Below are 57,671 nucleotides of genomic sequence, written 5' to 3'. Positions count from 1 at the left end.
CCGTTACGAATTTGTAAAATTAAAAGTTTAAATTAAGAATTCATTTAATTTATTAACGACATAAAAAAAAGATACACTATAACAATTTTTAATCTTAAAATAAAGACCCTGTCCCTCATTTATATCAAACCGAAAATGTTTATCTTCTACCTTTATTATAGTACATCCATTGAAAGACGACAAGTGTTAGAATATTTTTTTACCGAAAAACGGCAGCTAAATTAAAAGCAAAAAAACATCTGCTTTACTCAGATGTTTTTTCTTAATGTCTATTCGTCGAACAGTGGACTTAGTTGCTCAAACAGTGCCTGGCTTTCAAACTGATTCATCTCAACTAGTGGAAGTCGAAGCCCACCTACTTCCATACCAAGTTGATTTAACATGGCTTTAACCGGAATTGGATTGGTGGTCGTAAATAACCCCCGATAAAGGGGATCAAGTTTTTCATTCAACGCTTCCGCCTCCTCTTTTTGACCATTGTTATATAACTGATAAATTTTATTCATTTGTAATCCTGCAACATGAGAGGCAACTGAAATAACACCATCGCACCCCAACTTCAAGGCATTTAAATAGTTCGAATCATCCCCGCTATATAATAGAAAATCTTCTGGTGCCTTTTCCTTTAATGCTTTTAGTAGTTCCAAATCACCACTCGAATCTTTAATTCCTACAATATTTTTTATTTCCGCTAACTCCAAAATTGTTTCTAGCGATAGACTAACTCCTGTTCGAGAGGGAATATTGTATAAGAAAATAGGTAAATCTGTTGATTCGGCAATTGCCTTAAAATGCGTTAAAAGACCTAGCTGATTTGGCTTATTATAATAGGGAGTCACAACTAATACAGCATCAGCCCCCACTTCCTCGGCTAACTTAACATTATGAATGGTTGTTTTTGTATTATTCGTTCCCACACCCACGATAATAGGGATGGTTCCTCCCGCAAAATCAATGGCTGTTTCCCAAACCCGTAACCGTTCAATCGCTGTTAGTGTTGGGGCCTCTCCTGTTGTTCCTGTAACGACTAAGCTTGTTGATCCGTGTTTTAGAAGATGTAAAATTAACCGTCTTAAGCTACTAATATTTAGTTGATTATTTTCATTAAATGGGGTTACCATCGCAGTCATAACTGGCCCAAAACTATTCATAACTCTCACATCCTTCTTTTTAAATTAAATTATAATGTAAAAAATTCAATGTCTCTTCAAGTTTTAATGCGTCAACATAAAATGTTAGTTCCATAGGTGTTCTTTGCTGATTCATCCAACTTACCTGAACATAATTTCCATGCTTTTCGTACGAAAGCCCTTCGTCTTTTAAATACTTTTCAACGGCTTCCTCATCATAGGTTTGTGCATACCAATACTCTCCGTGTTTAACTAGTTCATGACACTCAATAGGACGAACAACACCAAAAATTTCATATCTTGTATATCCAGCCTTATAAGTTAAACTTAGTGTTGTTACTTCCTCATCAACAACATATGTCCCAATATGATCTGCACTTGTCGAACGTAGCCGTAAGTTTACATGGTTCTTTTTCGCTAATTCAATTGCTTTTAAATGAATAACCTTTGCCCCCCGGGCAGCTAAAGCAATTAAGCTATCGTAACTTATTTTTTCCAAAACTCTCGCATTTTTTACTAACTTAGGATCCGCTGTCATGACTCCCTCAACGTCAGAATAAATATCAACGTAAGTTGCCTTTAAAGCCCCACCTAAAGCAACAGCCGATGTATCACTTCCTCCACGTCCTAGTGTTGTAATACTTCCATCATCTGTCGTACCTAAAAAACCGGGAGCCACTAACACATCATAATCATTAAACAAATCCATCATTTTATCTATCTCAACCGTAATGATGTTTGCATTAGTATAGTTAGTATCTGTTTTAATTCCAACCTCACTTGGGGCCAGCGAAGTCACCTTTAATCCTTGCTGTTGCAAAAAGTCCGACATGACAATGCTTGAAAGAATTTCTCCGCATGAAAGAAGTCGATCATACTCCCGTTTAGACACATGATAAGTCACTAATTCTTTCAATGAATCCGTCGCATAGGGTTCGCCATGTCTTCCCATTGCTGATACAACAACAACGACTTTATACCCTGCACTCACTTCACGTCGAATATGTCTAAATGCTTGGTATCTCATTGCCTGATCTCTTACCGAAGTTCCACCGAATTTCATCACTACAATATCCATTTTAATCACCTAACAATCCGTTCTGATGCATATAATACGCAATCTGTACACTATTTAGGGCGGCTCCTTTAAGAATGTTATCCGCAACGATCCAAAAATGAATCACCTGCTCCTCGAACAAATCCTTTCGGATACGCCCTACAAATACCTCATCACGATGCTGTAAATATAAAGGCATTGGGTAGGTTTGATGTGAAATATCATCCCGTAAAACTACATCTTCACACTGTTCAAATAAATCAATAATTTCCATTCGCGTACTCACAGGTGACTTCAACTTAACCGTAGTTGAAATACTATGACCATAGCGAACTGGAACGCGAACACAGGTGGCATTTACCTTTATCCCATCATCGTTTAATATTTTTTGTGTTTCGTTAATCATCTTGATTTCCTCTTTCGTATAACCTGATTCCATAAACACATCTATTTGCGGAATCACATTATGCGCAATTTTATAATAAATCTCATCTGAGCGAGTCGGTAAAATTTGTGGTAGATGATTCTCGTCTGTTAACTCTGCATCATACTCATACAATGCCTTCGCTCCCGCTCCCGAAATAGCCTGATAGGTAGAAACATTCACTGACTCAATTCCGTATCTATCTCTTAACGGTTTTAATGCGACCACAAGTTGAATCGTCGAACAATTGGGATTAGCAATTAATCTTGTTTCCTTTGATAAAATATGAGCGTTCACTTCGGGTACAACTAAAGGAATCTCTGGGTCCATTCGAAAGGCACTCGTATTATCAATCACAACAGCACCTTTTGAGACAGCAATCGGAGCGTATTTTAACGATACACTTCCTCCGGCACTAAAAAAGGCAAGGTCAATATCATCAAACGAATTTTCCGTTAATTCCTCAATCACAACATTACTATTTCTGAAGGAATACACTTTTCCTGCTGAACGTTTAGACGCTAATAATCGCAAAGAAGAAACTGGGATAGGATAACGATCTAATGTCTCTATCATGTTGCGTCCTACCTCGCCGCTTGCCCCGACAATTGCAACACGATATCCTCGTTGGTCCATCACAATCCCCCTTTCTTTTCACTTGAGGCAATGTAATCTCTAACAAAGCGGAATAAATAATAAGCTGCCGTCTTAGGCGCAATAATACTTGGTAAAGACAATGCTAATTCCGATTGGATTCCCAATTCTTCAGCTTTCTTAAAGTTAACACCTCCCGGCTTACTACTCACGTCTAGAACGTAGCAGTCGCGTCTCACTTGAGTTAAATCCTGCTCATCTAGCATCATAAAAGGAACTGTATTTACAATGACATCATAATGATGTAAATCACTTCTCATCAAATCAATATGAATTGGATTTAATCCCATTTCAAATAATCGTGCCTCGTCTTTTTTCTTTCTAAAAGTCACGCTAACATATGCACCCAATGCCTTTAAGTCCCGTGCAATAGTCATCGCTATTCGCCCTGAACCAATAACTAAAATCTCTGCCTGATGAATCGTAATATCTGTGTTTTTTATAATATGATATATCACACCTTCCGCTGTTGGAATCGAATTATAAATTGCGACTTCATCATGGTCGAAAATCACTTCATATTTTCTTGGCACAACTTCTAGCAATTTCAATAATTTTGGATAGCGAATGGGGGTTAAGATAACACAATCTTCAGGCAAATGCCGTAAAACATCCTCTGTTAAATATAAATGGGTACTCGCAATTCTACCATCCTCTGCAATGCCACCGAACGGTAAAATAAGATAATGTGTTTCTTTTAAAATATGAAAATCAAAGCTTGAAGAATCCAGATGATATTGAATCAAATCCATCCCGCTATCACGAATATATTCAGATAAATAATTCATCCGTTTATCATTATTTATGATTAAAATCATAATGATCACCTACCTTCTCTGTAGTTACATAGTATTTTATGACGGGAGAAATCAAGTCGTGACAATATTATCAACAATGTCTTAATAACTCGTTGACATTTGAGAACTCTTATATTACGTAGCGTTAGGTGGATTTTTCTCCCTCATCCACTCTCCTTTAGTCTGTAAACAGGAGCCGATGATCGAGCTAATTTTTTCCTACGAAAACCTTTAATGAACTTATCTCTATCCCGCATTCCTACACTTAATTAACGAGAGTTCATATTTTTCAGCAAGATAAAACTCGTAGAAAAAGCGTCGAGATTGACTTTTTCTACGAGTTTTAATGTCTGATCAAAAGAACAACTCAATACTAGCAAACAATAGCAGTTCTGATATACCTCCCTATCTATCCGGCATTTAGCACACCATGAAAAACTACCACATAACTTCCTAAACTAACAGTTGCAACTTGGCTCCCCCTCACTATAAAGAACTCATTCATCACAAAAATAGATAATCTTAATTTCGTATCAGAGCGGCACGGAAAACTTATCTAAACAAAATAAGTATTTATCACTTCACCCTATAAATTTGCCCTAGGACTTCGGCTTATTTAGTTAACTTTGTCATGACTAAAAAGGCTAATGCTTACTTGCATTAGCCTTTTTAGTCACCATATTCAAAAAATATTTACTATCATATATCAGGTTTTAAACCATGAATCTTACTTTCTATCGACATTCCGGACGGGTCCCCTCTACTATTTCATCAATGGTTTTAAATTCATACCCTTTTTCTTTTAATTGATTAATCATCGGTTCTAAAGCAATAACCGTTTCAGGTTTAGGATGCATGAGAATAAGAGCACCTGGTTGTAGTTTTTTCATAACCCGATTAATTAAAACATCGGCTGTTCCACCTTTCCAATCTATGGTATCTGCCGTCCACATAATCGAATACATTCCCTGATCATAAGCCGCCTTTAATGTTCGATCATTAAATTCTCCTGCTGGAGGGGCAAAATAAGTAATGGGTTCATTAATAATTGACTTCAATACATCATTTGTTTTTTTTATTTCATCTACATATTGCTCATAAGTAAAACTACCCCAACGTGATGGATGTGAGTAGGAATGGTTACCGATAACATGCCCATCTTCGTGTATTTTTTGAACCTGATTTTTATGATTTTCAGCGTATCGTCCCTCAAAGAAAAAGGTTGCCCGAACACCTAAACGATCTAAGATGTTTAACATTTTATCTAATTCTTCCTCACCCCAAGCTACATTTATCAAAAGAGAGACGTAATCTCCATTTTCATTTCCCTTATAAATTGGGGTCTCTCGAAACTCTTCAGGACTTTTTTCATAGTTGATAGCACGACAAACTAATAACGATGAATCGAAACTTCCATTTAATAGCATATTATTATAAGATAACTCATAATCAATTTCTGATCCTTGTAGACCGGGTACAAATCCCCACACACTATCAATACGTGGTTCACTCGGTTCGACGCGATGAGTTTCCATATAATGAACTAACTGTTGGTGAATGTCATCATTCATATTTGAAACCGGGTATGACTTTGGATAAAAATTCATCCCAATTAAAAGCGTGATATAAGCAATAATCCCAAACACAGCTCCTACTTTTTGCTTCACAGCGGTCACCTCTACTCATACGATTTAATCCTTATCAGTTTGCCACACTCATGTATGATTTATACATTTTTTAAATAATTTCTACCATATATTCGTATTTTACAGAATTGCTTTCCAGAAAATAAAAAAACTCGCAAATATGCGAGTCCTTTTATTATTTTAGTTGTTGTTCTTTCATAGCTTCCTTACGTGATAAATTTACACGACCACGATCATCTACCTCAGTCACTTTTACGTAAATTTGGTCTCCAATATTAACAACATCTTCTGTTTTCGCTACACGTTCTTCTGCTAATTGAGAAATATGAACAAGTCCATCTTGACCTGGGAAGATTTCAACAAATGCTCCAAACTTTTCAATACGAACGACTTTACCTAAATAGATTTTTCCAATTTCAACTTCGCGGACAATATCTTCAATCATTGCCATCGCCTGATTAATGTTTTCCGTTTTATCGTGCAAGATATAAACTGTTCCATCTTGCTCAATATCAATCTTAACTCCTGTTTTATCGATAATCTCGTTAATTTGTTTTCCACCAGGTCCAATGACATCGCGAATTTTCTCAACCTTAATTGTCATTACCTTAATTTTTGGCGCATAAGCTGATAAGTCCTCACGTGTGCTTGAAATCGTACTTAACATATGATTTAAAATTTGCATGCGTCCTACTTTGGCCTGTTGTAGAGCCTCTTCTAAAATCTCACGACTTAACCCTTCAATCTTAATATCCATTTGTAAAGCCGTAACCCCCTGAGCTGTTCCGGCTACTTTGAAGTCCATATCTCCTAAATGATCTTCCATCCCTTGAATATCTGTTAAAACCGTATAGTTATCGCCTTTTTTAACAAGTCCCATTGCAATTCCAGCAACAGGCGCCTTAATTGGAACTCCAGCTGCCATTAATGCCATGGTCGATGCACAAATCGATGCTTGTGATGTTGATCCGTTTGATTCTAAAACCTCAGAAACTAAACGAACAGTATATGGGAAATCTTTTGCAGATGGCATCACTTGTTTAAGCGCACGCTCACCAAGGGCCCCATGTCCAACTTCGCGACGTCCCGGTGCCCCATAACGCCCTGTCTCTCCAACAGAGAATGGTGGGAAATTATAATGGTGCATAAAGCGTTTAGTTTCTTCGACTTCTAGCCCATCTAACATCTGGTGTTCATTTAATGCCCCAAGCGTACAGATTGATAACGCCTGTGTTTGCCCACGTGTGAATAAAGCCGATCCATGTGTTCTTGGTAATAAATCAACGCGTGATGAAAGTGGACGAATTTCGTCAATTTGGCGTCCATCAGGTCGTACTTTTTCATCCGTAATTAAACGACGTACTTCTTCCTTCACAATTTTATTTAAAACCTCTTTAACTTGTTTAAGTTCCTTTTCGGTTACCTCTTCTTGTTCAAATACATCAATGACACGCGCGTTTACGGCATCAATTGCTTCTTGACGAGCATGTTTTTCAACCACTTGAATCGCCTTTAACATATCAGCTTCAGCCATTTCACGAACGCGTGTATTAATTGCCGGATCAATTTCATATAAATTTAATTCCATCTTTTCTTTTCCAATTTCCGCAACAATTTGCTCTTGGAAACGAATGATTTCTTTGATCGCGTCATGCCCAAACATGATTGCTTCTAACATCACTTCTTCAGGAACCTCTTTTGCCCCTGCTTCCACCATGTTCACCGCATCATTTGTTCCCGCTACCGTTAAATCAATATCCGATTGTTCTAATTGTTCAACCGTTGGATTTAATACGAACTCTCCATTAATACGTCCAACAACCACTCCAGCGATAGGACCTTCAAATGGAATATCTGAAATAGATAAAGCCAATGATGATCCGATCATCGCTGCAATTTCTGGTGAGTTATCGTGATCAACACTCATTACATAGTTAATGACTTGTACATCATTTCTAAATCCGTCTGGGAATAATGGACGAATTGGACGGTCAATTAAACGTCCCGCTAAAATCGCATGTTCACTTGGTCGTCCTTCACGCTTAATAAATCCACCAGGAACTTTCCCAACGGCGTAAAGACGTTCCTCATATCCAATTGTTAATGGAAAAAAATCAATATCTTTTGGTTCTTTTGATGCCACTGCTGCCGTTAAGACAACCGTATCTCCATAACGAACTAAAACCGAAGCATTCGCCTGTTTTGCTAACTCACCCATTTCAAATGTCAATGGACGTCCCGCTAACTCAAACGAATAAACGTGCTTTTCTGACATATATATTACTCCTTCATTTTCTTCATTTGTATTTATTCTTTTCTATCATACCATAAGCAAATAATTTAAAGCACTAATTTTTTTCATATTCCTCCCTTATTTGCCAAAGAGAGAAGAAAATCTTCTATCATTTATAAAAATTTCATTTATCCGCTGACTTCCCTTCAAATTCTTCACCACCTAAAAAAGAAAATAGACTTTTTATCTATCACGTACTTCATTGAGTATTCAAATCTAACTTCTCTTCCCCTATAGTTTAACCTTTTATTTTTAAATTCATTCCTGAATTTTTCACCATCAAAACAAATTATTAGAAAAGTATCTAATTTTTAAATTTTTAAGTTAATTTTTTGTAGAATTAGTACTCTAAAAAAGTCGCATCAAATTTATCATAAAAGAAGAGGCTAATTTCAAAAAAATGGACAGATGACCGAAAAAAAAAGCGCCTTTTAAGGCGCTTTTTAAGCCACATCAATGGTCGCTTTGATTTCATTTAAATGTGCAATAATTTTTTGAGCTTGACTAAAATCGAATAAATCAAGGATACTTCCCACACTCCTAAATGGATCTTCGGTTAATACTTGGTTATTTTCAACAAAACCATTGGCGGCGATATAATCGATCAGTAATTGAATAAACTTGAGTTGATTGACATTGAGGGATTGATCACTTAAAAATTCAGAAAAAATTTCCTGGGCTGCTTCTTTATCCATCCCCACCAGTTGTCTAACTAACTTTGTCACAGGCGTTTGACCAAATTCTTTTTGGTACTCTTCCTTTGTTCCAAGTTGCGTCCACATAAGTGTCTCTAACGTTTGAATATCTTGAACCGTTAAAGATTTATTATGGCGTAACTTATAAATCGCAAGTTCATCTCGGTGTTCATGTAAATAATGTTCCACCTTTTTACGATAATTTTTCAAATCATTTCCCCCGTAAATCGGGCCTGTTTCCCCCATCTCAATAATTTCATCAGAAAAAGACGTCGTATAAATCACTTGTGTTTGCCGCTCAATTAACTTCACTAAATCTCTTAGCGCTTGTCGAACATGCTCCAACTCAAAGATCGAGGCCTCATCCCAAAATTGTTCGGTTTGTAATCGTTCAATCATATCCTTATGCGCCACCACTTGTGCAATCGTTCCAAGTTTAGCTAACGATTCCGCCGTCTTGACAACGACCTGCACGGCTCGCGTTGGTTTTTGATGTTGTAAGTACGCCAATTCAATTAAATACATCGTATAATCAAACTGTTTAGCAAGTTCATCTTCTTTTTTCGGCATAATTAACGGAGAAATATGCGATTTTATTTCATTGACAGCCACCGCCCCAAGATGTTGCCACGACGCTTCTTGTTTATATTTATCGACAAACGTTAACTTCATTTTTACCCGAAAACTGTCTTCATTTAATGATGAAATATCTTCTAAAACATCTGCAAGTAACGCTTGACGATAGTTCATATAGGGAGCTTCTTGATATGCTAAATCTTGAAGTTCTTTCATGATCTCCATTTTTAAATTAAATGTTTTTTCCGTTAAAGACGCCGTAATCTTTGTCTCCATTCCTTGAGGATTCAAACGGAAAAATTCAAAATTACGACAAAAATCAAAAATTAAAAACTCCTCCTTATCTTGATTTACGCCTAGTAAATCTTTGCACAGGCGCGTTCCTCGTCCAATCATTTGATGAAACTTCGATTTAGAACGCACCTTTTTAAAGAAGACAAGGTTTAAGACTTCTGGAATATCAATTCCCGTGTCTAACATATCAACGGAAACAGCAATTTGCGGATACTTTTTCGCCTCGCTAAAATCATCAATCAGCGTCTCAACATACTTCGTACTGTAATCAATGACTCGGGCAAAATCACCACCATATTCAGGATAGAGCTGATTAAAGCGATTCACGATTTCCTTCGCATGCCGGGAGCTTTTGGCAAAAATAATACTTTTTCCAAGCTTGTCTCCCCCTTCAACACGCAATCCTTTTTCCATCAATTCCGTTAACACTAGATCAATGGTATCGGTATTAAAAATCCACTGATTGACAGCCGAACTATCAATGGTGTCTTCAATCGTTTCATCCGCTTCAAATAGTTCATCAAACTGTTCCTTTTCTTCTTCCGATAGTTGATCATACGTGATCCCTTCTTCCATGACGGCTGATTTCATTTCATAGACGCGATAACTTACTAAATAACCACTTTCAACCGCCTCTTCAAGCTCGTAGGCAAACGTTGGTACCCCATTTTCAAGATCAAAAATCGAATACGTATTTTTATCAATTTCATCTTTTGGCGTTGCCGTTAATCCAATTAAAAGCGCATCGAAATAATCAAAAATCGCTTGATACTTTTTATAAATACTTCGATGGGATTCGTCTACGATAATCAAATCAAAATGTCCGGGTGTAAATAACTTTTTCCCGTCCTTTCGTTTGGCCTCATCAATCGCATTCATCATCGTCGGATACGTCGAAAAAATCATTCGAGCTTGCTCTGGATTTTCTTTTCGATCGAGGAGATTGCATAAGGTTAAATGAGGGAGAAGTTGACTAAAATTCGTTTTCGCTTGTCTAACGAGTGCCGTTCGATCGGCTAAAAATAAAACATTTTTCACATAATGATGTTTCATTAGCACATCGACCATCGAAATCGCCGTTCGCGTTTTTCCCGTTCCTGTTGCCATCACAAGTAACATTTTTCGTTGTTTTTTATCAATCGCCTCACAGACACGTAAAACCGCCTCTTTTTGATACGGACGGTTCGTGATGTGATCTTGAATATCTGAACTTAAGACAGGCGTTATCGTTTGACGACGCTCAATCATTAATTGTAATTTTTCTTTTGTAAAAATCCCTGCCACTTTTCGTTCTGGATAGTTCACATCATCCCATAAATAAATCTCGTATCCGTTCGTAAAGAAAATAATCGGACGTTGCCCATATTGACGTTCTAAACAATCCGCATAAAGTTTAGCTTGTTGTTGTCCCACTTTTGGATCAACCGTTGATTTCTTCGCTTCAACAACGGCCACGGGTTTTCCATTATTTCCATAAAGGACGTAGTCAACAAACCCCATCTGACTCGTTGTTGGCATCCCACTCACTTGAACTTCTTCTAAGGCATCGACCCCTAGTTCAAAACCTGCTAATTTAACCTCTAAATCAATATAACGTTTGCGTGTTTGTTCTTCTGATAAAGGATCGACCTCAAACGAATACGATTTAACGTGTTCTACTCGACGCTCCGTTAATTGTTGACGTAACGTCTCGTTCTCCTTAATCATTTCCTCTAACCGTTTATCTTTAGAACTTAGCGTCTCATAAAGAGTTTGTAATTCTTCCGGACGTGTTCGCTTCTCTTTTCCCTCATACAAAATCGACTCATCAAACGGCGTGGCTGTATACTCTTTTGCATAGCAATAATCAATCCAAGAAATAAATTGATGTAAGTTATGAAGTGAAAGAACGGCCTCTTCTCGTTTGATGCCGCTATTGGTATGCACGGCCACGTTTCCAAGTTTAATAATATATTTAATTAACGGGAACAACTCTTCATCCATAATGTCCCGAAACGAATGTTCATGAATTAAACTCGATAGATTATCTTGATAGGGAACGCGTAAAGCTTCATCGAAGCTATACACCCACTTCACAGCAAGTTCCAATGCCCGACGGCTTAAAATCGCACAATTAGCGGGACTAACGATAATCCCCTTTTCCGCTTCCAAACAGGCAGCAGCAAAACTTTTAAATTCTGTCTTTCCCTCCAAAAACTTAAAATTACCACACATTAAACCCTCACTCCCTTCATCTTCACTTTTTACAGTCAAATCCATCTTCGGGTATTTTTTAATCTTTACTCTATTATACCGTATTTTCGCAAAACATTTCCACCCGAAGAAATTGGAAGACCGATGCATCCCTTCACTAAAAAAAGACGCCCCCAAAAACGGGAACGCCCTCCATTATTCAACGACTAATTCTCCACGAAACGCGCGTTGCATCAACGAATGAAAGTTTGTTTCTAATTCAGCCAAACTCTTGCTTAATAATTCTTTTTGCTTTTCAATATTCTCAACCATTTCAGCAAAATGATTTTGAAGTTCGATAGGTGGGAGAATGACATCTAATTCACCTAATATTTTTAAATTTATATTTTTTTGTGCAGACTCTGGTGCTCCATCTTCAATTATTTTCTGAAGAAAAGACATCCAGATTTGAATATACATTTTATTAACAATATTTTCTTTATTTAAAAAAGCTACTACACTATCTGGAAAACACGCGTCAAAGGTTATAATCGTCGTCTTTGCAATATTAGCAGCAATCGTAATACATAATGTTCCCTTGGACCACAATTTGCTCTGTTTTAATCCCAACTCTGAATAAGTTGTCGTATAATCATTGAGATATAATCCGGCATTTGCAATATCTCCTGTTTGAATTAAAGGGTACGGTCCATTTAACAGTTCTGGAGCATTACGTGGTCTATGACTGGATTTTCCTCTTTTCAATGCCCCTAAATTCTTTAATTTCTCTAGATTCCAAGCCCGGTCATTTATTACCGGATCTCCAAACATGTCATAAAACACACTTTGAACTAACTCATCGAGTAAAGCGATTTGTTCTTTTCGTTTATCGATTAATCTCTGCGCTTGGTCAAGAATATTGGCAATTTTATTTTGATACTGAATATTTGGTAAAGGAATAACCACTTGCTTTAAATATTTAAAATGACGACTATACCCATCATTAGGTAGGCTTAATGTATTGAAGAAATAATATAAATACTTCATATTCACATCACTTATCTTTGCGGATAATAATTTAGTACCATCCGCCCCTAACAGAATAGGAAAATCTACATATTTAAATATTCGCGTGTGATCTCCAAATACGATATGAGGACCACTAGAAGAGATTCCTTGATTTGAATTATAATATCCTGCAATAAACTCTTTCCCTTGATCAATAATGCTATATTCACCTATGAAAGAATACTCATCCTTCTTTACCTTAGTAACGCTACTTGTCAAATCCTCTAATATATCAGAAAAAGCTAGAATATTACATCCGATATTTTGTTGCATTAATTTAATATTATTAATATTCTGATAACCTGGTGCTTTCATTTATTTTTCTCCTATCATTTTTTCTAATTCTTTCAGTCCCTGTTGGATTTCTTCTTCGAGTGTTTGAATTTTCTTTAAAATGATGGATGGGGCTTCATACTCAACCTCTTCGTATTCGATTTCTTTATATTTATTGATGGATAAATCGTATCCTGTTTCACGGATTTCATCCACTGATACGAAGAAGGATTGGTCGGTTTTTTGGCGCGTTTTTTCAGACTCAAGGTTATTAAAGCGTTCAATAATATCTGGAATGTCATTCTCACTAATTGGTTGACGTTTATCATCGAGTGAATACCCATCTGCTTTCATATCATAAAACCAAACGTGATCGGTTCCACCAACGGTTGTTTTCGTCAATATTAAAATGGCAGTTGAAACTCCCGCATACGGTTTAAACACCCCACTTGGTAATGAGATGACTGCTTCTAACTTATGATTTTCGACAATTTCTTTACGAATGTCTTTATGGGCTTTAGAACTTCCGAATAAGACCCCATCTGGAACAATCGAGGCACAACGTCCACCTGTTTTTAAAATACGTAAAAATAACGATAAGAATAAAAGCTCCGTTTTCTTTGTTTTAGTTACTTTTAATAAGTCAGCAGATACCGCTTCATAATCAAGTGATCCTTTAAAAGGAGGATTCGCTAAAATTAAGGTATATTTATCTTCGTCTTTATTTTGTTCAGATAACGAGTCTTTGTATTCAATATTCGGATTATCAACGCCGTGTAACATCATGTTCATCGCCCCAATCCGTAACATCGTACGGTCCATATCGAACCCATAAAACATGTCATTATTGAAATGCTCTTTTAATCCTTGATTATGGAATAAATCGGCATGATTATCTCTTAAATATTGCTGGGCTGACACTAAAAAACCTGCGGATCCCGCTGCCGGGTCAACGATCACATCTGAAGGTGTCGGTTTCATTAATTTCACCATCATATCAATGATATGACGTGGCGTTCTAAATTGACCATTCGTTCCCGCCGTTGCCACTTTAGAGAGTAAATACTCATATAAATCCCCTTTAGTATCCGGTGTTAAGGGCAAGACATCAATCATATCGACTAGCTTTGTTAACATTTGGGGGGTTGGAATTTTAAAAATCGCATCCCCCATATATTTGGTGTACGCTGAGTCTTGATTGGCATGCAACGATTTAATAAATGGAAAAACTTCCGTCGCTACCGTCTGATACATTTGCGTCGCTTCTTCATTTTTAAAACGGCTCCATCGTAACGCTTGCCGATTGGCCGGAAACATTCCGATATATGGGAACCCGAGCAACAACGCTTCACTTTCTTTACGTGTCTCAATTTCATCTAAATTTTTAATAAATAACAAATAAGTAAACTGCTCAATGACCTCTAACGGGTTCGTAATTCCCCCCGTCCAAAAGGTCTCCCATATTTTATCGACTTTACTTTTCAATTCACCAGTTATCATGATACGTTCCTCCCTTTTCTATGTCAAAGACGCTTTATTATCTAAACTCATTAGTTAAAGGCCTGCTCATTTAGTATGAAAATAGGACAGATTCTTTATACACGTTAAAAAAGAGCCTTCTTAGAAGGCTCTTTTAAAATTATCGACGTAATCCTAAACGCTCGATTAAAGTAGCGTAACGGTTGATATCTTTGTTACGTAAGTAAGCTAATAAGTTACGACGTTTACCAACCATGCGTAATAATCCACGACGTGAATGATGATCGTGTTTGTGTTGTTTTAAGTGGTCGTTTAAGCGATTGATTTCAGCTGTTAAAACAGCGATTTGAACTTCTGGAGAACCTGTATCTCCTTCGTGTACTGCGTAAGCTTTAATAATTTCTTGTTTTTCTACTTTTGAAATAGCCATAACTATTACCTCCGACATTTCTTTTAAATACGCCTCAATCCAAGCTATTCGCTGGAGGAGCTAAAAGCATAGAATAAGGACATTTCTAATTCTATCATACTTTTTCATTATTGCAAGTCTAATTTAAAATAACTTCGCACTAATTGTCGATCAAAGGCTAACTGTTCCATTAACTTTTCAATCGATGAAAATCGTTGTTCGTCCCTTAAATAGGCACAAAAGTCTAAAATTAGCTCTTCCCCATAAATGTCAGCATCAAAATCTAAAATATACGTTTCAATACAAATTTGATGATTAAAATTAAAGGTCGGGTTATGCCCAATGTTACACATTCCAACGTAGTGGCGTCCACGCACTTCAACCTTTACCGCATAAACCCCACACTTCGGAATAACATAATCTTCGCTTAACTTCAAGTTTGCCGTCGGAAATCCAATTTGTCGTCCTCGTTGTTTTCCGCTAACAACGACTCCACGTAATCGATAAGGGCGTCCGAGCATCTGTGTAACCTTTTCTAAATTACCTTCAGCTAAATAGGATTTAATTTCAGTCGCTCCAATTTTTTCCTCGTTCAACTCACATTTAGGCGTTACATTTAAACTAAAATGCTTCGAATAATTTGCCAACAATGTTACTTCTCCTTCCCCTCTATATCCAAATCGAAAATCAAACCCTGTTGATACATGAGCAATGGACGGTTCAATTAAATAACGTTGGATAAAGTCGGTCGCTCGCATCTTCGCAAGCTCCTCATTAAACGGTAAAATAATAAGTTCGTCGACTCCTAACTCTTTTAACACCCGAATTTTTTCTTGATGGGGTGTTAAAAGATGAGGACTGTTCAATTTATTTAAAAATTGATTGGGATTCGGTGAAAAAGTCATCACAGCACTTCTAATTTGATGCTTTTTCGCATAATCCACGACTTCTTTAATGACTGCTTGGTGTCCTAAATGTAGACCATCAAAATAACCGAGAGCCACAGCTAGCGGTTGATCCATCTTTTTCGTTAAATTTAATTCAATCACTTTCATCGTTATTCCTTCCTAAAAGAATCCACGTACCGAACGATAAACCTCACGTGTCGGATGTTTTTCATAAACGGCTAAACACTTCCCATCACGGCTAAACAAGGCGACCGGCGAGTACGCTGTTTGTTTTACTTGCTCATGATGAAGTTGAACACCATTACGAACCAACTTTTCAAACCAAGCATCTACCGTGACCGATGGAAAGGCAGACATGGCCTCTTCGACGGACATCAATGTTAACGTTCCTTGTTCAGCTCGTTGTTTAAACTCTTCCATTGTTAAACAACTTTCAATTTTAAAAGGGCCCGATGCGACTCGTCTTAAATAAGACATATGCGCAGGATAACCTAATTTTTCACCAATAGTCACTGCAACGGTTCGGACAAACAACCCCTTACTTCCTCGAACACGAAAGCTGAATTTCACAAGCCCGTCATCTGTCTTCGTAATCTGACTTGTTAATTCAAGAGTTTCAATCGTCACCTCACGCTTAGGACGTTCGACCTCAATTCCCGCTCGTGCATACTCATATAACTTTTTCCCATTAACTTTGACAGCCGAGTACATCGGTGGAACTTGAATACTTGGCCCCATCATTTCGTTGAAAACAGATTTTACATCCTCCTCTGTGATTTCCCCTTCAACGAATTGACGATCGACCATCTCTCCGTCAGCGTCTTCAGTCGTTGTCGAAAAACCTAAGGTCACTTCCCCTAAATACTCCTTTTCATTCGCCGTTAAAAACTGAGAAATTTTTGTTGCCCGACCTATGCACAACGGTAGGACGCCCGTTACATTAGGATCAAGTGTCCCCGTATGTCCCACTTTCTTCGTTTTCAATACTTTTCGCGCAATATTTACACAATCATGGGACGTCATCCCTGCTGGCTTATCTAATAATAAGACTCCATCCATTCGTTACCGTCACCCTTTCCTTAAATAGATAATAAAAATTGTTCAAATACATCATTGGCCATCAAAAGACCTCGCCGTGTTAACTTAATTCGATTATTTTGACGAATTAAATATCCCTCTTTTATTAATTGTTGAAGGGCTGTTCGATATAAAGACTCAACATCTCGTTCATAGTGAGCTGAGATTTCCGATAAATCGACCCCCTCTTGTAAACGTAAACCTAAAAACATCTCCTCTTCTAGATGTTCTTCTACTGTTAAAGTGCGCGACTCAATAATTGGTAGCTCTCCTTTGTTCAACTTTTCGATATAGGCATTAATCGAGCGTGTATTTTGATAACGAACACCCTCAATATAACCATGCGCCCCGAGTCCTACGCCAAAATATGTCTTATTTTTCCAATACCATTGGTTATGAATACTCGGCCGAGATGTTGAAAAATTGCTGATTTCATAGTGATGATACCCGTTCTTTTCTAACGTATTAATCACTAACTCATACATATGGGCTTCTAGTTCGTTATCCGTTAAGGTCACCTGGTCTTTCATATAAGCTAGATAGAGTGGCGTATGCTCCTCTACAATTAATGAATAGGCGGATATGTGTTCAACACCAAGTGAAATAGCCTCCTCTACATCCCGCTGAACTTGCTCGAGCGTCTGCGTTGGAATGGAGTAAATTAAATCAATATTTATATTCGTGATACCTTTTGATCGAAGCAGCGAAACCGCCCGATGCACTTCTTGACGTCGATGCTTTCGTCCAATTATTTTTAACAACTGCTCATCAAACGTTTGAACACCTAAACTAAATCGGGAAACATGATTCGCGATAAAATAGTTCACTTTTTCTTCAGTTAAGTTTTCAGGATTAGCCTCTAAACTAAATTCAACTAACTGATCAAAGGGAAGGGCTTGCGCTAGGTAATCAAATAAAGGACGGATTTGCTCAATACTTAGGGCCGTTGGCGTTCCGCCCCCTATGTAAACCGTCTGAACCTCATCAAACCCTACTTGCTGTTCGTAATATCGAAGTTCACGAATCAAAGACTCCACATAGGCCTCGTGACGCTGACCCTTCGTTAATAACTTAGGAAAATCGCAATAGGTACAAATATGGTCACAAAAAGGAATATGAATATATAACCCTTTAGGCATAAAAACCTCCTATAAATGCGTAATGACATTTAACTTTAGCCGTTTCGCAAAGTCACGCGCCATTTGCATATATTCATCATTTAAATAAGCAGGATCATGACAATCAGAATTCACCATCACCTTAACTTCTTTAAACTCCGTGGCGATAATTTTCCAAAACTTCTCCGATGGATAAGGATAGCGAACACCATCTTCATATTTTTGTTCTCCTCGACGTAATCCATTTGCATTCACTTCTAAAATCACATCGTACTTAAGTGCAGCTCTTGCGATTTGTCGAGTTACTTTTTCACAGGCTTCATCCCATTTAGGATAAGTCGTCATGAAAACATCTGGATGAGCCAAAATTTTAAAAAATCCTGTTGCCATTCCCTCTTCAATACCCGCCGCATAAAGCTCTAACTGACGAGGTTCTGTGAAATGAAACGCATCTTTAAATTTTCCATCAATCTGAATATAATGTTGCGCTAAAATTAAATAATCCGTTTGCTTACTTAATGCCTTAATATCTTCAAAAAGAATAGGAAAATATTCACACTCAAGTGCTTTTAAAACGCGGATCTGGGGATACTTTTCTTGAGCTTGTTCAATATCATTAAAATAATCTGATAGTTCATCATAACTCATTCGACGCGTTCCTAGTTGTTTAAAGTTGCGATGCGGCGTATGACAACTCATTCCAATTTCGTCATAATGATGTAAAACAGCCTCACGTACGTAAGCCTCGACACCACCCTTAGCATGTTTGCAACGGTCATGATGTGTATGATAATTTGTTAACTTCATCGTTCCACCTCTTTTAATGTTTTTCTTTCTTATTCCTCCCGCTTATAAAGCCAAAGGGACAAGCTTTCATCCTATCACATTCACTTCATAAAATAGAAGCTTTTTTTATCCTATTATTACCTATACATCCAATCCTATTTTCATCTTCATAAAGTTAGCTAAACAGGCGCCAATTTGCTATTTCATCTAAGAGAGAAATACTCCCCCTAATAGAGACGTTAAATTATTTTCAGGAATAGGTCACTTATTGCCACCTCTAATGATTAGGACTACCTTTTTCATCTTTCCTATCAAAAATTAGCATACTGCAATGACGCAGCAAATGAATTAACCGCCATTAGGAACCCTCCCTTATTGCTCAACTTTAAACATTTATTTTACGAAAAACTTATCTGGACTTATCTATAGTTTACCTTATATTTTAAAAAACATCATTCATTAGCTGTTTTTTTTATCTATAGAAAAAGAGAGGGCGCCTCCTCTCTTAATCTTCGTCCATTGATAAGACCGCCATAAATGCCTCTTGTGGAACTTCAACCGATCCAACAGACTTCATACGTTTCTTACCTTCTTTTTGTTTTTCAAGTAACTTACGTTTACGTGAAATATCTCCACCGTAACACTTCGCAAGAACGTTTTTGCGTAATGCTTTAATCGTTGAACGAGCAATAATTTTACCACCGATGGCTGCCTGAATAGGAACCTCAAATTGTTGTCTTGGAATAATTTCTTTTAATTTTTCCGTAATAACTTTCCCTCGTGAATACGCAAAATCTTTATGAACAATTAAGCTTAGTGCATCAACAATCTCTCCATTTAATAAAATGTCCATTTTCACTAGTTTAGATGGCTTGTATCCAATTAACTCGTAATCAAATGAAGCATATCCTTTAGTCGAAGATTTTAATTGATCAAAGAAATCATAGACAATTTCACCTAACGGAATTTCATAATTCACATGAACGCGTGTCTCATCTAAATATTGCATATCAATAAATACACCACGTTTTTTCTGACATAATTCCATAATCGGTCCTACATAATCATTCGGTGTCATGATTGACGCTTTAACGTAAGGTTCTTCAATCGATTTAATGGTTTGTGGCTCTGGCATCTGAGAAGGGTTGTCAACAACCAACTTTGTTCCATCCGTTAAATAAACATGATAGATAACAGACGGCGCTGTTGCAATTAAATCAATATTAAACTCACGTTCAATACGTTCTTGAATAACATCCATATGAAGTAATCCTAAAAACCCTGTACGGAATCCAAATCCAAGAGCTTGTGAAGTTTCCGGTTCAAATTGTAAAGAAGAATCGTTTAATACTAATTTTTCTAATGCATCACGTAAATCATTATAGCGAGCGGCATCGATTGGGTATAACCCACAGAATACCATTGGATTTAATTTACGATAACCTGGTAAAGGTTCTTCAGCTGGCTTTGCAACCGATGTAATCGTATCCCCTACGCGTACCGTCTTCACATCTTTAATCGATGCGGTAACAAAGCCTACATCTCCAACACTTAAATAATCAACGACTTTTTCATGAGGGGTATGCACACCAACTTCGACTACCTCATATTCGGCTCCAGTTGCCATCATTCGAATCATTTGCCCTTTTTTAATAGTTCCATTAACGACACGAATAGACGCGATGATTCCTCGATATTGGTCATAAACAGAGTCGAAAATTAACGCTTGTAATGGGGCATCCGGATCACCTGTCGGAGCAGGAACCTTCTCAACAACCTGTTCTAAAATCTCTTCAATTCCGATTCCAGCTTTTGCCGAAGCTAATACCGCGTCATCCGCAGGAAGACCAATGATATCCTCAACCTCTTGTTTGACACGCTCCGGATCCGCACTCGGTAAATCAATTTTATTTACTAATGGTAAAATCTCTAAATCATTATCTAATGCTAAATAAACGTTCGCAAGCGTTTGCGCCTCAATTCCTTGAGCAGCGTCAACAACCAATACCGCTCCCTCACATGCAGCTAATGAACGTGACACCTCATATGTAAAATCGACGTGTCCTGGCGTATCAATTAAATGTAAGATATACTCATTTCCATCTTTCGCTTTATATGTTAACTGCACGGCATTTAACTTAATTGTAATTCCGCGCTCACGCTCAAGTTCCATTGAATCTAATAGCTGATTTTTCATCTCACGTTTTTCCAATGCGTTCGTTCGCTCTAAAATACGATCCGAAAGCGTTGTTTTTCCATGATCGATGTGGGCTATAATTGAAAAGTTGCGAATTCGTTTTTGTCGCTCTTTAATTTGTTCACTATTAATCGCACTCACAAAGCTCACTCCATTCCAGTTTAATATCCATTTTATTTTACTTTAAAATGGCCTGTCTCACAAGAAAAATTTGTTGAATCGTTTGTTTTTATCAAGATTCCAAAAAATTCAGCCCTCTGCGTAGGAAAAAAACCTTCTTCACCAAATAGAAGAAGGTTTTTTCCTACGATTCACTAATCACACGATCAAAAAAACGAACTGTCGTTCTTAACACCTCACGAACGACCGTTTTTAATAGATTTCCAATATCCTGTCCAGCCTTTGAAATATTATTATGGCCAATTCCCCTCATTTGATTTGAACGATCGGTTAAATTTCCCTGCTTTTCAAGAGTTGAGGAGTTTTGTTGTACACTCTTTTCTTCCTGCACAACCTGACTATACGGAACAAATGTATGGTCCTCATCGTCTAAGCTCTCCTCATATTGTTCGATTTGGTCCTCTAGAAAAGTTGAATCAGGGATAGGCGCCGATTGAATCTTGATCGTCTGTCCCCTTAAACTGTACAGAAGCCCAATCATAAAACATGTCACGCCTAATGTTACTGCTCCCCCTCTTTTCATAGCTCCCCCTCTCACTAATTTCCTGTGACGTAATCTGCTAAAACATCTGCAACAGCTTGGGCTGAGTTGTATACCTCTTCATACGTATTATACTCTCCGCCGACTTCAATCAGTAACATCGTCGTTGCAAAGTCTTGATTGTAAACACCATTATATCCCGCGCCCCCATTCGGTCGAATTCCTCGAGAAAGACCCGGGTATTTTTCGTTAAGTTTAGCATCTAACTCTTTAATAATTTGATGATTTTCCTCATGTCGGTCGTTATCAGTCCCAAGAACAAACATAATTTTGGCATACGGTTTTCCGTCAATCGTAATCGCAGAGTTAGCATAACTTACCGAATCGCGATGGAAATCAATAAAGTATTTCAATGTCTCATGCTGACTTGCCGTATCCTCTAAATACACACGTGAAGCTTTATATGAAGACGCATAATTCCAACTATTCTTACTCACATACTCTGCAACTGATCGTGATTCGACTAACGCATTTATATTTCTTCCTTGGAGGGCCTGTGCCACCATATACGAAAGATCGACGACACTTAACGGGCGACCAAGCGAATCATTAACAGCTCCATCCTCATATAATTCCCCGTCATGTGAGTTAAAAATATAGACCAGCGGATTTTCCGTATAGGTCGTTGCGCCCGTCTCTGAGGCCTGATCTGGCACTGCCTCAGCGGCTTTACTTTTATAGGTGTAGCGATAGCCCTCTGCCGACGGAATGGCCGCCGTTGCATTTTGAGAGGGTGATTTCATGTTGATAAAAGCAAATCCGTCATTAATGAAAGAATATAATTGATTTAAGTCAAGTGACGTCATAACCGCCTTAAAATATTCTTGTAAGTTGAACACAACATCAATAATATCGCCTGCTGTTGAAAAATCAAAAATACTTGATAAAATCGGCTCCTGTTGACGATGCTCATCATTAGCATTCCGTTGATTCAGATAAAATAACTGAAAAAATTGGGTGAAAAATAGCGTAAGAACAAATCCAACTCCAACAAGGTATGGCGTTAATTTATTCAGCTTCTTTTTTAATCTTTTTCTTCGTAAACGTTGTTTTCGATTCAAGTCCTCCCGCCCCCTAAAACTCTATTTTCAAAAAGACTCTCTTTTTGTTCATCCCTTTATAAAAATATATAGTCCATTATACAGAAGCGGGAGTGTTAATTCTTGTTGTTTTATGGATACGATTTAGCTAAATTGTACGTTTGTATGAAGAGCCCGATTAATTCCATTGGAAATTAATGTCGCTAATTCTTCCATATCCGTATCAATTTCCTTAGGGGTCACAATCAAATTATATCCATTAGGGGTCAATACTTCAGAGATTAACTGGCGCTTTTCCTCTTCCTCAAGCACGCCTACCTGCCCCATAAATTGCTGGCGAAGTTCGGTTGAAGGTAAATCATCATCCGTATAAGTTTGACGCACCGTCGAAAACGGCACCAGTTTTTTATATGAACGTTTTTCCTCTTTTAATGATTTACCTATGTGTTTCAATAGCAAGTCAATCGTATCACTTGTAATTGAAACTGCGTCAACTACTGTCGGAACCCCAATTGCAAATACCGGGATCCCTAACGATTCCTCATCAATCGCCTTTCTTTTATTACCAACGCCACTTCCTGGAGCAATTCCTGTATCCGTCATTTGAATCATCTTATTCACCCGTTCAATTGATCGTGAAGCGAGGGCATCAACGACAACCAAAAATTGAGGTTTCACTTTTTGAACCAATGACTCGATGATATCGTAGGTTTCTATTCCGGTCATCCCCATAACCCCTGGAGCAAGCGCACAAACTTCCCGATAACTGCGGTCCACTTCATCGGGGCGTAACTCATATAAGTGTCTTGTCACAATAACTTCGTCAACTACCATCGGTCCTAAGGCATCCGGTGTAATATGATCATTTCCTAGCCCAATCACTAAACACGTATCTGTTTCCTTAATTCCACGATGAGCTAATAATTTTGAAAATTGGTCGGCAAAAACCTCCATTGCCACTGTTAATTGGTCGTGATCATGAGTTAGTACGGAAGAGGTATCTAATGTCATATATCGCCCCGCTTTTTTCCCAACACGCTCAACTGCCTCTTTAGCTACATCAATACACGTTACCTTCAATCCGCGAATTCGATCTTCCTCATAAACGACACCTTCCTCATTCGGCTCATCCACCTCACCAACCATTTGTTCAACAGCCTCTAAAGCCAAATCTGACCGACACTGCCACTTCTTCATTTCCTGTTCATTCATTCTAATCACCTCAAAATTAGTGTGAACCAGTTTTCATCATTTCATGAAAAATTATTTGAAAATATTTTATATACCGCCTCAATCCCTCTACCTGCTTCATTTATTGCCTATAAAAAAAGCCCATCTTCAACTGAAGATAGGCTGTTGTAGGTTATTATTTGATGCTTTTTAAAACTTCACATAAGAATTGATAAACGCGTTCTGTTGATGAAATTGATAACGATTCTTTCGGCGTATGTGCTCCTGTAATATCAGGACCAATTGAAATCATATCAACATTTCCTAATTTTTGAGATAAGAATCCGCACTCTAATCCTGCATGAATCGCTGAAATTTGCAATTCTTTCCCGTACATTTGTTGATAAACCTCTTTCATCACTTCACGTACTTTTGATTCCGGAGCAAACTGCCATTCTGGGTAATCCGCAATTAATTCTACCGATGCACCCGTTAACTGAGCGATAGCTTGGATTCGTTGATTAATTTCTGCTTTTAAAGAACTAACCGAACTACGAATAGCGCTGTCGATCGCAATTTCGTTCTCTAACATCTCAACAACCCCTGGATTCGTTGAGCTTTCTACTAATCCTTCAATAGCTGCACTCATTGTTTGCGGACCATAAGGAATTAATTTTAAAATGTATTCTAAATTTGTCGCCATTTTTTCAGTGAAGACTTTCGTTACTAGTTCCCTTTCACTCATCGTCACAACAACCCCTGGATCCGTCACAGAAAATTCAATACGGACCATTTCTTCGAATGCTTGAACTTTGTCTTTTAACTGATTAACCTGATTAGCAGGGAGTGTATAGGTTAATTGTGCACGTTTTGAAATAGCATTCATCTTTTCTCCACCGAATAGTTGTGAAATATATCCCCCTAATCCGTGAAGTTCTGTTAGTAAACGTCCCATTAATTTATTTGCATTTGCACGCCCTTTATTGATTTCAATTCCAGAGTGTCCACCTTTTAACCCGCTAATCACAAGGTCATAAGTTACCATTCCATCTCCTTCAACAGACGTCCATTCAATTGGTAATTTTAATGAATTACGCACCCCTCCGGCACATGAAGTCAAGGCAAATCCTTCTTCTTCTGAATCAATGTTAATTAAAATATCTCCTGGTACGTTTGCTGGATCAAGTGCCATGACTCCATCCATTCCTGTTTCTTCTTCTGTTGTCACTAAAACAGTTAACGCTGGGTGCTCAAGCGTATCGTCTGCTAAAATAGCAAGTGACATAGCTACCGCAATCCCATTGTCCGCACCAAGTGTCGTTCCCTTTGCACGTAACCAATCACCATCAACATAAATTGGTAAAGCATCTGTTTCGAAGTTAAAATCCAACTCATCTTCTTTCACACATACCATGTCCATGTGTCCTTGTAAAATCACTCGTGGCGCTGATTCGTACCCTTTTGTTGCTGGCTTTTTAATAATAACGTTTTTACAAGGTTCTTGGATATATTCTAATTGATGAGTTTTAGCAAAATTCACTAAATAATCACTAATTGCTGCCTCGTTTCCTGATTCGTGTGGGATCTTTGTCATTTCTTCAAAGTAATGAAAAACCTGTTTGGGGTTTAAATTTCCTAATATTTCTGCCATCATGATGACCTCCTGTTTTCTTTATTCTACCATATTTTTGTGTTGAAACAACTGACAGTACCAATCATTTCTTGCAATGACTTTTATGACTATCTGGTCTTTACTATCATTACATTAGCCTTATTTATCCGAATCTTTCACTTTATATTCCGTCGAATCAAAGACTGTCTTTTTTTGTTGTTCCTCTTTTTGCTGACGTTTAACCGTTAATTGATCCGGAATAATAAAAATACATGCAATGTATAAAATAAAACCTGTTCCGAAAGAAAAAATTGTAATCATCGCCCAAAGTAAACGAACAACCGTTGCATCCATGTTTAAATAATTCGCAATTCCTTGGCAAACTCCCGCAATCATTGCGCCTTCACGGACTTTATATAACCGTTTATTCGACATTTTAATCACCCTTTCTTAACGTAATTACCGTTATTATAGCGTAGTTTGGAAACGACTGACAACTTATTTCAAGATATTTTATAGAATCCTAACGAAAATGTTGGTGATAATCTTTGAATATACTATATAATAGAAATATCTTGCCGATAGATAGAAAAAAAGAGAAAAATTGGAGGTTGTCTTATATGTCTTATGAAATTTCTAAGCTACTTCAAGCAAGCGAAGTAACCTTAAAAGAAATACTACGCCTAATAGAAGAGTCACCTAGTCTTTCACTTAAATCATTCAATCCAAACCAAACAGCAATCGTTGTGATCGATATGGTCAATGGATTTGTGAAAGAGGGACCCATGTCTTCTCCAAGAATTCAAACCATTATTCCACCTATTGCTCACTTGATGAAGGCCGCAAAAGAAGGGGCTTTTCAGTTGGTTGCTTTTGCTGATTCACATGAAGAATCATCGGTTGAATTTTCATCTTATCCGCCACACTGTTTATGCGGAACAGCTGAGAGCGAAATCGTCGATGAACTAAAAGAAATTGGGGGCTATCAATTAATCCATAAAGCTTCAACAAACGGCTTTTTAGAAGCTGAGTTTCATGCCTGGCTTCAAGAGCATCAAATGGTTGAAAACTTTATCCTAGTGGGTGACTGTACGGATATTTGTGTCGAACAATTTGCCATCACCTTAAAAACTTACTTTAATACGATTAACCGCCAAAGCCGAATTATCGTTCCGGTTAATGCGACAGAAACTTACGACCTTGGTGCGCATCATGGAGATCTCATGCACCTATTGGCGCTTTATAAAATGCAAATGAACGGAATTGAGCTCGTTCAAGAAATTAATGACTAGAAAGAGGCTTTTAACATGAACTTAAAATCAGTCAATTTAACAATGCTCGTTGATTTTTACGAGTTAACAATGGCACATGGTTATTTTGAAAACGGTATGGAAGATCAAATCGCTTATTTTGATATGTTTTTCCGTCGTGTTCCCGATGAGGGCGGATTTGCTATTATGGCAGGTCTAGAACAACTTATTGAATACTTAAAAAACCTAAAGTTTACAGACGATGATATTGATTACTTACGAAGTAAAAATATTTTTTCAGAAGCTTTTTTAACCTATCTTAAAAACTTCAAATTTTCGTGCGATATTTATGCGATTGCGGAAGGTACCCCTATCTTTCCAAATGAACCTATCCTAACCGTTCGTGGGCCTATTATTCAAGCGCAATTTATTGAGACGATGATCTTACTTAGTATCAATCATCAATCATTAATCGCAACGAAATCTAACCGTATTGTCCGCGCCGCTAATGGGCGTCCCGTTCTTGAATTAGGAGCACGCCGTGCCCAAGGAGCTGATGGAGCTATTTTAGGGGCACGCGCTGCTTATATTGGAGGATGCGTGGGAACGGCATGCACGCTATCAGATCGTGACTTTAATGTACCAGCGCTTGGAACAATGGCACATAGTTGGGTACAAACCTTCGACACAGAATATGAAGCATTCAAAAAATATGCTGAACTTTATCCGCAAAACTGTACCCTCCTCGTCGATACTTACAATACGTTAAAGTCAGGAATTCCAAATGCTATTAAAGTCTTTAAAGAAGTCCTTATTCCGAAAGGATACGCCCCTGGAGCTATTCGTATTGATAGTGGGGACGCCGCATATTTAGCTAAAAAGGCTCGCAAGTTACTTGATGAGGCCGGACTCTTCGACACAAAAATTGTGATTTCAAATTCTTTGGATGAATATATTATCAAAGATTTACTCATCCAAAAGGCACCGATTGATTCTTTTGGCGTCGGTGAACGTCTAATTACCTCAAAAACAGAACCGGTTTTTGGAGGCGTTTATAAAATTGTAGCGGTTGAAAAGGAAGGAAAAATGATTCCTAAAATTAAAATTAGTAATAATATTGAAAAAATTACTAACCCTGGGGCTAAACAAGTCTATCGTTTATACGATCGTGAAACGAAAAAGGCCATTGCTGATGTGATTACCCTCGCTCATGAAAAAATTGACGAAACGCAACCTTATACGATTTTCGATCCTGAACATACGTGGAAACGTAAAGAAATTACTAATTTTATTGCCCGTCCTCTTCTTACACCGATTTTCATTAAGGGTAACCTTGTTTATCAATCCCCTACTCTTGAAGAGATTGTCGCTTATTCTAAAGAACAAATAAATACACTTTGGGAAGAAGTCTTACGTTTTGAAAAACCTCATACTTATTATGTCGATCTTTCAAATGAGCTATGGACGTTAAAAACGAATCTATTAGAAAAATATTCTAAATAACAATAGAATTTTAAAAAAATTATTCGCTTTTCAATTAAGATTCTAACATTTTTCTTACCATTTACTGAAATTTTGTAATTTATTCTTGCATTTTAGACTTTGGTCTGATAGAATGATTTTGTTGTATTTTCAATGGAGGTGAACTAGAATGCCAAATATTAAATCACAAATTAAACGTGTGAAAACAAACGAAAAACGTCGTCAATTCAATGCTTCTTACAAAGCATCTATGCGTACTGCAATCAAAAACGTTGAGGTTGCTATCGAAACTAAAAACGTTGAGGCTGCAAAAGAAGCTTACAATACAGCTAACAAAAAATTAGACAAAGCTGTTGCAAAAGGAATTTGCCACAAAAACTTCGCAGCTCGTCAAAAATCACGTTTAAGCAAAAAAATCAACGCTTTAGGATAATTGTTAATCGGTTGAAAAACCGATTCATTATCACTTAAACATGGTAAAAAAAGACCTTATTTGTTCTCTGGCCAAATTGGGTCTTTTTTTTTATGTCTTTACCACCAAAAAAAGAACCTTTACTGTTTTGAAAACAAGTGAAGGTTCTTTTTAGCATATCTAAGAGTCCTTAGTTATTTTTAACGGTTAAGGTTTTCAAATCACCTACCATTAACGATACCTATTTAATTGATTTGAACTCTACGTGTACATCTGGGTTTGTTGCAAATTCAGTTTTTGCCATCATGATGATTTCATTTGTTTGCTCTAATGTTGGCTCCTCTGTCCCCTCTAAGAAAACTTGAACTGTTTCTTCATTTGTACGAACTAAAACATCATCATATCCTTTAGCTTTAATTAAAGATTCAAGTACCGTTTGATGTTGCGTATCTTTTGTAATTTTGTCTAAATCATCTTTAGCTTCGCTTTTTTCTGTTGCATCAGAGTCTTTGCTTGCAATGATTGATTTTAATTGTGCAACTAATTCACTCTCTGCCTTTTTAACTTCTGAGCGTTGAATTTGAATTGAGCTTGTTTTTTCATCCTTTTTCTCTTCTTTTGTTCCTTTTGCTTCTTTTGTTTCTTTTACTTCTTTTCCATCTTCTTTTGCTGTTAACTCTTCTGCTGATTGAGCGTCTGTTTCTTTCATTTCTAAATTTGCTTGCGGAACAGCTGATGTTGATCCTACTTTTGCATCATTTTCTGTTCCATCCCCAATGCTTACGTAGAAAACTGTTAATAATACGAAAACCACGAATAATGCTGCTGTTACATATGAATTTTTGTTCATTTTAATTTCCCCCTATAGTTCAGATGCTTTTAATAATGTAATTTGATGAATTGGAACGTCAAGCAATAAGCTGATGGCATGTGTTACATCATATGGTGCCTTTATCGTTCCTTGATAGACGATCACCACGCCATTTGAAACCGTCTCTTGACTACTTGAAAAGAGAGCTGAAGAAGTGTCTGCGACTGATTTATATGAGATATTAATACTATCTACCGTTACTCCTTCTATTGATTCAAATAAAGCTGTGATCTGTTCTTTGTGTTTTACTTCGACGGATGTTTGTGCCGAAGATTCTTGATTGTTAGCCAGAGAACCCAATGATCCCATATCATCTTTGAGTAAAGACGTCACCACAAATGCGGCGCCAAGAAACATGATGATTCCCAGTGGTCCAACGTCAGCCATGATTTTTTTTAACCCCGAGCTTATGCGGCCCGGTTTAGTTGATGGCTTCCCTTCCACTTCTTTTACCTCCTATCTTCGGAACTCCTTCCCTCATATTGTCGCTTCTTTTCCATCAATCCCCTCCTTTAAAGATAACATCCTCTTGCTTCAGACCAAGCTGATTGAGCATACACGTTTTAGACTCTGAATCAGTCTTGGCCATCTCTAGTGTGAGTACATCACCAAATTCAAACCCTAAGATTTGAATTCCACACTTTTCACCTGAGGATTCAACCCGCGCCTCCATCTCACTCAATGTCATTTGAGATAAATCAGTTTCAATCAATCCTTGATAATACTGAATGGATTCATCAAACTTCCCTTCATCAAGAAAGGAAACTGAATCGATGAGTGACGTCACCTCATTATTCATTATACTAATCACCGGCTTTAAAATGATAACAATGATAAAAAAGTGAAGATAAAACGTAATTATTTTTTTGTACGAAGCCGGAATCACCAATAAATTGACAATAGCTATCAAGAAAAACATGGCGATAATCTGTTTTGCATATTCATATAGCATATCTTTTCCCATCTCCTCAAAACTTGTCGCATAGAATTAGTTCGTTAATAGCATCATATTTGAGCTGTATAAAATAATGAAGAACGTGAAAATAAACATGACCCCGATAATGATCATAATGACTAACAAGTTCATAAGACCCGTATTAAAGACATCTAAAATTTTAATATAGTCTTTACTTACAATCGGTTGAATGACTCCAGTTAGCAATCGAAAAAGAATCAGACTGACTCCTACTTTAATGATCGGAAAACTAACAACGACCACTAGTGTAATAACACCCAAAAGCCCCACGCTATTTCTTAAGATAGATAGCGTTGATACAACTGAAACGATTGTATCTGTAAAGCGTGTTCCAATGACTGGAATATGATTCATTAAATTTTGCGTGGTTCTAAAGAACAATCCGTCTGCAAAACTTAGTGTCATATTCTGAATAGACATCAGCGCCAAGAAAAAGGCGAAATACCCACCTAATGTCCACAAAGCTACTTTATTAACAAAACTTATTAATCGACCGTATAAATCCTCTACATTAATCTGATTAATAAACCCAAAGATCGTTCCAATAACTGTGAGTGGAAGACTAATGGCATTAATAAAAAAGTACGATGCATTGATTAAAAATACCACCGCAGGTTTAAATAACGTCTGATTCCAAAGCGCCCCCGTAATGGTAATCAATGAGAGCAGCATCGGGAAAATAGCGACCACAATGTTCATATATCTCGTTAAAATATCTAAGACGTAATCATGATAAAAAATGAAGAGTTGAAATAATTGAACCATTAAGATCAGTTTTAAAACAATATTCGTTACTTTCTCATACTTTGTTGAAAAAGTAGATTGAATATTTTGAAAAAGGGCGATGATGATTAAAAAAATTAAAATACTTTTAAACTGGGTAAATCCGGTTGTTAATTCATGCAACGCGTAGTCACCTAACGATTGAAAAAAACCAACCAAATTAAAATTTTCAACTTTTAATAAATTTGTTTTATCTAAATAATCGGCATCCATCAACCAATCATACTGTTGATAGATTTCAGACCATATATTTTCAAATGTCGATAGATCAAATTCTGCTGCATCCATTACTCCCCCTCCTAGTCCATCTATTTTACTAGACAACCGATAAAATAAGCTCAAATAACTTAATAATCATCGGTAAACTGTATCCTATTAAATAAAGTTTCACGATATACTCAAACATTTTTCCGACATTTCCAAGGCTCGTTTCTGCAAGCAAAAAACTTACAAACTCCGCATAATAAACAATTCCGATTAACCGAATAATAATCGTCACGTATTGCTGCCCTATATTAAAGTCAAGAAAGACATTTGTAATTTGACCAATAATACTTGATAAAAGTTGCAAGGCCATCATAAAAAAATACGTCAATAGAACTAAACTAAAACACTTGGCGTATTTAGAACTAACTTCATTTAACAATAAATACATAATGGCGCATCCAATAACAAGTGTGAGTACTTTAACAATGTCAATGACGGCCCCCTCCTTTACAACATAAAGATTGTTCGTAAGCTCGTCATTAAAACTTCAATTAATTGGACGATAAAAACGAGCATATACACGTATCCGGCCAACATTACCAAATCGCTAATCTCTTTCCCCACATCAAATTTTTTGAAAAATAACGCAACAAATCCAAGCAGAAAAGCCACTCCTGCAAACCTTAGTAATCCTGTAACATCAACCATTGGCATGTTCATTACACCTATCCTTTCGTGAGAATTTGCTAGTTAACTTTATGCAGCATCCCCTTAAAAAATGAAACTTTCTACCGATAAAACACATTTTCTTTTCCTACTTCTCTTCAATATTTATCCACCAAGTCAGAAAAAGACAAGAAAACTTACCTACTTCCCATGTAATGTCGAGAAAATACGACTACCGCTTGGTCCCCCTCAAGCGGTAGTTAAAAAATAATCCGGCCCCTTCTTCTTTAATTCAACAACTTAATTATTCCCGTACTTCAAAATCGCCTCCCCAGATCATCATAAAAGTCTCTCCCTGTAAAAAAACCGATCCAACAAACCGACCGATGAGATCATCCATTTATGGTAAACAAAAAAATAAAAGCAATCCTATCCACTCATAAGATTTTTATTTTGATTAGCCTCGCTAAACTGAACGTACATAAATTAAACGCGACTAGCAATACTACTAGTGTAAGAGGCGTTTGTTTAAGAGGAATGAAACAATAGCAAACGTTATGAGTCAATCTCTTATCTCTCAAGAGAAAAGTTTTACTAATCCACTCATTTGGTTCGATCTAACATTAGAAATTATAAATTTCCTTCACACCCAAGAGGTTAAAATATGTATTTCTATTCATTCGACTGATTGGCGGCTTTCAGTATTTATACTTTCATTACTGCTGCTCTATTTCGTCATTACAAATTAAAGGAGGTGCACCGTTTTGGAGAAAAAAACGAATGAGTCACCATTAAAAGCGATAAAAAAAGGGGATGAGGCCAACCGCGACCAAACCGACTCCCCCACCCTGTTAAGTTGTTTATATGCATTTATTCGACTGATTTGGTGGCTTTTGGTGTTTATCCTTTCATTACTGCTACTCTATTTCGTCATTACAAATTAAGGAGGTGTACCGTTTTGGAGAAAAAAACGAGTGAGTCACAATTAAAAGCGATAAAAAAATGGAATGAGGCCAACCGCGAGAAGGCGAATTACACCCGAGGTAAATCTGCAGCTAAAAGCTTCATTAAGAATAAGGCAACATTAGAAGATTTAGAGATGTTAGAGGAAGTTATCCACGAGCGACGCCAGTCATTAAAATAAAAACAAATCCCTACGGCATTTTACATCGCTACTTCATTAAATCACCTATTTTCAAAAAACAAAAAGGAGCTAACAAACGCTAGGAACTCAAAGATAAAGAGTATTCAAATGATTTAAAGCAACGATCGGCCACACGATTATTTATTAAAATAAAGCACCTCAAGAAGATATCGAAGAATTTAAACAGCTTTTAGCGGACCACGAACAAATTTTATAACCTAACATAAAAAAACTCAACGTCGCATCCATCTAGCCTAACCATCAATAAAAAATAGCTCCCTTTGTTTCGTAAAAGTAGCCGGTGTCACTTATTAAACACGCTATAATTAATATCGTTTAGGATTTCAATAAGAAATAACTCCTGTTTTATGTCCGTAAATCAGCTGTTTTACCTTTCTTGTTGAAATTCTTTTTTGTCTCTTGATATCGATAAGGTTTTGAAACCTTCATCAACACTAGCTGTGAACGAAAAGTAGATCCATTTATGAAAGCGGGTCTTACCCCTTCATTTTCAAATAACTCGGCCCATAAAAAAACTAAATGCATTGTGGAAATGATACGACCATTTTCTAAATGATTTAAAATGACCTGAAATACTAACGCTTAGTAATGAAGGGGGCACTATTAAATCAGATGATTCATTGCTAATAAATAACACTGCTTCAACTAAACTTTCATCTCCTTACAGGACCCTTCCCGCTAAACATCGTCCACTCATTCTGTCGCTAGGTTAACGGCCATCTAAAAGCGGGAATGCTTCTCCTTTATCGTTTAGCGTATTAACTACAAAAATAATCGATTCAGAAATTGAAAAAATTCACCCCTTAAAATTATGGCTAATAAAATAATTTGATTGGGATACATGCGGGGTAAAAGTGCAAATATGCATAAAAAAAAGACTTTAAGGGCTTAGATCCTTAAAGTCTTTAAATGTTGTAATTTCAATGGTTTCATCCCTTACCAGCGTATACGAGACGACTGACAGAGAAAAAAGCATTAATTACCCACGAGAAACGTAACGTCCATCGTTTGTATTGATGATTAATTTATCCCCAACTTCAACGAATAATGGAACTTGTAATGAGTATCCTGTTGAAACTGTTGCACTTTTTGTTGCATTAGAAGCTGTGTTTCCTTTAACACCTGGTTCACATTCAACAACTTCTAAAGTTACTTTTTCAGGTACATCTACCCCTAAAATTTCATTATTGAATGTATTGATTTTAACTTCCATTCCTTCAACTAAGAAGTTTTTCTCTTTTTCTAATTGTGCAACTGGAATTTCTAATTGCTCATATGTTTCATTATTCATGAAAACATACTCGTCACCCATTGAGTATAAGAATTGCATAGTTGCTTTTTCGATATGCGCACGTTTTACTTTTTCACCGGCATTAAATGTATTATCAATGACAGCCCCTGTACGTAAGTTACGTAATTTTGAACGTACGAATGCTTGTCCTTTACCAGGTTTAACGTGTTGGAACTCGATAACTTGGAATAAGTTTCCTTCATAATCAATCGTCATTCCTGTTTTAAAATCGTTTGTTGAAATCATAAAAATCCTCCTTGCACACGATACAAATTACATCTACTTTTAGAATTGACATTTCCTTTTTAATTATAACATTTATCAAAAAATTGTCTATGCTATGCTCCCCTTTTTCCCCCTAATTACCCTTCTTTTTTTAAAAGATTCCTACTCTTCTCAACAAATAAGAGACTTTCTTCATATCATGATCATTTTAAGATCAAATTCCACCCATTTAGAAGACGTTGTCGGCGTCTTTTTTAACGATAACACGCGCAAATCGCTTCTCAAAATAACTGGGTAAAATAGGGCTTTATTTTTAATAAAAAATTCTGTAAAATATTATTATAGATTAAAAGATAAGGAGGTTTGGATCATGAATTGGAGTTTAATTATTGTTGCGATTCTTTTAGGTATTGCTTTAGGATTATGGATTATGTTACGCCGCGAATCAAAAAAAGCCGTAACCCTTCTATCAGAAAAAGAGTTTGTAGAAAATATGCGTAAAGGACAACTCGTTGATTTACGCAAAAAAGAGGAATTTGATGCTGGACATATCAATGGGGCTCGTAATATTCCATTCGTTAATTTAACACGTAACCCTGGAAAATTACGTCGCGATTTACCTATTTACTTATACTGTGAAAAAGGAAAAGTTTGTAAACGTGCCGCTCTTGTCCTTTATGGTAAAGGATATGAAAACATTTATCAACTTCAAGGCGGATTAACAAATTGGACAGGACCTTTAAAAAAGACCACAAAAAAATAAAATCTCCTTTTAAACATCAAAAAGATGCTCCCTCTGAAGCATCTTTTTTTATTTTCCATTGTAACCGATCATTTTGATTAATCCCCCACACGCTCAAGTAATGCCCCCACTGAAGCCAAGCGAGATGGCCATCTAAACAAAAATTTAACTCCTACTCTAGTTAAATGATAAACCATGAACTCAATATCTCGGTCGTGCATTACTGTAAAATTTAGATTCTACTATAGTTAAACGATAAACGCCACAAACTTCTAAAAGCAACGACATTCTAAAAGCATTTAGATTCTACTATAGTTAAACGATAAACCCGTTAAACGGGACTAATATTGTTATTTTATACCTCATCAACCTATTTTATTCGTTCGTTTTATGAAAATAATAACAATAATAAGCTTATCTTCGCTTCGATTGCTTCATTTTATCTGTCGTTCCCCCGAGGTTTTTACCTCAAAGGAAGTCGACAGATTCGAAGGCAAACGTCTATGAACCAAAAAGAACAGAATTGAGAGTAGTCCCTATTATATGAACAAAAGTTGATTGATCCATAACAATTAATCTAACGAGCATAAAACATCATCAATAATTATAATTTAAAAATCATCTACTCCCTTATAAGAGGTAATCAAAACTCAATTTGTTGCCTTATACAACTTTTGCATCGATGAATCATTTTGTATGAATTGATCAAAGTCTTCAAACTCTCCAACCAATTCATGACGACTAAACGAAATAACATTATGATCCTCAAGATCAAAGTGTATAGCATCCACATTTTCAATAAGCGAAAATAACACAACTGCATTTCCTTTTAAAACGGTCTCTTGTGAAACTTGTTTTTCCTCTTTCTTACCGATTTTAACATCTGTGTACTGAAAATCTTTATACGCAATTGTTATTTCATATGGAGGCTGATTTGTCTTTAAAGAAAACCCCGTTAAATACTCATTAGCAGGCAATTTATTAAGGATGGTACCGACTGCTGAATTGTTTCCAACATAAGTCCCTTTATAATCAGCCCATGAAAACTCTCTAGGTAAACGAGAGCAACCAGTAAATAAAGCGAAAAACATCACTAATATTAAAATTCGTTTTTTCATCGTTATTCTCCTTTAATATAAAAAAAACACACAAAGATGTGTGTTTTATTTTTGGTTTAAGTAAGCTTTCACTAATGTACTTACTAGGGCACCATCTGCACGTCCTTTTGTTTGAGGAACGATTGCACCCATCAACTTACCCATGTCAGATGGATTGATTGCGTTAATCTTTTTAGCTGTTTCAGATATAATTTGTTTGATTTCTTCCTCAGTAAGTTGCGCTGGTAAATAAGCGTTTAAGTACACTAACTCTTGCTCGATTTTCTCTGCTAAATCTTCACGATCAGCCGCCTTAAATTCTTTTAAAGAATCTCGACGTTGCTTCACTTCACGTGATAGAACAGTTAACTCTTGTTCTTCATTCAATCCAGCTACCCCTAGGTGAATAGCTTCGTTTTGTAAAGATGCCTTTAACATACGAATGACTGATAAGCGATCCTTTTGTTTCGCCTTCATAGCCTCTTTCATATCAGCATTTAATTGATCGAGTAATGCCACTGAAATCACCTATTTAAATATTAGTATTTGTTACGCTTATTAGCTGTTTTACGAGCTGCTTCAGATTTTTGTTTACGTTTGATACTCGGTTTAACGTAATATTCACGTTTACGAGCTTCAGTAAGGGTACCTACTTTAGATACTTCTCTCTTAAAACGACGTAATGCATCATCTAATGATTCGTTTTTTCGAACTACAGTTTTAGCCACCACTAACCCTCCTTCCGCTTCGCTACGATTAACAGTAATATTATACTACATATATCGTCGTCTGTAAACAAAACAAAATAAATTCATTAAAATGATTTTATCTATTTTATGTTATAATAATTACTGACAATTATAGTAAACTAATTACTAGTAAACAATTAAACTATTAAAGGTGGAGTTTTATGAAATTTATAACGAATATACCGGCTGATCGTTTCAATGCATTTGCTGCTAAACATCAAAAAAATCATTTTTTACAAAGTTACGAATGGGGAGTTTTTAAATCAAAGTCACCCGATTGGTCTTTCGATACCGTTGGACTAGAAGACGAGAATGGTCAACTAGTTGCTGGGGCCCTTGTTTTACTTCGACAACTTCCTCTCATTAAGCGTCCATTTATCTACATTCCCCGAGGATACTTAATCGACTTCAGTCAAAAACAACTTGTAGAAACTTTTACCAAATCCATGAAACAGTATGCTCAACAGAAAAAAGCTATTTTCATTAAAATTGATCCTGATATTAAATATATTGACCGTACGGTTGATGGTGAAAAGATCCAAGGTGGACTCGATAATCAGCAACTTGTTCAACATCTCATTGATTTAGGATACCGTCATCTTGGATTTACACAAGACTTTGATTCAAGTATACAACCTAGATACACCTTTCGATTAGACTTAACACCCTCAACAAAAGATCTTCTAAAAGGGTGTCAATCAAAAACACGTTATAATATCAAAGTGGCCCAGAAAAAAGGAATTGAAATTATTGAGGGGACACGCGAAGATTTAAAAACATTTGAATCCATCATGCGCGTTACAGGTGAACGAGACGGATTCTTAACACGTCCTCTTACTTACTTTGAAGATATGTACGATACGCTTGCCCCAAGCGGAATGTGTAAACTTTATTTAGCTAAACTAAATACTGAACAAGCTCTAACGAGTATTAAACAAGAGTTAAATCTCACAGAGAAATCGATTCAAAATTTGCAGGTTCAATTAGATAACGAAGAATTAACAGAAAAGAAGCGAATTAAACTTCAAAATAAACTTGAACCTGAATTAAATAAACAAAAAAACCTCATTCAACAACAGGAAGAATTAAAGAAATTATACGATCAACATCCAGAAGGTATCACCATGTCGGGAATTATTACAACCTATTTTGGTAATAAATCATGGTACTTATACGGCGCAAGTGATAATGTTTATCGCGAGTTTATGCCAAACTACGATATTCAATGGGTTGCTTTCACCGAAGCTAAAGAGGCTGGATATGAAATTTATGACTTTTTTGGTATTAGTGGTAAGACAGATGAGTCTGATCCCTTATATGGACTTTACCGATTTAAAAAGGGATTTGGTGGGGAGTTTACCGAATTCATCGGCGAGTTTGACTACGTTATTTCACCATTAGGGTATTGGATTTGGACTAAACTCCTTCCAGAATTCAAAAAATTCAAGAAAAAATTACGTAATAAAAAACATTAATTCTAAAAAAAGACCTACTAACGTGTAGGTCTTTTTTTCTATCCGATATTTAATCGTTTGCGTAAAATTGTTTTAGCTACTTCTCGATCATCAAGTTCAATATTCCCGCTTTTCCAGTACTGTAACTTTTCATGTCCACGCCCCGCAATTAATACAATATCATTTTTCTTCGCTTTATTAATTGCAGCCTCAATTGCTTTTATTCGATCAACAATAACCTCATAGGTTTGTTGATCTATTCCCTCAGTCATCTCATTTAAAATATCGACAGGATCTTCCGAATGAGGATCATCGGTCGTAAAAATAACATCATCTGCATAATCTACTGATAACTTAGCGATAACAGGGCGCTTTGTTCGATCACGATCTCCCGGACAACCAATGACGACTTTCACTGAATTTTTCTTAATATCATTCACAAATTCTAATACCTTCTCAACTCCATCAGGCGTATGTGCATAATCAACGATAACTGTAAAATCCTGACCCTCATTAATCAATTCCATTCGTCCATCGACTGGAGTTAACGTTGCTATTAAATCAACCACCTGCTGTAGTGGCATTCCCGCTGAATATGCAGATGCCATGGCCCCTAATACATTATGCACGTTAAATATACCAAGTAATGGTGTCTTCACCGGGTACGTTCCCTCAGGAGTAGCTAAGGTAAACGTCGTACCTGAAGTTGTCATCTTAACATCTAATGCCCTGAAATCTGCCTCCGTATTAATCGCAAATGTATAGTAAGAGATTCCATCCTTTTCAAGACGTTTTACTATTTTTTTCCCGTAAACATCATCTATATTAATAATCCCATACCCATCCGGTTTTAACATCGTAAATAATTTATATTTTGCTTCAAAGTACTCATCCATTGTCGGGTGAAAATCTAAGTGTTCCGGCGTTAAATTAGTGAACAGAGCGACTTTAAATTGACAATAGTCAACGCGATGGAGCTCCAATGCATGCGACGAAACTTCAATCGCAACATTTCTTACCCCTGCCTCTACCATGTCATAAAATGTTCGCTGTAAACTTAATGGTTCTGGTGTCGTATTCTTCGGTTCTAAAAAGGTATCTGCATAACGGATTCCATTTGTTCCGATATAGCCAACATGCCCTTCAAATCCAGTTAATAAATGCTCTAAAATATAGGCTGATGTTGTTTTCCCGTTTGTTCCGGTTAAACCAAATAATTCGAGTTTCTCTGTAGGCTTTCCAAACATTAAGTGAGCCAAACGTGGTAATTCTACTTTTGTATCTTTCACAATAATTTGGGGAATCGTTACCCCTTCTACTAAATGTTCACCTACAATCGCCACTGCTCCAGCATCTTCTGCCGCCTTAGCAAATTGATGACCATCGACTGTATACCCTTTAATACATACGAATAAATCGCCTGCCTTAACTCGTCGATTATCAGTCTCGATTCCCATTATCTCTAAATCATAGTCTACATCAAATAATAATTTAATATTCATATGTTCACCCCTCATTAACAACTATTTCACCCTGACAGATCGGATAATCCGCTTTCACAACTTTAACAGGGACAACCTCCCCAATTAAATGAGTTTCTCCCTTAAACTCTACTTTTACATAATTACTTGCATGTCCAACCAAATATCCCTCTTTTGTATGCGACTTTTCTTCTGGAATGACTTGTAATACTTCTCCTTCACACGAACTAGCATACTCTTTAGCTAATTGTTCACTTAAAGCTAATAATTGATTAACACGCATTGATTTAACTAACTCAGGCACCTGATTTTCCATACGTGCAGCAGGTGTTCCATTACGCACAGAATAAGGAAAGACGTGTAGCTCTGAGAAACCAATACGTTTAATTGTTTCTAATGTTTCATTAAATAATTCTTCTGTTTCACCTGGGAAACCAACGATAACATCCGTCGTAATAGCTAAATTATCAAATAACTCTCTTAATTCCGCCACTTTTTCTTCAAACTCAGCTAATGTATACGGGCGTTTCATCCCTTTTAAAATTTCATTTGAGCCCGCTTGAATTGGCATGTGAAGATGGTTAACAATTTTATCCGATTTTTTCATCGCTTCAATGACATCATCGGTTACTTCTGAAGCCTCAATCGAAGAAATACGAATACGTTTAAGTCCTTCAATTTCTACGAGATCCATTAATAGTTGACCAAAACTATAATCTTCTAAGTCTTCCCCGTACGCTGCGGTATGAATTCCCGTTAACACAACCTCGCAGTGTCCATGATCAACAAGTTGTTTCACTTGATCAATAACCACTTCCGGTTTTTGTGAACGAACCGTTCCACGCGCCCATGGAATAATACAATATGTACAAAAGTTATTACATCCATCTTGAATCTTTAAGGTCGCACGTGTACGATCTGAGAACTGTGTAACATTCAATGTTTCAAAACCATCGACTTTAAAAACGTTTTGAATATGTGAAATTGGCTGACGTTCCTCACGGTATTTTTGTACAAGGGCTGGGATTTGATCGCGACCATGAGTACCAATGACGATATCTACACCATCAATATCCATAATTTCTTTAGGTTTGGTCTGCGCATAGCACCCCATAACGCACATAACAGCTTCAGGGTTGCGGCGGATAGCGCGTCGGATCACTTGACGACTCTTTTTATCCCCGGTATTAGTAACCGTACATGTATTAATAATATAAACATCTGCTACTTCTTTAAAATCTACCTTCTCATATCCCTCGTTTTTAAATAATTCCCAAACAGCTTCTGTTTCATAATGGTTTACTTTACATCCTAACGTATGAAATGCTACAGTTGGCATCCACATCAATCCTTTCTCTTCTCTTGTTGTTAGTTAAAGTTCTAATGCATAAGAGATAGCACTCATCACATAGATAGGAGCTGTTTCAGTCCTTAAGATACGTGCTCCTAATGCACAAGGTTTAAATCCGGACTCAATGAGCAATCGCTCTTCGCTTTCACTAATTCCACCTTCTGGCCCTATAATGACTAACATTTTTTCACCTGGTGAAATTTCGGTTAATGACTGTTTTAATTGCGATAAACGTCCCTGTTTAGCAATTTCTTCATAGGCAAACAGACAAACATCATACTCCGAGGCTTTCGCAATTAATTGTTTTAATGAATGAAGAGGAAATACTTCAGGCACCATCTGTCGGTGCGATTGTTCGGCCGCTTCTTTCGCAATTTTATTCCAACGCTCTAGTCTCTTCAGTGACTTTTTCTCATCCAATTTCACCACTGAGCGATCCATGATCAGAGGAATAAACGCAAAAGCACCACACTCGGTAGCCTTTTGGATAACCCATTCAAACTTATCACCTTTTGGCAACCCCTGAGCAATAGTAACATCAATGGGTAATTCTGTTTCCGATGCTACCTTTGAGTCTAATTTAACTTTAATTTCTTGTCCATCCATTTGCTCTATTGTCGATAAATAACAGACTTTGTCCTCATTACAAATAATAACTTGATCTGATAACCCCATTCTCATAACTCTAGAAATGTGGTGCGCATCATCGCCTGTAATAACCGCCATTTGATCATGAAATTGATGATTTTTCAAAAAATAACGTTGCATCTTACATCCTCCAACAGCTAATTTTTTATAATTTTAGGCTGATTGAGGCATAGCCACAATCGCTATCCAACCATTTTTTTCTTTAATTTGACAAATCTTAAATTGATGATGATTTAATGCTTCAACCACCAATTCCTTCTCATGTTCAACGATTCCCGAACAAATAAAAGGACGATTAGATGGTAAAACTTTTTTGACATCAGCTAACATTCCAATGATAATTGGCGCTAAGATATTAGCCACCATAAGCGTCGGTTTTTCATCTAGTGCATTTACACCATCAATTAAATTATTTTTTTCAACACATATATTTTGACAGTGATTTAATGCAACATTTTCTTTCGCTCGAATAACAGCCATCGCATCCAAATCCACCGCATACACTGATTTTGCACCTAATTTAGAAGCTGCAATCGCCAAAATTCCTGATCCGGTTCCAACATCTACGACCACTTGATTTTGATCAACATACTCTTCAATTAACTCTAAACAAAGCTGTGTAGTTTCGTGGGTTCCAGAACCAAAAGCCATACCTGGATCTAACATAATTTCAACTACATTAGGATCAGTTGTTGGTTCTAACCATGACGGTTTAATCACTAAACGCTCCGTAATTTCGATAGGTTGATAATGTTTTTTCCAACTATTGGCCCAGTCCTCCTCATCTAACTGACGAATTTGAAGGAGTTGTTGCGATTCATTTAAATTTAATAATTGCGTCCTTACATATTCTAATTGATGCTCGATATCAGGAGTTACGGCAAGATATCCCTTTATAACAACCCCTTCTTTCGGATAATCATCGGGATTAAGACGATAAATCTCACCAAATTGATCTTCATGCGCCTCTGTTAATGTATGAGAGTCCTCAACTAGAACCCCTTTTGAACCAGCTTCAATAAAAATATTGCTGACTAAATCGTAAGATTCATGACTCGTATGAAAACTTAATTCCAACCAGTTCATTACTTCACCTCTATTTCAAATTATTGAGCTAGTATCACTTACAATCATTTTATAACATTCTAGCCACTTTTTATATTTTTTTATTATATCATAAAATAATCTAAACATAAAATTTTGTCATTCATCGCTTAAAAAAGAGGTTGCAAGATCATTATCTCACAACCCCTTCACTTATTTAAAAGCTTTTTTTAATCGATCCCAAATTGACCCTGTTTTATCCTCTAACTGATCAAATTCATTCAATAGTTCTCTTTGACGATGATTTAATTTCTTTGGAACAACAAGTTTTACTTTAACGTAAAGATCACCTGTCATCTCACGGTTAATGTATTTAATTCCCTTATTACGTACCCTAAATTCTGTTCCTGGTTGTGTTCCTTCTGGAATTTTCAACGCGACCTTACCGTTTAAGGTTGGTACTTCAACCTCGGCACCTAGGGCTGCTTGAGAGAATGAAATTGGAATTTCACATCGAAGGTCATAGCCATCTCTGACAAAGAAGTCATGTGGTAAAACACGGAATGCAACATATAAATCTCCGCTTGGACCACCATTTCTACCTGCCTCTCCTTGACCACTTAGGCGAATTTGTTGTCCATCATCAATTCCCGCAGGAACCTTAACCTCAATTGTTTTTGTTTTATTGACTGTTCCACGTCCGTGACAAGCATCACAACGGTGTTTAATTTTCTTACCATCTCCGTGACAATCCGGACAAACACTTTGTGTTTGAACTCGTCCTAAAATAGTATTTTGGACTTCTGTTACACGTCCGCTACCGTTACATCTTGTACATGTTTCAATATCATCTTTTGAGCGAGCACCACTTCCACCACATTTTGTACACTCTTCTTCACGTGTCACTGAAATTTCTTTTGTTGCACCAAAGGCTGCCTCTTCAAAAGAAATAGTAATCGATTGTTGTAAATCATTTCCTCGTTGTGGAGCATTCGGATTTCGGCGGCCGGCTCCGCCACCAAATCCTCCGAAGCCTCCTCCAAACATACTTTCAAAAATATCCCCGATATCCTCGAAGCCTCCGGCTCCACCGAATCCGCCAAATCCTCCGAAGCCACCGGCTCCACCGAATCCTTCAGCTCCAGCGTGTCCAAATTGATCATAAGCCGCACGTTTTTGTTCGTCACTTAAAACATCATAGGCTTCCTGTACTTCTTTAAATTTTTCTTCCGCATTTTCCTCTTTCGAAACGTCCGGATGGTATTGTTTTGCCAATTTACGATATGCACGTTTAATTTCGATATCACTTGCCGTTTTTGAAACCCCAAGGATTTCATAATAATCACGTTTTGCCACGTCTTTACCCTCCTCTTCTTCTACTTTCCTAACTATATCATAAAAAAAGTCAAAGTCATAGTAGACTTTGACTTTTCACTTTTTTATTATACTTCTTTGTATTCAGCGTCTACAACTGAATCATCGCCTGAATTTCCTTCACCTTGTGCAGCCCCTGCAGCTTCTGCTGCTTTAGAATACACGCGAACTGCTAATTCTTGAGCAACTTTTTCAAGTTCTTCTTTTTTCGTTTTAATTTCATCCACATTACCTTCGCTTAATGCTTTTTGTAATGCTTCAACACCTGATTCAACATTAGCTTTTTCTTCAGCCGTTACTTCGTCACCTAATTCGCTAACTGATTTTTGTGCAGCAAAAATTAATTGCTCAGCTTCATTACGAATTTCAGCTTGCTCTTTACGTTTTGCATCCGCATCCGCATTTTCTTCTGCTTCACGAACCATACGATCGATTTCCTCGTCTGTTAATCCTGATCCCGAAGTAATAGTAATACGTTGTTCTTTTTGTGTTCCTAAATCTTTCGCTTTAACATTAACGATACCATTTGCATCAATATCAAATGTTACTTCAATTTGAGGAATTCCGCGAGGTGCCGCAGGGATATCACCTAATTGGAAGCGTCCTAATGTTTTATTATCGCTTGCCATTGGACGTTCACCTTGTAAAACGTGAATATCTACAGCTGGTTGGTTATCAGCAGCCGTTGAGAAAACTTGTGATTTTGAAGTTGGAATTGTTGTGTTACGTGGAATTAAGACAGTCATAACTTGTCCCATTGTTTCAATACCTAAAGATAATGGAGTTACGTCTAATAATAAGATGTCTTTAACGTCCCCTTGTAAGACTCCACCTTGGATTGCAGCTCCCATTGCAACAACTTCATCAGGATTTACCCCTTTATTTGGTTCTTTTCCTAATTCATTTTTAATTGCCGCTTGAACTGCAGGAATACGAGTTGATCCACCTACTAATAATACTTGATCTAAATCATTTGCTGTCATTTTTGCATCTTTTAATGCTTGGCGAACTGGTCCCATTGTACGTTCAACTAATGGAGCAGTCATTGCATCAAATTGCGCACGAGATAATGTTTTTTCTAAGTGTAATGGCCCTGTCGCATTCATAGAAATGAAAGGTAATGAAATTTGAACAGATGTTACACCTGATAAGTCTTTTTTAGCTTTTTCAGCCGCATCTTTTAAACGTTGCATCGCCATTTTATCCGCTGATAAATCAACACCTGTTTCAGATTTAAATTCTTTAACTAACCAATCAATGATTACTTGGTCGAAATCATCTCCACCTAAACGATTATCACCAGCCGTTGCTAAAACTTCGAATGTTCCATCTGCTAAGTCTAAGATAGAAACGTCAAATGTTCCTCCACCTAAATCGTAAACTAAGATAATTTGCTCTTTATCTGTTTTATCTAATCCATAAGCTAACGCAGCAGCTGTTGGTTCATTAATAATACGTTTTACATCTAAACCAGCAATACGTCCAGCATCTTTTGTCGCTTGACGTTCAGCATCGTTAAAATAAGCTGGTACAGTAATAACCGCTTCCGTTACTGGCTCTCCTAAATATGCCTCAGCCGTTGCTTTTAAGTTTTGTAAAATAATCGCTGAGATTTCTTGTGGTGTATATTCTTTACCTTCAATTGTCACTTTATGATTTGTACCCATATGACGTTTGATAGACATGATTGTATTTGGATTTGTAATTGCTTGACGTTTTGCTACGTCACCTACTTGACGTTCGTCACCTTTAAATGAAACAACAGATGGTGTTGTACGAGAACCTTCTGGATTCGCAATAACCTTAGCTTCTCCACCTTCCATTACAGAGACACATGAATTTGTTGTTCCTAAATCGATACCAATAATTTTACCCATAGAGATTCATCCTCCTAATCTATTTTTATTCGCTTACTTTCACCATCGACGGGCGAATCACGCGATCTTTTAACTTATATCCTTTTTGTAACTCTTGTAAAACAATACCTGAAGCTACACCTTCAACAGACTCCTGCATCACCGCTTGGTGAACAGTTGGATCGAAAGCCACACCTTCTGCTTCGATGACTTCAACGCCTTCTTGTTTTAACGCCTCTACAAGTTGAGCGTGAATCATCTTAAAGCCTGTTAAAAATGTTTTTGTACTTTCATCTTCAACGGTTGTCGCTAAAGCGCGCTCAAAGTTATCAATCGCTGGAATAATGCTTGTTACGATTGATTGGGAACGATACTTCATTTCACGTGTACGTTCTTCATTCATTCGACGTTTAAAGTTTTCAAGCTCAGCAGCATTTCTTAATAATTGATCTTTTAAATCTTCAATTTGTTGCTTTAAACTTTCTGTTTCCGAAACTTCTTCAACAACTTCTGTTGTCTCTTCATTTTCTTGACAACACGTTGATTCATTTTCTTCGATAGTTGTTTCGTCTAATTCCTCAACTGATTGGGCTTCCTTATTCAATCGTCCCACCTCCTATTTATATAAATCAGACATAATGCGAGCGACCTGTTCTAACAGAGGAATAATCTTGCGATATTCCATTCGAGTGGGTCCCAAAACGGCAATCTTACCAAATTCATAATCATTAATTTGATAAGGAACTGTAATGAGTGTACAATCCTCCATCGCCTTAATCTCATTTTCCTGTCCAATTTTGACCGTTAATTGGTGGCTATCTTCATCGGCCTCTATCACTTTAACAATTTCGTCGGCTTCTATCATATTAAATAAATGATAAGCTTTATCTAAATCGTTAAATTCGGGTTGCTTCAGTATATTTGATTTTCCACTTAAAATATAGTTATGTTGATTTAATGACTGAGTCAAAAGTTGTAACATGGCATACATAATCTCTTCCTTATAAGAAATGAAATCATGCAGTTGATTTTCAAAACTCTCAGTCAATTTTTCTTGAACCCGACCGATGTATTCACCGACTAATAATTCATCGAGCGCCTTAATAATAGTCTCCATTCGTGCAATGTCCATATCTTCAGGTAATGTAACTGTTCGGCTTTCAACATGCCCTTGATCCGTAATTAAAACAAATACCGCTTGGCGTGCAGAAATTGGAACAAACTGAATTTTTTTCACCCGACTGTAATCCCTAGAGGGACCAAGTAAAATAGACGTATAATTTGTTAAGCTTGATAGGAGACGCACCGCTTCTTTAATTGTGGTTTCGCGCTCAAATTGTTTTTGTTCTAACAATTGTTTAAATATTCCTACCTCTGGTGTCGTTTCTATTGGTTCTTGATTGATGATAAAATCTACATAATAACGATAACCCTTTTGACTAGGAACACGTCCACTTGATGTATGAGTTTTTTCAATAAATCCTAAATCCTCTAAATCAGCCATATCATTACGGATAGTAGCCGCGGAGAAATTCAAATCCTCCTTTTTAGAAAGGACCCTAGAACCAACAGGTTGTGCAGTCTGTATGAACTCTTCTACAATTGCCTTTAAAACTAATATCTGCCGTTCTGTTAGCAATGTAAACACCTCTTTTAGCACTCCTCATCATCAAGTGCTAATACAATTATATATCTTCCTATTAGCACTGTCAACAATTAAGTGCTAATTTTTTTATTTTCTATTTCATTTTATTCTTTTACCCTATCCCCTCCGTTTAAACATAAAAAAAGAGGCTACTTCTTCAGTATATCCTCTTTTTTCTTTTTTATTATTTATTTGTTTCAATTAATGATAATAATGAAGCTTTTGGTTGGAAACCTACCGTTTGTTGAATAGCTTGACCATCTTTAAACAAAATTAATGTTGGAATTGACATGACTTGATATTCTGCTGCCACTTCTTTACAATGATCAACGTTAACTTTTACAACCTTCGCTGTTTTTTCAACTTCCTGTGCTAATTCGTCTAAAACAGGAGCGATCATTTTACAAGGCCCACACCAATCGGCATAAAAATCAACTAATACTAATCCATCTGCAATTTCATTTGCAAATGACTCTTCTGTCGCATGAATAACTGACATCTATATTCCTCCTCTTATCTTTCTTTCTAAAATTAAGTATAACATATTCCCATGAAATTACAAATACCTTGCACTTTCTTTCCTATTATCTCACAATATTTTAAATCTATCCTCATTCATTAGATGAAATGTAAATCCTACAGCTTTAGATTGATATTGCTTCGCCTTCTCTTTAATTCTTTAATTTAAGATACAGGCAATGGTTCCTCACCCTCAAATACTTATCATTTTCTTCTATACTTGACAAGATTCCTCAGCGGTTTTTATAATAATTTCAATAAGTAAAAGGAGGAATACGTATGTTGACATTTACCGAAATAACACCCCAAGATATTAAGGAATTAGCCCAACTCTTTATTGAGACATTTAATAGTAGTCCATGGAATGAGCAATGGACGACGGAGACCGCCGAAAAAAGATTATCTCAAATGATTCATGTGGAATCCTTTTACGGTTTGAAAGCTTTTTTTGATGGGGAGCTATGCGGCTTAATTTTAGGTTGTATGGAACAGTACGATCATCATATTAATTTTTATCTACGAGAATTTTGCATTAAAAACTCTTTACAAGGGAAAGGAATTGGAACACTTATTTTAAAAACCTTTGAGGAAAAACTGATTCAAAATGATGTTAAAGAACTTTACTTATGTACAGCTAGAAACAGTACTGCTGAACTCTTTTATCACAAAAATAAATATGAGGAAGATAAAAAGTTGTTACTTCTCTCTAAGCAACTCTAATCCCGATTTTCTCTCGATCTTATTCAAAAAGCTGACTTCAACAATGGGTTGAAGTCAGCTTTTCATTTTTACTTTAACTCGACAACCGTCGCACCAGTTCCACCTTCACCAGCACCACCAAATCTGAATGAGGCCACATGTTTATTTTGTTTTAAATATTTATGAACACCTTGACGGAGAGCCCCTGTTCCGTGCCCATGGATAATTGTCACCGTTTGATATCCCGCTAACAATACTTCATCCATATATTTATCTAAACGTAACATGGCGTCTTCATAACGTTCACCTCGTAAGTCAAGTTGAATCCCTATGTCTGTTCGACGCTTATGAATCATTTTACCTTTAGCCGTATCCTTTTTCTTTACAGATTTACGTAAATACTCTAGGTCATCCGCCTTAATATTTACCTTCATCATGCCAAGCTGAACCATCCATTCTCCATTTTTAGTTTGTTCAATTAATTCCCCTTGACGATTGAGTGAAAGTACCATAACTTCATCTCCCGGCTTCAATGGAGCCTTGTTACGGGCCTTACGTTTAAACTGCTCGGCTTGCTTTGCCTCTGAGGCCTTTAAAGCAGTTAACTTCTCTGTTAATTCATGATCCTTTATCGTCAAGTCTGCCGCCTTTTTGGCTTGGCGTAAATCAGCGACAATTTGTTCTGCCTCTTCCTTAGCCTGGCGAATATTTTCAAATGCCTCTTTTTTTATTTGCTCTAATAATTTTTCTCGCTCCGCCTCAAATTTAGCAATTTTTCGCTCATAGTCTAAGCGCATTTGTTCAACTTCCTGATTTTGCTGTTGAAGACCTTGAATTTCTCGATCAAGTTCTAATCCTCGATCCTCTAACTTAGTAATTAAATCCGTTAACTCTGTCTTAGTTGTTTCAACTCGCGTACGAGCTGCCTCTAAAATTGCCTCTTTTAAGCCAAGACGTTTGGAAATCTCAAAGGCATTTGAACGTCCCGGAACGCCAACTAACAGACGATAGGTAGGTGATAAAGTTTCAATATCAAATTCAACGGAAGCATTAATTACATCATCACATTCATAAGCATAAGCCTTCAACTCAGGATAATGGGACGTTGCAATAGTCCTTGCTCCTCTGACCTTTACATAGTCTAAAATAGAAATGGCTAGCGAGGCCCCCTCTTTCGGATCTGTTCCCGCTCCTAATTCGTCAAAAAGAATTAAGCTATTCACCGTCAAGCGCTCCATAATACGAACAATATTAGTCATATGAGAAGAAAAGGTTGATAAACTCTGTTCGATACTTTGTTCATCACCAATATCAGCAAAAACATGGTCAAAAATAGCTAACTGTGAAGAAGCATGCGCAGGAATCAAAAGTCCAGACTGCGCCATCAACGTCAGTAAACCTACCGTTTTTAATGTGACCGTTTTTCCTCCGGTATTAGGACCGGTAATCACAATTGTTGTGTATTCATCACCAATTTCAATGTCATTTGCGACCACTGTACGCGCATCAATCAACGGGTGTCTTGCCCCGACAAGACGTATAATCCCCTTTTGGTTCATCTTTGGACGTATTCCGTGAATAAGGCGGGCATATTTCCCCTTAGCAAACATAAAGTCAATTTCACTTAAAACGTCGACATTAACAGATAATTCGTCCACAAACTTTTTAACCTCTTCTGTTAATGCCCTTAAAATACGCTCAATTTCGCGACGTTCTTCCACATGGTATTCTTGTAACTTATTATTTAAATCCACCACTTCTTTTGGTTCAATAAAATACGTATTTCCCGAAGACGACTGATCATGTACGGTTCCACCAAATGTATTTTTAGCTTCCGCACGCACGGGAACAACGTATCGCTCATTTCGAATCGTTACAATTCCATCGGTTAATTTATTTCGACGTTCAGCCACAACCTGATTTAACTTCTCTTTAATTCGACTTTCCGTTGCTTGAATCGCTCGTCGGATGGTACGCAGCTCAGGTGAGGCGCTATCTAAAACGGATCCCGTTTCATCAATACAATCATTAATGGCTGATTGCAAACGATTTAGTGAGACTAGACTGTCTACCTGTGACATAAAAATTGGGGCCTCAACTTTTATATCTGTTAACCGATCCGAAAACGCCTTAAGTTGAGAAACGGCATATAATAGTCGGCTAATACTTAAAAGTTCGTTTGCACTCAGTAACGCCGAAATTTTAGCTCGTTTAATCGGTTCCGTAATATCACTTACACCCCCGAGCGGAGCCTCACCCAATGCTAAAATAATCTTTAATGCTTCATCTGATTGATTTAACGTATACTCTACCTGCTTCTCATCTGTAGAGGGCATTAATAAAGCTACCCGCTTTAATCCTAGTGATGACGCACATAATGATTCAACTGTCTGTTTAATTTTATGAAATTCTAATATTTGAATGGCTTGTTTCATTCATCTCACTCCAACTGCCTAAAAAATGCAAATATATTATCGATGTTATTTTATCACAAATTTACCTAAAAACCTAGCCATGTCTATTGATGACATCCACTCATTAAAAATATATAATCTCTTTTATTATTTCACTTCATTGAAATTTTTATTCCCGGCCCTGCGTCCCTTACGGAAAAAGATTATATTTTCATAGGAAACATCTCCTTTTTCTGTTAAAATCATACTAGACACTGAAGAAAGGCAGGAAAGACTATGGCCACTATTACATTAACTGTTTCTCAAGAAAAATTAGAAAAAATGTACCTGCATTATAGCAAACATATCGTTAAAATTCCTAACCATACACTATTCCAAGCAAAAACGGCAAACTGTACAATTACAGCCTATCTAAGTAAAAAAGTAGTTTTTCAAGGAAAATCACCTGAAGTAGAAGCTAAACAATGGGGATCTTCTGCTCAATCAACCCCTAAAACAACGATATCACACTCACAACTTCCCGAACAAATCGCAACAATGAGTGCCGTCGGATGCGATGAAGTTGGCACAGGCGATTATTTTGGACCATTAGTCGTTTGTTGTGCCTACGTCCCGCAGGATCAAATAAAAAAACTTCAAGACATGGGAGTTAAAGATTCTAAAGCATTAAAAGATAGCGAAATTTTGCACCTTGCCAAACAAATCGAACCCTATATTAAACACCAGGTTCTTATTCTACCTAATCAAAAATATAACGAGATGATAGACCGGGGAATGAATGCAAATTCAATTAAAGCTTTTTTACACAATCAAGCTTTACTGAAACTTACCGCTTCGCTTAACCCCTACCCAGAGTATTTAATTATGGATGAATTTGTTAATGAAAGAAAGTATTTTGAATACTTAACCCAACTGCCTAAACAATCTCCTATCATTAAAGATCACCTGTATTTTATACAAAAAGGTGAATCTGTTCATATAGCCGTAGCAGCAGCATCTATTTTAGCACGCGCCTCATTTGTCAAATATATGTCCATTATGAGTAAAAAATTAAACTTTGAGTTACCTAAAGGTGCTGGAGATCCAGTTGATGTAGCAGGACGTCGACTTATCCAACAACTCAATACGCAACAGTTTAAGGACCTAACAAAATGGCACTTTGCTAACACAAAAAAAATTATAAAATAAAAAAAGTTCGCGATGCGAACTTTTTTTATTGAACCCATTCATTTGGATCAAGTTTTAAACGCTGTTTAAACACTTCTAACTTTTCTATTTGGTGGGTTTGATAATAATAGGCCATAACACTACGGTTATAAGTACTATAATCTGTTTGACTTGTTAAATAGGCCCCACGGTTAAAAAGCCCCGTGATTAAAATAAGTAAGGTTGCTCCAGCTAAAAATGTACGTGAGATATAATACGACTGTTTGGGCACACCTAAAATACTTGCGATTAAAAAGCCTCCTAAAAAACCTCCTAAGTGTCCATAAACATCAATACCCGGCTCAATTATGATCCAAAAAATTGAAAAGATTAAAATAGGAAACACTAATGTGCGAACAAAGTGCATAAATATTTTTCGCTGTTCTAGCCCTAAAAATAAAATCGCTCCTAATAACCCATAGGCAACGGTAGAGGCACCAATAGATAACCCTTCTACAAAGGCATAACTACACAAATTACCAAAAATAGCGGAGCCAATCATTAATATAATCATTCGCCACCACCCAAAAACGTGCTCTACCATCCGTCCAAATTGATAAATAAATACCACGTTAAATAGAAGATGCATTAAATCAAAATGTAAAAAGGATGGCGTTAATAACCGATAATAATCCCCCGATAATATGAGCGGATTATATTTTGCCCCATAATTAATAGCAATTGGAACGAGCCATTCCTTTATCGGTTGAAGATGTAAAAAAAGGAAGACCGCTGTTAAAACGATTAAAAATGTATACGTGACGATTGCCCGTGATTGAAACATTAACATGTTCTTGACATGAAGTGCCTTCTCTTTTGTCGACTCATGCATCTGAGCCATGACCTGTGCCATGGGTTGCTCAAGCTCAGCAGATTGCAAATGAGAAAAAAGTTGCTGCAACTCGACATTTTTTTTAAAGTCACTCGCTTCATTAATATCAATTACCTTTAAATAATGGCGATCATCATTTAATAAATGGGGGCGTGTAGGATTAATATTAAGAATAAGAACATTTAATCGTCCCATTAAATAACGACGACGAAGGCGAGCACGTATCACATGCACCTGTTTAAAAAGTTGTGTTGTTTGTTCTTCATTAAACATACTCCGCTGATTAAGATAAATGAGTTGTACCGTTGGATGCGATAAATTTTCTAACCAAACATCTCGCTCATTTCCAACATACACATAACCTTCCTCTGACATTAAATAATGGACGATGTTCATCGCTAATTCACTTTGAATTTCTATCCGAATTTCTTTCATCACACCTCGATTTGTCATCTCATCATCACCCATACCTATCCTAATTTTTCAAGGCTCTCAAGAGCTTCTTCAAAATAGGAAGGCAGTTCAGCCGAAAACTCTAAGTACTTTCCGGTTTTAGGATGATCAAAACCTAAAACTGCTGCGTGTAAAAATTGACCCCATTCACTACTAATTGTTTTACGTGGTCCGTATTGTGGATCTCCAGCTAAAGGATAACCGATATATTTCATATGAACACGGATTTGATGCGTGCGTCCAGTCTCTAAACGGCATTCAATTAAGGTAAAATTTTTGAAGCGACGTAACACTTTAAAGTGAGTAACTGCATGCTTTCCACCTTCGATTACCGTCATTTTTTTTCGATCCTTTGGATCTCGGCCAATCGGGGCATCAACCGTCCCATTATCATGAGGAATTTCGCCATGAACAAGGGCAATATACCGACGAGTTACTGTTTTTTCCACTAACTGATTAACAAGCGATTCATGCGCAAGGTCATTTTTTGCCACCATGAGTAAACCTGATGTATCTTTATCAATACGATGCACAATTCCTGGACGTAAAACCCCATTTATTCCTGATAAATTTTTTGCTTGAGCCATTAATCCATTTACAAGTGTTCCACTCATACTTCCTGGAGCAGGATGAACAACCATACCTGATGGTTTGTTCACTACCATTACATAGTCGTCTTCATAGACAATATCTAAATCCATGTCTTCTGGAACAACATCCAACGCTTCTGGTTCGGGAATAGTTAGATGGATTTGATCATTCAAACGGCATTTATAGTTTGCTTTTTCCACTTTTTCATTGATCAGGACTTTTTTATCCTTAATTAATTGTTGAATATACGAGCGGGATAAATCGCTAAATAATTCACTTAATACTTTATCTAGTCGAACACCTACTAACTCCTCTGGTACGATTACTATTTCTTGGTCCATAAATTGCACGTCCTTTCCATAAAGCAAAACTACCCTTTATAACCTCCCCGTTTATCTTTTCATATCATTTTTAATGTTATCCGCGTTTTTTAACATCTAAAACAGCATCAATTCCCATTAATAAAACACCTATACACAAGGCACTATCGGCAATATTAAAGATAGGAAAATCATACCCAAAAATATAAACATTAATAAAATCGGTGACTTGCTGATAAAGCACACGATCAATTAAATTTCCTAGGGCTCCCCCTAAAATTAACGATAACGCAATTAAAAGCAATTTTTCTTTTTTAACATCTAACTTTTTAATCCATAGAACAACCATTGTGACGACTAAAACTGTAACGACATAGAAGAAAATCATTTTACCTTGTAATATTCCCCAAGCAGCCCCCTGGTTACGGTGCGACGTCAAATATAAAAAATGATCAATTAATGGGATAGATTGACCAATTGTCATATATTTCATCACTAAAAATTTAGATAATTGGTCAATAATTAGTGAGGAAACAACGATAAAAAAAGAAAGCCACATTTATTTCACTACTCCTTTATTCTTCATTTTACCTTGACATTTCACCATTATAACAAACAATTTATTTTTTGTATACATTCCCCAATCCTTACCGAGATATCTCGACATTCAGTCCATCTTATTCCTTTAATTCGAGTTGAATAGAAACTGCTATTGTTCCCATTTGACGATAGGTGACACCTGCCGCATCTAACATTCGTTTAGAAGCCAACGTACTATCCGTATTCGCATATTTGTCACTCATAAAGATAATTTCATCAATTCCAGACTGGATAATATATTTTGCACACTCATGACAAGGAAATAACGAAACATATAATCGACATCCACTTAAATTTCCAGTGCTATTTAAAATTGCGTTTTGCTCAGCATGGACAACATACGGATATTTTGTTTTTAGAAAATCCCCTTCACGTTCCCATGGAAATTCTTGATCTGAACACCCTCTTGGAAATCCATTATAACCAATTCCTACAATACGATTTTTTTTATTAACAATGCATGCTCCAACTTGGGTTTGAGGGTCCTTGCTTCTCATCGCCGATAAGAGTGCAATCCCCATAAAATATTCGTCCCAACTTAAATAAGTTTCCCGCATTTATTAAGGCACCTCCAACTCTTCTGTTTTTACTATCTACTCTATGACCACCTTTTGTTGATCAGAGAAAAATTGCTACTATCGATCCTGTCAGTCTTTTTACCTTAGGAAGCGCCTAATGAACAACATCTTCTCAGATATTTCTTTTCCACCATGAATCATAGGCTTATTCTGAATAAATATTTAAAATATTAGCTTCTATTTTATCTTGAGAACTAGTCTTAGAACGTGTTAATGATTGTATTTGGTAATCTAAATTTTCGTTAATTAACGTAAACTTTCCAGTTAATTGTTCCACCTCTAAGTGTTTCAAGTAAAGATTTTCTCCAGTGAAATCACCGTTTACCGTTTCAGCGGATAACCTTCCTCCATCTAAGTCAGATAATTGAAATTCACCATTCACTGTTTCAAATGAAAACTCATCTGAGTCAACTTGATTAACTTTTAAGGCTCCATTCACAGCTTCTAAATCAAGAGATGTTAAAAATTCACTCTTGTTTACAAAGATATGTCCATTTACTAGCTCCAACTCACCTTCTTTAAAGGTAGAACGAGTCACACTAATCTGTCCATTCACTACCTCAACATTTAAATCTCGTCCATCTGCTTCTAAGCAAACATTTCCATTCACCGTTTCTAAATCAAAATCGACGGTATCACCAGGAACCTGTATAGTAATCTTCGCTTTTTTCTCTTTCATGTCACCAAATGGCCAAATGAAAGGTTGTTTTTTTTCTTTGATCACGAGTTCCCTGTCAGTTCTATCCATCCGATAATGCTCTGGACGATCCGTACTGATTTTAACTCCTAGTTCTCCATTTTTCGATTTTTCAATCATAACATCCGCTTGAATTAATTCAACACTTACGTCAAAAGGTGTATCTACCGGCAATGTAAAGTAGCTTTCATGAATAGATTCCCCATTTGACCCTATTTCATACGATAAATTTGTTGTTCCTCCAAATCGAGGATCTAAAAATCTAGATAAAATATGATCAACTTTCATCGGTAAATCAATTACTCGAGTTAAAATTCCCGTTATTATTCCGGCAATAATTACACTCATTAAAATAATAGAAAACCCTTTAATCTTTCTCCCCATATAAATCCCCCCT

At 36.7% G+C, this 57,671-nt stretch carries 54 protein-coding genes; 9 read left to right on the top strand and 45 right to left on the bottom strand.

Annotated elements, in window-relative coordinates:
* Nucleotides 1-269: 269 nt before the first annotated feature.
* From dapA to AC6I0I_RS05205, 20 genes are all read right to left on the bottom strand, one after another.
* A complete protein-coding gene (dapA, locus tag AC6I0I_RS05300; protein WP_161831862.1) occupies nucleotides 270-1,151 on the bottom strand; it encodes a 4-hydroxy-tetrahydrodipicolinate synthase in 882 nt (293 codons plus the stop codon).
* A 19-nt stretch (nucleotides 1,152-1,170) separates the two neighbouring features.
* A complete protein-coding gene (locus AC6I0I_RS05295) occupies nucleotides 1,171-2,208 on the bottom strand; it encodes an amino acid kinase family protein (protein ID WP_161831863.1) in 1,038 nt (345 codons plus the stop codon).
* A gap of 1 nt (nucleotide 2,209) precedes the next feature.
* Nucleotides 2,210-3,247: an aspartate-semialdehyde dehydrogenase gene (locus AC6I0I_RS05290; protein ID WP_161831864.1), complete on the bottom strand. Its 1,038-nt coding sequence runs from the start codon at nucleotides 3,245-3,247 to the stop codon at nucleotides 2,210-2,212.
* The gene (locus tag AC6I0I_RS05285; protein WP_161831865.1) at nucleotides 3,247-4,083 is read right to left on the bottom strand and encodes a dipicolinate synthase; all 837 of its coding nucleotides are present in this window, start codon (nucleotides 4,081-4,083) and stop codon (nucleotides 3,247-3,249) included. The genes AC6I0I_RS05290 and AC6I0I_RS05285 overlap by 1 nt, the downstream gene beginning before the upstream one ends.
* Before the next feature lie 713 nt (nucleotides 4,084-4,796).
* Nucleotides 4,797-5,729, bottom strand: a complete 933-nt coding sequence (locus AC6I0I_RS05280) for a polysaccharide deacetylase family protein (RefSeq protein WP_262953742.1) — start codon at nucleotides 5,727-5,729, stop codon at nucleotides 4,797-4,799.
* A 154-nt stretch (nucleotides 5,730-5,883) separates the two neighbouring features.
* Nucleotides 5,884-7,983, bottom strand: coding sequence for a polyribonucleotide nucleotidyltransferase (gene pnp / locus AC6I0I_RS05275; protein WP_262953741.1), 2,100 nt, complete (start codon nucleotides 7,981-7,983; stop codon nucleotides 5,884-5,886).
* A 461-nt stretch (nucleotides 7,984-8,444) separates the two neighbouring features.
* The gene (locus AC6I0I_RS05270) at nucleotides 8,445-11,780 is read right to left on the bottom strand and encodes a DEAD/DEAH box helicase family protein (protein WP_262953740.1); all 3,336 of its coding nucleotides are present in this window, start codon (nucleotides 11,778-11,780) and stop codon (nucleotides 8,445-8,447) included.
* 174 nt (nucleotides 11,781-11,954) lie between these two features.
* Nucleotides 11,955-13,121 carry a restriction endonuclease subunit S gene (locus AC6I0I_RS05265; RefSeq protein ID WP_262953739.1) on the bottom strand — a complete coding sequence of 389 codons (1,167 nt, stop codon included), beginning with the start codon at nucleotides 13,119-13,121 and terminating at the stop codon, nucleotides 11,955-11,957.
* Nucleotides 13,122-14,579, bottom strand: a complete 1,458-nt coding sequence (locus AC6I0I_RS05260; RefSeq protein ID WP_262953738.1) for a type I restriction-modification system subunit M — start codon at nucleotides 14,577-14,579, stop codon at nucleotides 13,122-13,124. It lies immediately after the preceding gene.
* A gap of 139 nt (nucleotides 14,580-14,718) precedes the next feature.
* A complete protein-coding gene (gene rpsO / locus AC6I0I_RS05255; protein ID WP_161831871.1) occupies nucleotides 14,719-14,988 on the bottom strand; it encodes a 30S ribosomal protein S15 in 270 nt (89 codons plus the stop codon).
* Nucleotides 14,989-15,095: 107 nt separating this feature from the next.
* Nucleotides 15,096-16,022 carry a bifunctional riboflavin kinase/FAD synthetase gene (locus AC6I0I_RS05250; RefSeq protein WP_161831872.1) on the bottom strand — a complete coding sequence of 309 codons (927 nt, stop codon included), beginning with the start codon at nucleotides 16,020-16,022 and terminating at the stop codon, nucleotides 15,096-15,098.
* Nucleotides 16,023-16,034: 12 nt separating this feature from the next.
* A complete protein-coding gene (truB, locus tag AC6I0I_RS05245) occupies nucleotides 16,035-16,934 on the bottom strand; it encodes a tRNA pseudouridine(55) synthase TruB (RefSeq protein WP_262953737.1) in 900 nt (299 codons plus the stop codon).
* Between the two features lie 20 nt (nucleotides 16,935-16,954).
* Nucleotides 16,955-18,091 (bottom strand): radical SAM family heme chaperone HemW, encoded by a 1,137-nt coding sequence (gene hemW, locus AC6I0I_RS05240; protein ID WP_262953736.1) that lies wholly within the window; start codon nucleotides 18,089-18,091, stop codon nucleotides 16,955-16,957.
* Between the two features lie 9 nt (nucleotides 18,092-18,100).
* Nucleotides 18,101-18,877: a histidinol-phosphatase gene (locus AC6I0I_RS05235; protein WP_161831875.1), complete on the bottom strand. Its 777-nt coding sequence runs from the start codon at nucleotides 18,875-18,877 to the stop codon at nucleotides 18,101-18,103.
* A 484-nt stretch (nucleotides 18,878-19,361) separates the two neighbouring features.
* Nucleotides 19,362-21,194, bottom strand: coding sequence for a translation elongation factor 4 (lepA, locus tag AC6I0I_RS05230; RefSeq protein WP_317452431.1), 1,833 nt, complete (start codon nucleotides 21,192-21,194; stop codon nucleotides 19,362-19,364).
* Between the two features lie 163 nt (nucleotides 21,195-21,357).
* Entirely contained in the window at nucleotides 21,358-21,756 is a 399-nt protein-coding gene (locus AC6I0I_RS05225) for a hypothetical protein (protein ID WP_262953735.1), read from the bottom strand.
* A gap of 14 nt (nucleotides 21,757-21,770) precedes the next feature.
* The gene (gene spoIIP, locus AC6I0I_RS05220) at nucleotides 21,771-22,835 is read right to left on the bottom strand and encodes a stage II sporulation protein P (protein WP_262953734.1); all 1,065 of its coding nucleotides are present in this window, start codon (nucleotides 22,833-22,835) and stop codon (nucleotides 21,771-21,773) included.
* A 123-nt stretch (nucleotides 22,836-22,958) separates the two neighbouring features.
* Nucleotides 22,959-24,026, bottom strand: a complete 1,068-nt coding sequence (gene gpr, locus AC6I0I_RS05215) for a GPR endopeptidase (protein ID WP_161831878.1) — start codon at nucleotides 24,024-24,026, stop codon at nucleotides 22,959-22,961.
* Between the two features lie 154 nt (nucleotides 24,027-24,180).
* Nucleotides 24,181-25,635 carry an aminoacyl-histidine dipeptidase gene (locus AC6I0I_RS05210; protein WP_161831879.1) on the bottom strand — a complete coding sequence of 485 codons (1,455 nt, stop codon included), beginning with the start codon at nucleotides 25,633-25,635 and terminating at the stop codon, nucleotides 24,181-24,183.
* 120 nt (nucleotides 25,636-25,755) lie between these two features.
* A complete protein-coding gene (locus tag AC6I0I_RS05205) occupies nucleotides 25,756-26,031 on the bottom strand; it encodes a PspC domain-containing protein (protein ID WP_161831880.1) in 276 nt (91 codons plus the stop codon).
* A 185-nt stretch (nucleotides 26,032-26,216) separates the two neighbouring features.
* On the opposite strand from AC6I0I_RS05205, the gene AC6I0I_RS05200 reads away from it, so the two are divergent.
* The 3 genes from AC6I0I_RS05200 to rpsT all read left to right on the top strand — a co-directional run bounded on the left by AC6I0I_RS05200 (nucleotide 26,217) and on the right by rpsT (nucleotide 28,761).
* Complete coding sequence (locus tag AC6I0I_RS05200; protein ID WP_262953733.1) at nucleotides 26,217-26,888, top strand: cysteine hydrolase family protein; 672 nt, start codon at nucleotides 26,217-26,219, stop codon at nucleotides 26,886-26,888.
* Nucleotides 26,889-26,903: 15 nt separating this feature from the next.
* Nucleotides 26,904-28,349, top strand: a complete 1,446-nt coding sequence (locus tag AC6I0I_RS05195; RefSeq protein ID WP_262953732.1) for a nicotinate phosphoribosyltransferase — start codon at nucleotides 26,904-26,906, stop codon at nucleotides 28,347-28,349.
* A gap of 148 nt (nucleotides 28,350-28,497) precedes the next feature.
* Nucleotides 28,498-28,761 carry a 30S ribosomal protein S20 gene (gene rpsT, locus AC6I0I_RS05190; RefSeq protein ID WP_161831883.1) on the top strand — a complete coding sequence of 88 codons (264 nt, stop codon included), beginning with the start codon at nucleotides 28,498-28,500 and terminating at the stop codon, nucleotides 28,759-28,761.
* 220 nt (nucleotides 28,762-28,981) lie between these two features.
* Here the strand turns inward: rpsT and AC6I0I_RS05185 are convergent, their stop codons facing one another.
* The 6 genes from AC6I0I_RS05185 to AC6I0I_RS05160 form a co-directional block, all read right to left on the bottom strand.
* The gene (locus tag AC6I0I_RS05185) at nucleotides 28,982-29,590 is read right to left on the bottom strand and encodes a SpoIIIAH-like family protein (RefSeq protein ID WP_262953731.1); all 609 of its coding nucleotides are present in this window, start codon (nucleotides 29,588-29,590) and stop codon (nucleotides 28,982-28,984) included.
* A 12-nt stretch (nucleotides 29,591-29,602) separates the two neighbouring features.
* Entirely contained in the window at nucleotides 29,603-29,998 is a 396-nt protein-coding gene (locus AC6I0I_RS05180; RefSeq protein ID WP_161831885.1) for a hypothetical protein, read from the bottom strand.
* Nucleotides 29,999-30,110: 112 nt separating this feature from the next.
* A complete protein-coding gene (locus AC6I0I_RS05175) occupies nucleotides 30,111-30,563 on the bottom strand; it encodes a stage III sporulation protein AF (protein WP_161831886.1) in 453 nt (150 codons plus the stop codon).
* 36 nt (nucleotides 30,564-30,599) lie between these two features.
* Nucleotides 30,600-31,658, bottom strand: a complete 1,059-nt coding sequence (locus AC6I0I_RS05170; protein WP_161831887.1) for a stage III sporulation protein AE — start codon at nucleotides 31,656-31,658, stop codon at nucleotides 30,600-30,602.
* A 28-nt stretch (nucleotides 31,659-31,686) separates the two neighbouring features.
* Nucleotides 31,687-32,025, bottom strand: coding sequence for a stage III sporulation protein AD (locus tag AC6I0I_RS05165; protein WP_237658919.1), 339 nt, complete (start codon nucleotides 32,023-32,025; stop codon nucleotides 31,687-31,689).
* A 59-nt stretch (nucleotides 32,026-32,084) separates the two neighbouring features.
* Nucleotides 32,085-32,291, bottom strand: a complete 207-nt coding sequence (locus tag AC6I0I_RS05160; RefSeq protein ID WP_161831888.1) for a SpoIIIAC/SpoIIIAD family protein — start codon at nucleotides 32,289-32,291, stop codon at nucleotides 32,085-32,087.
* A gap of 716 nt (nucleotides 32,292-33,007) precedes the next feature.
* Between AC6I0I_RS05160 and AC6I0I_RS05155 the strand changes: the two genes are divergently transcribed.
* Both AC6I0I_RS05155 and AC6I0I_RS05150 read left to right on the top strand, forming a co-directional pair.
* On the top strand, nucleotides 33,008-33,187 hold the full coding sequence (locus AC6I0I_RS05155) for a hypothetical protein (RefSeq protein ID WP_262950408.1): 180 nt from the start codon (nucleotides 33,008-33,010) through the stop codon (nucleotides 33,185-33,187).
* Nucleotides 33,188-33,201: 14 nt separating this feature from the next.
* Nucleotides 33,202-33,387, top strand: a complete 186-nt coding sequence (locus tag AC6I0I_RS05150; protein ID WP_161831889.1) for a hypothetical protein — start codon at nucleotides 33,202-33,204, stop codon at nucleotides 33,385-33,387.
* A 1,000-nt stretch (nucleotides 33,388-34,387) separates the two neighbouring features.
* Here the strand turns inward: AC6I0I_RS05150 and efp are convergent.
* On the bottom strand, nucleotides 34,388-34,945 hold the full coding sequence (efp, locus tag AC6I0I_RS05145) for an elongation factor P (protein ID WP_161831890.1): 558 nt from the start codon (nucleotides 34,943-34,945) through the stop codon (nucleotides 34,388-34,390).
* A 349-nt stretch (nucleotides 34,946-35,294) separates the two neighbouring features.
* Between efp and AC6I0I_RS05140 the strand changes: the two genes are divergently transcribed.
* Nucleotides 35,295-35,687: a rhodanese-like domain-containing protein gene (locus AC6I0I_RS05140; protein ID WP_161831891.1), complete on the top strand. Its 393-nt coding sequence runs from the start codon at nucleotides 35,295-35,297 to the stop codon at nucleotides 35,685-35,687.
* A 629-nt stretch (nucleotides 35,688-36,316) separates the two neighbouring features.
* Here AC6I0I_RS05140 and AC6I0I_RS05135 read toward each other — a convergent pair.
* From AC6I0I_RS05135 to rpsU, 3 genes are read right to left on the bottom strand one after another with little or no spacing between them, the layout of a single operon-like run.
* The gene (locus AC6I0I_RS05135; protein ID WP_161831892.1) at nucleotides 36,317-36,784 is read right to left on the bottom strand and encodes a DUF4825 domain-containing protein; all 468 of its coding nucleotides are present in this window, start codon (nucleotides 36,782-36,784) and stop codon (nucleotides 36,317-36,319) included.
* 45 nt (nucleotides 36,785-36,829) lie between these two features.
* Complete coding sequence (locus AC6I0I_RS05130) at nucleotides 36,830-37,282, bottom strand: GatB/YqeY domain-containing protein (protein ID WP_161831893.1); 453 nt, start codon at nucleotides 37,280-37,282, stop codon at nucleotides 36,830-36,832.
* Nucleotides 37,283-37,302: 20 nt separating this feature from the next.
* Nucleotides 37,303-37,491 (bottom strand): 30S ribosomal protein S21, encoded by a 189-nt coding sequence (gene rpsU / locus AC6I0I_RS05125; protein ID WP_161831894.1) that lies wholly within the window; start codon nucleotides 37,489-37,491, stop codon nucleotides 37,303-37,305.
* 182 nt (nucleotides 37,492-37,673) lie between these two features.
* Here rpsU and AC6I0I_RS05120 point away from each other — a divergent pair, with 182 nt between their 5' ends.
* Entirely contained in the window at nucleotides 37,674-38,987 is a 1,314-nt protein-coding gene (locus tag AC6I0I_RS05120; protein WP_161831895.1) for a lipid II:glycine glycyltransferase FemX, read from the top strand.
* Nucleotides 38,988-39,025: 38 nt separating this feature from the next.
* On the opposite strand, the gene AC6I0I_RS05115 is transcribed toward AC6I0I_RS05120, so the two are convergent.
* From AC6I0I_RS05115 to trxA, 9 genes are all read right to left on the bottom strand, one after another.
* Nucleotides 39,026-40,468 (bottom strand): UDP-N-acetylmuramoyl-L-alanyl-D-glutamate--2,6-diaminopimelate ligase, encoded by a 1,443-nt coding sequence (locus AC6I0I_RS05115; protein ID WP_262950410.1) that lies wholly within the window; start codon nucleotides 40,466-40,468, stop codon nucleotides 39,026-39,028.
* Between the two features lie 4 nt (nucleotides 40,469-40,472).
* The gene (gene mtaB / locus AC6I0I_RS05110) at nucleotides 40,473-41,786 is read right to left on the bottom strand and encodes a tRNA (N(6)-L-threonylcarbamoyladenosine(37)-C(2))-methylthiotransferase MtaB (protein WP_262950412.1); all 1,314 of its coding nucleotides are present in this window, start codon (nucleotides 41,784-41,786) and stop codon (nucleotides 40,473-40,475) included.
* Between the two features lie 33 nt (nucleotides 41,787-41,819).
* Nucleotides 41,820-42,566: a 16S rRNA (uracil(1498)-N(3))-methyltransferase gene (locus tag AC6I0I_RS05105; RefSeq protein ID WP_262950414.1), complete on the bottom strand. Its 747-nt coding sequence runs from the start codon at nucleotides 42,564-42,566 to the stop codon at nucleotides 41,820-41,822.
* Between the two features lie 33 nt (nucleotides 42,567-42,599).
* Nucleotides 42,600-43,532 carry a 50S ribosomal protein L11 methyltransferase gene (gene prmA, locus AC6I0I_RS05100; RefSeq protein WP_161831732.1) on the bottom strand — a complete coding sequence of 311 codons (933 nt, stop codon included), beginning with the start codon at nucleotides 43,530-43,532 and terminating at the stop codon, nucleotides 42,600-42,602.
* Between the two features lie 171 nt (nucleotides 43,533-43,703).
* Nucleotides 43,704-44,846 carry a molecular chaperone DnaJ gene (gene dnaJ / locus AC6I0I_RS05095; protein ID WP_161831731.1) on the bottom strand — a complete coding sequence of 381 codons (1,143 nt, stop codon included), beginning with the start codon at nucleotides 44,844-44,846 and terminating at the stop codon, nucleotides 43,704-43,706.
* Between the two features lie 86 nt (nucleotides 44,847-44,932).
* Complete coding sequence (gene dnaK / locus AC6I0I_RS05090) at nucleotides 44,933-46,741, bottom strand: molecular chaperone DnaK (protein ID WP_161831730.1); 1,809 nt, start codon at nucleotides 46,739-46,741, stop codon at nucleotides 44,933-44,935.
* A 25-nt stretch (nucleotides 46,742-46,766) separates the two neighbouring features.
* On the bottom strand, nucleotides 46,767-47,333 hold the full coding sequence (grpE, locus tag AC6I0I_RS05085; RefSeq protein ID WP_370512586.1) for a nucleotide exchange factor GrpE: 567 nt from the start codon (nucleotides 47,331-47,333) through the stop codon (nucleotides 46,767-46,769).
* A gap of 3 nt (nucleotides 47,334-47,336) precedes the next feature.
* Nucleotides 47,337-48,368, bottom strand: a complete 1,032-nt coding sequence (gene hrcA / locus AC6I0I_RS05080) for a heat-inducible transcriptional repressor HrcA (protein ID WP_262950416.1) — start codon at nucleotides 48,366-48,368, stop codon at nucleotides 47,337-47,339.
* A 181-nt stretch (nucleotides 48,369-48,549) separates the two neighbouring features.
* Nucleotides 48,550-48,864, bottom strand: coding sequence for a thioredoxin (trxA, locus tag AC6I0I_RS05075; RefSeq protein ID WP_161831728.1), 315 nt, complete (start codon nucleotides 48,862-48,864; stop codon nucleotides 48,550-48,552).
* Between the two features lie 299 nt (nucleotides 48,865-49,163).
* On the opposite strand from trxA, the gene AC6I0I_RS05070 reads away from it, so the two are divergent.
* On the top strand, nucleotides 49,164-49,604 hold the full coding sequence (locus AC6I0I_RS05070) for a GNAT family N-acetyltransferase (protein ID WP_161831727.1): 441 nt from the start codon (nucleotides 49,164-49,166) through the stop codon (nucleotides 49,602-49,604).
* Between the two features lie 68 nt (nucleotides 49,605-49,672).
* On the opposite strand, the gene AC6I0I_RS05065 is transcribed toward AC6I0I_RS05070, so the two are convergent.
* Nucleotides 49,673-52,018: an endonuclease MutS2 gene (locus tag AC6I0I_RS05065; protein ID WP_161831726.1), complete on the bottom strand. Its 2,346-nt coding sequence runs from the start codon at nucleotides 52,016-52,018 to the stop codon at nucleotides 49,673-49,675.
* Between the two features lie 255 nt (nucleotides 52,019-52,273).
* Between AC6I0I_RS05065 and rnhC the strand changes: the two genes are divergently transcribed.
* The gene (rnhC, locus tag AC6I0I_RS05060; RefSeq protein WP_161831725.1) at nucleotides 52,274-53,185 is read left to right on the top strand and encodes a ribonuclease HIII; all 912 of its coding nucleotides are present in this window, start codon (nucleotides 52,274-52,276) and stop codon (nucleotides 53,183-53,185) included.
* Nucleotides 53,186-53,210: 25 nt separating this feature from the next.
* Here rnhC and AC6I0I_RS05055 read toward each other — a convergent pair whose 3' ends face one another.
* The 5 genes from AC6I0I_RS05055 to AC6I0I_RS05035 form a co-directional block, all read right to left on the bottom strand.
* Nucleotides 53,211-54,488, bottom strand: coding sequence for a rhomboid family intramembrane serine protease (locus tag AC6I0I_RS05055; protein ID WP_161831724.1), 1,278 nt, complete (start codon nucleotides 54,486-54,488; stop codon nucleotides 53,211-53,213).
* A 17-nt stretch (nucleotides 54,489-54,505) separates the two neighbouring features.
* On the bottom strand, nucleotides 54,506-55,420 hold the full coding sequence (locus AC6I0I_RS05050; protein ID WP_262953730.1) for an RluA family pseudouridine synthase: 915 nt from the start codon (nucleotides 55,418-55,420) through the stop codon (nucleotides 54,506-54,508).
* A gap of 76 nt (nucleotides 55,421-55,496) precedes the next feature.
* Entirely contained in the window at nucleotides 55,497-55,958 is a 462-nt protein-coding gene (gene lspA / locus AC6I0I_RS05045; RefSeq protein ID WP_161831722.1) for a signal peptidase II, read from the bottom strand.
* Between the two features lie 118 nt (nucleotides 55,959-56,076).
* The gene (locus tag AC6I0I_RS05040) at nucleotides 56,077-56,556 is read right to left on the bottom strand and encodes a deoxycytidylate deaminase (RefSeq protein ID WP_161831721.1); all 480 of its coding nucleotides are present in this window, start codon (nucleotides 56,554-56,556) and stop codon (nucleotides 56,077-56,079) included.
* A gap of 166 nt (nucleotides 56,557-56,722) precedes the next feature.
* A complete protein-coding gene (locus tag AC6I0I_RS05035; RefSeq protein WP_262953729.1) occupies nucleotides 56,723-57,658 on the bottom strand; it encodes a DUF4097 family beta strand repeat-containing protein in 936 nt (311 codons plus the stop codon).
* Nucleotides 57,659-57,671 lie beyond the last annotated feature (13 nt).

The sequence above is a fragment of the Turicibacter sp. St.80E1 genome, assembly GCF_059728495.1.
This window is presented reverse-complemented; position numbering and strand designations above follow the sequence as displayed.

Bases quoted from the DNA above. Each gene is read 5' to 3' on its own strand.
- dapA (WP_161831862.1), bottom strand. From the start codon at position 1,151: ATGAATAGTTTTGGGCCAGTTATGACTGCGATGGTAACCCCATTTAAT.
- AC6I0I_RS05295 (WP_161831863.1), bottom strand. From the start codon at position 2,208: ATGGATATTGTAGTGATGAAATTCGGTGGAACTTCGGTAAGAGATCAG.
- AC6I0I_RS05290 (WP_161831864.1), bottom strand. From the start codon at position 3,247: ATGGACCAACGAGGATATCGTGTTGCAATTGTCGGGGCAAGCGGCGAG.
- AC6I0I_RS05285 (WP_161831865.1), bottom strand. From the start codon at position 4,083: ATGATTTTAATCATAAATAATGATAAACGGATGAATTATTTATCTGAA.
- pnp (WP_262953741.1), bottom strand. From the start codon at position 7,983: ATGTCAGAAAAGCACGTTTATTCGTTTGAGTTAGCGGGACGTCCATTG.
- AC6I0I_RS05270 (WP_262953740.1), bottom strand. From the start codon at position 11,780: ATGTGTGGTAATTTTAAGTTTTTGGAGGGAAAGACAGAATTTAAAAGT.
- AC6I0I_RS05265 (WP_262953739.1), bottom strand. From the start codon at position 13,121: ATGAAAGCACCAGGTTATCAGAATATTAATAATATTAAATTAATGCAA.
- AC6I0I_RS05260 (WP_262953738.1), bottom strand. From the start codon at position 14,579: ATGATAACTGGTGAATTGAAAAGTAAAGTCGATAAAATATGGGAGACC.
- rpsO (WP_161831871.1), bottom strand. From the start codon at position 14,988: ATGGCTATTTCAAAAGTAGAAAAACAAGAAATTATTAAAGCTTACGCA.
- AC6I0I_RS05250 (WP_161831872.1), bottom strand. From the start codon at position 16,022: ATGAAAGTGATTGAATTAAATTTAACGAAAAAGATGGATCAACCGCTA.
- truB (WP_262953737.1), bottom strand. From the start codon at position 16,934: ATGGATGGAGTCTTATTATTAGATAAGCCAGCAGGGATGACGTCCCAT.
- hemW (WP_262953736.1), bottom strand. From the start codon at position 18,091: ATGCCTAAAGGGTTATATATTCATATTCCTTTTTGTGACCATATTTGT.
- AC6I0I_RS05235 (WP_161831875.1), bottom strand. From the start codon at position 18,877: ATGAAGTTAACAAATTATCATACACATCATGACCGTTGCAAACATGCT.
- AC6I0I_RS05225 (WP_262953735.1), bottom strand. From the start codon at position 21,756: ATGAAAAGAGGGGGAGCAGTAACATTAGGCGTGACATGTTTTATGATT.
- gpr (WP_161831878.1), bottom strand. From the start codon at position 24,026: ATGAATGAACAGGAAATGAAGAAGTGGCAGTGTCGGTCAGATTTGGCT.
- AC6I0I_RS05210 (WP_161831879.1), bottom strand. From the start codon at position 25,635: ATGGCAGAAATATTAGGAAATTTAAACCCCAAACAGGTTTTTCATTAC.
- AC6I0I_RS05205 (WP_161831880.1), bottom strand. From the start codon at position 26,031: ATGTCGAATAAACGGTTATATAAAGTCCGTGAAGGCGCAATGATTGCG.
- AC6I0I_RS05200 (WP_262953733.1), top strand. From the start codon at position 26,217: ATGTCTTATGAAATTTCTAAGCTACTTCAAGCAAGCGAAGTAACCTTA.
- AC6I0I_RS05195 (WP_262953732.1), top strand. From the start codon at position 26,904: ATGAACTTAAAATCAGTCAATTTAACAATGCTCGTTGATTTTTACGAG.
- rpsT (WP_161831883.1), top strand. From the start codon at position 28,498: ATGCCAAATATTAAATCACAAATTAAACGTGTGAAAACAAACGAAAAA.
- AC6I0I_RS05185 (WP_262953731.1), bottom strand. From the start codon at position 29,590: ATGAACAAAAATTCATATGTAACAGCAGCATTATTCGTGGTTTTCGTA.
- AC6I0I_RS05180 (WP_161831885.1), bottom strand. From the start codon at position 29,998: ATGGCTGACGTTGGACCACTGGGAATCATCATGTTTCTTGGCGCCGCA.
- AC6I0I_RS05175 (WP_161831886.1), bottom strand. From the start codon at position 30,563: ATGCTATATGAATATGCAAAACAGATTATCGCCATGTTTTTCTTGATA.
- AC6I0I_RS05170 (WP_161831887.1), bottom strand. From the start codon at position 31,658: ATGGATGCAGCAGAATTTGATCTATCGACATTTGAAAATATATGGTCT.
- AC6I0I_RS05165 (WP_237658919.1), bottom strand. From the start codon at position 32,025: ATGTATTTATTGTTAAATGAAGTTAGTTCTAAATACGCCAAGTGTTTT.
- AC6I0I_RS05160 (WP_161831888.1), bottom strand. From the start codon at position 32,291: ATGCCAATGGTTGATGTTACAGGATTACTAAGGTTTGCAGGAGTGGCT.
- efp (WP_161831890.1), bottom strand. From the start codon at position 34,945: ATGATTTCAACAAACGATTTTAAAACAGGAATGACGATTGATTATGAA.
- AC6I0I_RS05140 (WP_161831891.1), top strand. From the start codon at position 35,295: ATGAATTGGAGTTTAATTATTGTTGCGATTCTTTTAGGTATTGCTTTA.
- AC6I0I_RS05135 (WP_161831892.1), bottom strand. From the start codon at position 36,784: ATGAAAAAACGAATTTTAATATTAGTGATGTTTTTCGCTTTATTTACT.
- AC6I0I_RS05120 (WP_161831895.1), top strand. From the start codon at position 37,674: ATGAAATTTATAACGAATATACCGGCTGATCGTTTCAATGCATTTGCT.
- AC6I0I_RS05115 (WP_262950410.1), bottom strand. From the start codon at position 40,468: ATGAATATTAAATTATTATTTGATGTAGACTATGATTTAGAGATAATG.
- mtaB (WP_262950412.1), bottom strand. From the start codon at position 41,786: ATGCCAACTGTAGCATTTCATACGTTAGGATGTAAAGTAAACCATTAT.
- AC6I0I_RS05105 (WP_262950414.1), bottom strand. From the start codon at position 42,566: ATGCAACGTTATTTTTTGAAAAATCATCAATTTCATGATCAAATGGCG.
- prmA (WP_161831732.1), bottom strand. From the start codon at position 43,532: ATGAACTGGTTGGAATTAAGTTTTCATACGAGTCATGAATCTTACGAT.
- dnaK (WP_161831730.1), bottom strand. From the start codon at position 46,741: ATGGGTAAAATTATTGGTATCGATTTAGGAACAACAAATTCATGTGTC.
- trxA (WP_161831728.1), bottom strand. From the start codon at position 48,864: ATGTCAGTTATTCATGCGACAGAAGAGTCATTTGCAAATGAAATTGCA.
- AC6I0I_RS05070 (WP_161831727.1), top strand. From the start codon at position 49,164: ATGTTGACATTTACCGAAATAACACCCCAAGATATTAAGGAATTAGCC.
- AC6I0I_RS05065 (WP_161831726.1), bottom strand. From the start codon at position 52,018: ATGAAACAAGCCATTCAAATATTAGAATTTCATAAAATTAAACAGACA.
- rnhC (WP_161831725.1), top strand. From the start codon at position 52,274: ATGGCCACTATTACATTAACTGTTTCTCAAGAAAAATTAGAAAAAATG.
- AC6I0I_RS05055 (WP_161831724.1), bottom strand. From the start codon at position 54,488: ATGACAAATCGAGGTGTGATGAAAGAAATTCGGATAGAAATTCAAAGT.
- AC6I0I_RS05050 (WP_262953730.1), bottom strand. From the start codon at position 55,420: ATGGACCAAGAAATAGTAATCGTACCAGAGGAGTTAGTAGGTGTTCGA.
- lspA (WP_161831722.1), bottom strand. From the start codon at position 55,958: ATGTGGCTTTCTTTTTTTATCGTTGTTTCCTCACTAATTATTGACCAA.
- AC6I0I_RS05040 (WP_161831721.1), bottom strand. From the start codon at position 56,556: ATGCGGGAAACTTATTTAAGTTGGGACGAATATTTTATGGGGATTGCA.
- AC6I0I_RS05035 (WP_262953729.1), bottom strand. From the start codon at position 57,658: ATGGGGAGAAAGATTAAAGGGTTTTCTATTATTTTAATGAGTGTAATT.